Genomic DNA, 45,205 nt, shown 5'->3' with positions numbered 1-45,205 from the left:
TCTGAGGCAGCACCTGGCACGGCTGGGACGGAAGTCGCTGTCGTTCTCAAAATCGGTGGAGCTGCATGACAAAGTCATCGGGCATTATCTGAACATAAAACACTATCAATAAGTTGGAGTCATTACCTCCTGGGCGTAGCGCTCTTCTTTTAGGGAAAACAGGAGAACCGCCGAACTATCTCTATTTATAATTTAATGTTATATCTGCCCCGATAAAACGGGGCAGATAATATGTTTAGTTTACTAACGGTCATTTTGCAGTGAAGCCATTTACTGTTTTTTATCGACCAGATAATCTGTTCTCTAATGTTAACTCCCCCTAACCTGTTGCTTTAGTTATTCATTTCCTGTCTCACTTTGCCTTAATACCCTACGTTAAATGTTACTAATTTGTTGCTTTTGATCACAATAAGAAAACAATATGTCGCTTTTGTGCGCATTTTTCAGAAATGTAGATATTTTTAGATTATGGCTACGAAATGAGCATCGCCATGTCACCCTACATCTCATAAGAGGATCGCTTCTGATGAATGCACTGACCGCCGTACACAATAACGCTGTCGATTCAGGCCAGGACTATAGCGGATTCACTCTCATCCCGTCGGCGCAATCCCCGCGTCTGCTGGAACTCACCTTCACCGAACAGACGACCAAACAGTTTCTCGAACAGGTTGCCGAATGGCCCGTGCAGGCGCTGGAGTACAAATCGTTTCTGCGTTTTCGGGTAGGCAAAATTCTTGACGATCTGTGTGCGAATCAGCTGCAACCATTGCTGTTGAAGACCCTGCTAAACCGTGCTGAAGGTGCGCTGTTGATCAATGCGGTGGGTATCGATGATGTGGCGCAGGCAGATGAGATGGTGAAGCTGGCAACGGCGGTAGCGCATCTGATTGGTCGCTCAAATTTCGATGCGATGAGCGGTCAGTATTACGCGCGTTTCGTGGTGAAAAATGTCGATAACTCAGACAGCTATCTGCGTCAGCCGCACCGCGTGATGGAACTGCACAACGACGGCACGTATGTCGAAGAGATCACCGATTACGTGCTGATGATGAAAATCGATGAGCAAAACATGCAGGGTGGAAATTCGTTGCTGCTGCATCTCGATGACTGGGAACATCTGGACCACTATTTCCGCCATCCACTGGCGCGTCGCCCGATGCGCTTTGCCGCGCCGCCGAGCAAAAACGTCAGCAAAGATGTTTTCCATCCAGTGTTCGACGTTGATCAACAGGGTCGCCCGGTGATGCGCTATATCGACCAGTTCGTCCAGCCAAAAGATTTTGAAGAAGGCGTGTGGTTGAGCGAGCTTTCCGATGCCATTGAAACCAGCAAAGGCATTCTTTCTGTACCCGTTCCCGTTGGCAAATTCCTGTTGATAAACAACCTGTTCTGGCTGCACGGTCGCGACCGCTTTACTCCGCACCCGGATCTGCGCCGTGAACTGATGCGTCAGCGTGGCTATTTCGCTTACGCCACTCACCACTACCAGACGCATCAGTAAGCGCAAAGGAATTGAGCGGATGTATGATTTTGTGATTATTGGCGGCGGCATCATCGGCATGTCGACCGCCATGCAACTGATTGATGTTTATCCGGATGCCCGCATTGCGTTGCTGGAAAAAGAGTCCGGCCCGGCCTGTCACCAGACGGGCCACAACAGCGGCGTGATCCATGCCGGGGTTTATTACACGCCCGGTAGCCTGAAGGCACAGTTTTGCCTGGCGGGAAACCGCGCCACTAAAGCCTTTTGCGATCAAAACGGCATTCGCTATGACAACTGCGGCAAGATGCTGGTCGCCACCTCTGAACTCGAAATGGAACGGATGCGCGCGTTGTGGGAACGCACGGCGGCAAACGGTATCGAGCGCGAGTGGTTAAACGCCGTGGAACTGCGCGAGCGCGAACCAAATATCACCGGGCTTGGCGGCATTTTTGTGCCGTCCAGCGGCATTGTCAGCTACCGCGAAGTCACAGCGGCGATGGCAAAAATTTTCCAGGCCAGAGGCGGTGAGATTATTTATAACGCCGAAGTCAGCGCCCTCAGTGAGCATAAAAACGGCGTGGTCGTCCGAACCCGTCAGGGCGGCGAATATGAAGCATCGACGCTGATTAGCTGTTCCGGGCTGATGGCTGACCGGCTGGTGAAAATGCTCGGACTCGAACCGGGTTTTATTATCTGCCCGTTCCGTGGCGAGTATTTCCGCCTTGCGCCGGAGCATAACCAGATTGTTAACCATCTGATTTACCCCATTCCCGACCCGGCAATGCCGTTTTTGGGCGTTCATCTCACCCGCATGATCGACGGCAGCGTGACCGTCGGGCCAAACGCGGTGCTGGCTTTCAAACGCGAAGGCTATCGCAAGCGCGACTTCTCATTTAGCGACACGCTGGAGATTTTGGGCTCGTCGGGGATTCGCCGGGTGCTGCAAAACCATCTACGCTCAGGACTGGGCGAGATGAAAAACTCGCTGTGCAAAAGCGGCTATCTGCGGCTGGTGCAAAAGTATTGTCCCCGGCTTTCGTTAAGCGATCTCCAGCCCTGGCCCGCCGGTGTGCGGGCGCAGGCGGTATCGCCGGACGGCAAGCTGATTGACGATTTTCTGTTTGTCACCACCCCGCGCACGATCCACACCTGCAATGCGCCCTCCCCGGCAGCGACATCAGCAATTCCTATTGGTGCGCATATTGTCAGCAAGGTACAAACGCTGTTGGCAAGCCAGAGTAACCCCGGACGCACGCTGCGAGCGGCACGTAGTGTGGATGCCTTACACGCCGCATTTAATCAATAACCTTTGAAAACAGGATGTAGCGATGAAACTTAACGACAGTAACTTATTCCGCCAGCAGGCGTTGATTAACGGGGAATGGTTGGACGCCAACGATGGTGAAGTCATCGACGTCACCAATCCGGCGAACGGCGACAAGCTGGGTAGCGTACCCAAAATGGGCGCGGATGAAACCCGCGCCGCTATCGACGCCGCCAACCGCGCTCTGCCCGCCTGGCGTGCACTCACCGCCAAAGAACGCGCCAACATTCTGCGCAACTGGTTCAATTTGATGATGGAGCATCAGGACGATTTAGCGCGCCTGATGACCCTCGAACAGGGCAAACCGCTGGCTGAAGCGAAAGGCGAAATTAGCTACGCCGCCTCCTTTATTGAGTGGTTTGCTGAAGAAGGTAAACGCATTTATGGCGACACCATTCCTGGTCATCAGGCCGATAAGCGCCTGATTGTTATCAAGCAGCCGATTGGCGTTACCGCAGCTATCACGCCGTGGAACTTCCCGGCGGCGATGATTACCCGTAAAGCCGGCCCGGCGCTGGCGGCAGGCTGCACCATGGTGCTGAAGCCCGCCAGTCAGACGCCGTTCTCTGCGCTGGCGCTGGCGGAGCTGGCGATTCGCGCGGGCATTCCGGCTGGCGTATTTAACGTGGTCACCGGTTCGGCGGGCGCGGTGGGTAACGAACTGACCAGCAACCCGCTGGTGCGCAAGCTGTCGTTTACCGGTTCGACCGAAATTGGCCGCCAGTTAATGGAACAGTGCGCGAAAGACATCAAAAAAGTGTCGCTGGAGCTCGGCGGCAACGCGCCGTTTATCGTCTTTGACGATGCCGACCTCGATAAAGCCGTGGAAGGCGCACTGGCCTCGAAATTCCGCAACGCCGGGCAAACCTGCGTCTGCGCCAACCGTTTATACGTGCAGGACGGCGTGTATGACCGCTTTGCCGAAAAATTACAGCAGGCGGTGAGCAAACTGCACATCGGCGACGGGCTGGAGAAAGGCGTCACCATCGGGCCGCTGATCGATGAAAAAGCGGTAGCAAAAGTGGAAGAGCATATTGCCGATGCCCTGGAGAAAGGTGCGCGTGTGGTTTGCGGCGGTAAAGCACACGAACGCGGCGGCAACTTCTTCCAGCCGACCATTCTGGTGGACGTTCCGGCCAACGCTAAAGTGTCGAAAGAAGAGACGTTCGGCCCCCTCGCCCCGCTGTTCCGTTTTAAAGATGAAGCCGATGTGATTGCACAAGCCAATGACACCGAGTTTGGTCTTGCCGCCTATTTCTACGCCCGTGATTTAAGCCGCGTCTTCCGCGTGGGCGAAGCGCTGGAGTACGGCATCGTCGGCATCAATACCGGCATTATTTCCAATGAAGTGGCCCCGTTCGGCGGCATCAAAGCCTCGGGTCTGGGTCGTGAAGGTTCGAAGTATGGCATCGAAGATTACTTAGAAATCAAATATATGTGCATCGGTCTTTAACTGGAGAACGCGAATGAGCAGCAATAAAGAGTTAATGCAGCGCCGCAGTCAGGCGATTCCCCGTGGCGTTGGGCAAATTCACCCGATTTTCGCTGACCGCGCGGAAAACTGCCGGGTGTGGGACGTTGAAGGCCGTGAGTATCTTGATTTCGCGGGCGGGATTGCGGTGCTCAATACCGGGCACCTGCATCCGAAGGTGGTGGCCGCGGTGGAAGCGCAGTTGAAAAAACTGTCGCACACCTGCTTCCAGGTGCTGGCTTACGAGCCGTATCTGGAGCTGTGCGAGATTATGAATCAGAAGGTGCCGGGCGATTTCGCCAAGAAAACGCTGCTGGTTACGACCGGTTCCGAAGCGGTGGAAAACGCGGTAAAAATCGCCCGCGCCGCCACCAAACGTAGCGGCACCATCGCTTTTAGCGGCGCGTATCACGGGCGCACGCATTACACGCTGGCGCTGACCGGCAAGGTGAATCCGTACTCTGCGGGCATGGGGCTGATGCCGGGTCATGTTTATCGCGCGCTTTATCCTTGCCCGCTGCACGGCATAAGCGAGGATGACGCTATCGCCAGCATCCACCGGATCTTCAAAAATGATGCCGCGCCGGAAGATATCGCCGCCATCGTGATTGAGCCGGTTCAGGGCGAAGGCGGTTTCTACGCCGCGTCGCCAGCCTTTATGCAGCGTTTACGCGCGCTGTGTGACGAGCACGGGATCATGCTGATTGCCGATGAAGTGCAGAGCGGCGCAGGGCGTACCGGCACGCTGTTTGCGATGGAGCAGATGGGCGTTGCGCCGGATCTCACTACCTTTGCGAAATCGATCGCGGGCGGCTTCCCGCTGGCGGGCGTCACCGGGCGCGCGGAAGTGATGGATGCCGTCGCTCCAGGCGGTCTGGGCGGCACCTATGCCGGTAACCCGATTGCCTGCGTGGCGGCGCTGGAAGTGTTGAAGGTGTTTGAGCAGGAAAATCTGCTGCAAAAAGCCAACGATCTGGGGCAGAAGCTAAAAGACGGATTGTTGGCGATAGCCGAAAAACACCCGGAGATCGGCGACGTACGCGGGCTGGGAGCGATGATTGCCATCGAGCTGTTTGAAGATGGCGATCACAGCAAACCGGACGCAAAACTCACCGCCGAGATCGTGGCACGCGCCCGCGATAAGGGCCTGATTCTTCTCTCCTGCGGCCCGTATTACAACGTGCTGCGCATCCTTGTACCGCTCACCATTGAAGACGCTCAGATCCGTCAGGGTCTGGAGATCATCAGCCAGTGTTTTGCTGAGGCGAAGCAGTAGCTATGTCCGTTTGTAAGAGTTAAACGTTGCTAAGGGAATGATAACGATGCAGTAAAAAATAATAACGATGAGGCGATCGACAAAGTTAAAAACGACTGCGGACTGTCCCCTCGCTCCTCTGGGGAGAGGGTTAGGGTGAGGGGTAATCACGCGGCTACACCCTCACCCCGGCCCTCTCCCTAAGGGAGAGGGAGAAAACTCTCCCGCTTTCGTTTTTAAGATTTTGTTGACCGTCTCAATTAAACGCGTGACCCGACGCGGGAAATGTCGGGGCGCTCTCCCAAGTGACACACTTTCGAGAGGATTCAGGATGGGGCAATCATCGCAACCACATGAGTTAGGCGGCGGGCTGAAGTCACGCCACGTCACCATGTTGTCTATTGCCGGTGTTATCGGCGCAAGTCTGTTTGTCGGTTCCAGCGTCGCCATCGCCGAAGCGGGCCCGGCGGTATTACTGGCCTATCTGTTCGCCGGATTACTGGTGGTTATGATTATGCGAATGCTGGCGGAAATGGCGGTTGCCACGCCCGATACCGGTTCGTTTTCCACCTATGCCGATAAAGCCATTGGCCGCTGGGCGGGTTATACCATCGGCTGGCTGTACTGGTGGTTTTGGGTACTGGTTATCCCGCTGGAAGCCAACATCGCCGCTATGATCCTGCACTCGTGGGTTCCAGGCATTCCCATCTGGTTATTTTCCCTCGTCATTACCCTCGCCTTAACTGGCAGTAATTTATTAAGCGTTAAAAACTACGGCGAATTTGAGTTCTGGCTGGCGCTGTGCAAAGTCATCGCTATCCTGGCCTTTATTTTCCTTGGTGCAGTCGCAATTAGCGGTTTTTACCCTTATGCCGAAGTGAGCGGGATCTCAAGATTGTGGGATAGCGGCGGCTTTATGCCCAACGGCTTCGGTGCGGTATTAAGCGCGATGTTGATCACCATGTTCTCGTTTATGGGCGCAGAAATTGTCACCATTGCCGCCGCGGAATCCGACACGCCGGAAAAACATATTGTCCGCGCTACCAACTCGGTTATCTGGCGTATTTCTATCTTCTATTTGTGCTCTATTTTTGTCGTAGTGGCGTTAATACCGTGGAATATGCCGGGGCTGAAAGCCGTTGGTTCTTATCGCTCGGTTCTGGAATTGCTCAATATTCCCCATGCGAAATTAATCATGGACTGCGTGATATTACTTTCCGTAACCAGCTGTCTGAACTCGGCGCTGTATACCGCGTCAAGGATGCTCTACTCCTTAAGCCGTCGCGGTGATGCGCCCGCGGTAATGGGCAAAATCAACCGCAGTAAAACCCCGTATGTGGCGGTGTTACTCTCCACCGGAGCGGCATTTTTAACGGTGGTGGTGAACTATTACGCACCTGCGAAAGTGTTTAAATTCCTGATAGACAGCTCCGGTGCTATCGCCCTGCTGGTTTATTTAGTCATCGCCGTTTCACAGTTGCGGATGCGTAAAATTCTGCGAGCAGAAGGAAGCGAAATTCGCTTGCGCATGTGGCTTTACCCGTGGCTCACCTGGCTGGTAATAGGCTTTATTACCTTTGTGTTGGTGGTGATGTTATTCCGCCCGGCGCAACAGTTAGAAGTGATCTCTACCGGCTTATTAGCGATAGGGATTATCTGTACCGTGCCGATTATGGCGCGCTGGAAAAAGCTGGTATTGTGGCAAAAAACACCCGTTCATAATACGCGCTGATAATGATCAGGAGTCACACCATGACCATTACGTCTCTGGATGGCTATCGCTGGCTGAAGAACGATATTATTCGCGGTAATTTTCAACCGGATGAAAAATTACGAATGAGTTTGCTGACATCGCGTTATGCACTTGGCGTTGGGCCGTTACGGGAAGCTCTTTCGCAACTGGTGGCGGAACGGCTGGTCACGGTGGTGAATCAAAAAGGGTATCGGGTGGCGTCTATGTCAGAGCAGGAGCTGCTCGATATTTTCGACGCCCGCGCCAATATGGAAGCGATGCTGGTCAGTCTGGCGATTGCCCGCGGTGGCGATGAATGGGAGGCAGACGTTCTCGCAAAAGCGCATCTGCTGAGTAAGCTGGAGGCCTGTGACGCCAGCGAGAAAATGCTTGATGAGTGGGATCTGCGTCATCAGGCGTTTCATACAGCAATTGTGGCGGGCTGTGGTTCTCACTATTTGCTGCAAATGCGTGAACGGTTGTTTGATCTGGCGGCGCGCTATCGATTTATCTGGCTGCGGCGAACGGTGCTTTCGGTAGAAATGCTGGAGGATAAACACGATCAGCACCAGACCCTGACTGCGGCGGTACTGGCGCGAGATACCGCGCGCGCCAGTGAGTTAATGCGCCAGCATTTACTGACGCCAATTCCCATTATCCAGCAGGCGATGGCTGGCAATTAACTACTCTTCCGGAATACGCAACACTTGCCCCGGATAAATTTTATCCGGGCTTTTTAGCATCGGTTTATTCGCTTCGAAGATTTTATTGTACAGATTAGCGTTACCGTAGACCTGTTTGGAAATGGCACTCAGAGTGTCGCCAGACTTAACGGTATAAAACTGGCTGGCAGTGGCTGGTGTCGCCGTTTTCACCTGATCATCAACACTGGCAATACCGGAAATATTCCCCACCGCAACAAGGATTTTCTCCTTCGCCTCCTGACTCAGGCCGTCACCAGTGACCGTCGCTTTGCCGTCGGCAATTTGAATGTTCACTTTATCGGCATCAGGTATACCGGTTTTGCTCAGATGCTCCTGCACCTTCTTCGCCTGATCGTCTTTATCGTGCTGACCTGTAACCGCGTCCCAGAGTTTTTCTCCGGCATCTTTCACAAAATTGAACAGACCCATAGCTACCTCATTCGTTAACGGAAACACTCAGAAAGTGTAGCAGAGGAACGCGGCGCGTTAACGCCGCGGGGGTGAGCACAGGTTTAATCGCGGGTTTGCACCCAGAACGCGTGAATCAAACCGGGGATATACCCAAGCAGTGTCAGCAGAATATTAATAATGAACGCCCAACCGAACCCTTTACCGAGCAGCACGCCGAGAGGCGGCAGAATGATGGTGATGACGATTCTCCAGAAACCCATATGTACTCCCTATAAGAAAATTACTCATTGTTTAAAAAGAGATTTTATCTCTTAAGCGTAGTAATTTTAGCGGAGCCTGCCAGTTTCAGCTTACGCTTTTACTCTCATTTACGCTGCTGATGCTGGTATATGTTGCATTTTTAGTTTAGAGTTTACTTAATTTAGAAAATACTTAAATAAATATGACTGAACTCGCGCAATTACAGGCCAGTGCCGAACAGGCAGCGGCCTTATTGAAAGCAATGAGCCATCCTAAACGATTGCTGATTCTGTGCATGCTTAGCGGTTCCCCCGGCACCAGCGCGGGAGAGCTGACGCGCATTACCGGACTGAGTGCCTCTGCGACATCACAGCATCTCGCTCGTATGCGGGACGAAGGGCTTATCGACAGCCAACGGGATGCCCAACGCATTCTATATTCCATTAAAAATGAGGCGGTAAATGCCATTATCGCCACCCTGAAAAATGTCTATTGTCCGTAAGGAGTCACTATGGCTTTGACAACCATTTCGCCGCATGATGCACAAGAATTAATCGCACGCGGCGCAAAGTTAATCGATATTCGTGATGCTGATGAATATCTTCGTGAACATATTCCTGAAGCAGATCTGGCTCCATTATCCGTGCTGGAACAGTCAGGTCTTCCACCTAAATTACGTCGCGAGCAAATTATATTCCACTGCCAGGCAGGTAAACGCACCAGTAATAACGCCGATAAATTAGCAGCGATTGCCGCCCCCGCAGAAATATTTTTACTCGAAGATGGGATTGATGGCTGGAAAAGAGCTGGATTGCCAGTAGCGGTAAATAAATCTCAACCCTTGCCGTTAATGCGCCAGGTGCAGATCGCTGCGGGTGGTTTAATATTAATCGGCGTTGTACTGGGTTATACCGTAAATAGCGGTTTCTTCTTATTAAGTGGCTTTGTTGGTGCCGGGTTACTGTTTGCAGGAATCAGCGGTTTTTGTGGAATGGCAAGGTTGTTAGATAAGATGCCGTGGAACCAACGAGCTTGAGAAGCGACGCCGGACGCGCCCTAGCAGCGACATCCGGCCTCAGTAATTAGATCAGGAAATCGTCGAGAGATTTACCTTCTGCCAGCGCCTGAGCAATTGGCTTCGGTGTACGGCCCTGACCGGTCCAGGTTTTAGTTTCACCGTTAACATCGGTGAATTTATATTTCGCCGGACGCGGCTGGCGTTTTTTACCAGCGCGTGGTGCAGCAGCAGAGCTATTACCCAATAACTCTTCCGGGTTAATTCCGTCAGCCTTCATCAGCTCCAGCCAGGTGCTAATTTTTTCCTGACGCTCAGCCAGTTCACGCTGCTGCTGTTCTTCTTCTTCACGTCTTTCTTTAGTGACAACCCTGAATTTTTCGAGCATTTCTTCAAGAACGTCAATGGAGAATTCGCGAGCCATCGCACGGAGGGTGCGAATGTTATTTAAACTTTGTAACATTACGGACATAATAAAGAAAACCTTTTAACGCCAAAACAAAAAAGTATTTCGTCGCGTAGTGTAAGCGATCACTTATTATATTTCCACAAAATTTAATCTATTTACAGTCCTGCGCGAGATTATTTCAGCTGTTATTTTCTGAAACTCTCAGAATAATTTCAAGATTATATATTAGCCATTTTGATGAGTAATTTAGATTATTGGTGAACAGAGTGGCGCTCTCTGCTCGCTAATTCCGCAAGCCTGACAAAACCGAAGTGAATAAAAATGCAATATAACAGAATAAAAGAAAACACCCCTCACTGGTGCTTTCTGCTGTTAATGTACATTTTCTGGCATAAAAAATGCTGTAAATGACACGGTCACGACATACACCGAATTCTCTACGCTTATAGCGTTACCTCACCCCCAAACTTTCATTAGTGAAATTAAAGGCAAGGTCATATCTAATTGATTTAATTGAAAATAAATCATATCGGCATGTAAAAATCCACAATGTACAAAAAACGAGCCGTTACGGAATATTTTATCTACAAAAACTGACTAAATAAAAATTTTTCACTAATTGAATAGTCATAGCCAGCGATATACGCTATGCGAAAATGCAGATGACAATGAGATCCACTGCTTTCATCTCCATTAACATCCCATTACGCTTTTATTAAGGAGCATTAGCATGTTCTCACCGCAGTCACGCTTGCGTCATGCAGTTGCAGATACGTTCGCGATGGTTGTTTACTGTTCTGTCGTGAACATGTGTATTGAAGTTTTCCTCTCCGGAATGAGCTTCGAACAGTCTTTTTATTCCAGATTGGTAGCGATTCCGGTGAACATCTTAATTGCATGGCCATACGGTATGTACCGCGATCTGTTTATGCGCGCGGCACGCAAAGTTAGCCCGTCGGGCTGGATAAAAAATCTGGCTGATATCCTGGCTTATGTGACGTTCCAGTCACCGGTGTATGTGGCGATCTTGTTAGTGGTGGGCGCAGACTGGCATCAGATTATGGCGGCGGTCAGTTCAAACATCGTTGTTTCGATGTTGATGGGGGCGGTTTATGGCTACTTCCTCGATTATTGCCGCCGACTGTTTAAAGTCAGCCGTTACCAGCAGGTAAAAGCCTGACTCTTCTTTTCGCGACTGGCATCGCCAGTCGCGTCTTTAACTGGCTTCGCCAAATAAACCATTCAAATAACGTTCAAGCGCAACACGCGAACTGAAGCCATGCGGGATACCGTAATGCTCGTGTCGCTCGCCTGCTAAATAGAGCGGAAATTGCTGGTAATGATCGCAAGTTTTAATATCGGAAGCGGGTTCAGCCAGTGTTGAACTGCGTTCTTTTAATGTTGGATGAATTACCAGAGCGGTACGTCCCATTCGCGCTTCGCGATTAACATAGACATAATTTTCCCCACGGCGGTAACCATACGCTTTCTGGGTTACCACATCGACAGTAAAACCGACTTTTTCAAGTACGCGCGCCACCTCGTCTGGTCGTAAATACATATTTGATCCTCGTTATTATCAACCGCGGGCCTACCTTACCTGATTGCGCATTCACAACGCTTTCAGAAAAGTCCATAAAGCCGCGATGAACCTCAGTTAAGAAAATTATGGTCTACACTGAAAATTACATCGAATTCTAATGGGGGATCATATGTTTAACCGACCGAACCGCAACGACGTTGATGATGGCGTGCAGGATATCCAGAATGATGTCAATCAATTAGCTGACAGCCTCGAATCTGTATTAAAGTCCTGGGGCAGCGACGCCAAAGGGGAAGCTGAAGCCGCACGCAGTAAAGCTCAGGCATTGCTGAAAGAAACCAGGGCGCGAATGCATGGTCGTACTCGCGTCCAGCAAGCCGCACGCGATGCCGTTGGCTGCGCGGATTCTTTTGTTCGTGAAAGACCCTGGTGTAGCGTGGGTACAGCAGCTGCGGTAGGTATTTTTATCGGCGCACTGTTAAGCATGCGCAAATCGTAGTGCAAAAATGATAATAAATACGCGTCTTTGACCCCGAAGCCTGTCTTCGGGGTTTCTTTTTGCCTGGTGAATCACAAAAATCCCCCTACCCCGTCACGCTCATATCCAGGGTAATTTCGACCACTATTTGCTATATATTGTGTGGTTGAATCTTTTTTCAACTACATCTAGTATCTCTGTATCAACAGAGAGACAACCCGACGCGTATCATCGCGCCGTATCTTCATTTTAAACGGAAATACGAATCATGCGCATTACTATTTACACTCGTAACGATTGCGTTCAGTGCCACGCCACCAAACGGGCGATGGAAAACCGGGGCTTTGATTTTGAAATGATTAATGTCGATCGCGTTCCTGAAGCGGCGGAAGCGCTGCGTGCTCAGGGCTTTCGTCAGTTGCCGGTAGTGATTGCTGGCGATCTTAGCTGGTCTGGTTTCCGCCCGGACATGATCAATCGTCTGCATCCAGCGCCACACGCGGCCAGTGCATGAGCCAGCTCGTCTACTTTTCCAGTAGCTCCGAAAATACGCAGCGTTTTATCGAACGTTTAGGACTGCCCGCGGTGCGCATCCCGCTCAATGAGCGGGAACGGATTCAGGTAGACGAGCCTTACATCCTGATCGTGCCCTCTTACGGCGGCGGCGGTACGGCTGGCGCGGTGCCACGACAGGTAATTCGCTTTTTAAACGACGAGCACAACCGGGCGTTGCTTCGCGGCGTTATTGCTTCGGGTAATCGCAACTTTGGTGAGGCGTATGGCCGCGCCGGAGATGTGATTGCCCGGAAATGCGGCGTGCCGTGGCTGTACCGTTTTGAACTCATGGGTACGCAAAGCGATATCGAAAACGTTCGTAAAGGAGTAACCGAATTTTGGCAACGACAACCGCAGAATGCCTGACGCAGGAAACGATGGATTACCACGCGCTGAATGCGATGCTTAACCTCTACGATAGCGCAGGTCGCATTCAGTTCGATAAAGACCGCCAGGCCGTTGACGCCTTTATGGCGACGCATGTGCGTCCGAACAGTGTGACCTTCAGTAGCCAGCAGCAGCGCCTGAACTGGCTGGTCAACGAAGGTTACTATGATGAAAGCGTTCTTAATCGCTACTCTCGCGACTTTGTCATTACGCTGTTTGCCCACGCACACACCAGCGGTTTTCGTTTCCAGACATTCCTCGGGGCATGGAAGTTTTACACCAGCTATACGTTGAAGACATTCGACGGTAAACGTTATCTGGAAGATTTTGCCGATCGAGTCACGATGGTGGCGCTGACGCTGGCACAAGGCGATGCGACGCTGGCGTTGCAACTGACCGATGAAATGCTGTCAGGACGCTTTCAGCCAGCCACGCCGACATTCCTCAACTGCGGTAAGCAGCAGCGCGGCGAACTGGTTTCCTGTTTTTTGCTGCGTATTGAAGACAATATGGAGTCGATTGGTCGGGCGGTAAATTCCGCACTGCAACTGTCGAAACGCGGCGGCGGCGTAGCATTTTTGCTGTCGAATCTGCGGGAAGCGGGCGCGCCAATTAAACGTATTGAAAATCAATCTTCTGGCGTAATTCCGGTGATGAAAATGCTGGAAGACGCATTTTCCTATGCCAACCAACTCGGCGCTCGTCAGGGGGCTGGTGCAGTCTATTTACATGCTCATCATCCCGATATTCTGCGTTTTCTCGACACGAAACGGGAAAATGCCGACGAAAAAATCCGCATTAAAACACTGTCGCTTGGCGTGGTGATCCCGGATATCACTTTCCATCTGGCCAAAGAGAATGCGCAGATGGCGCTGTTTTCGCCCTATGACGTTGAGCGAGTTTATGGCAAGCCGTTTGCCGATATCGCCATTAGCGAACACTATGACGAACTGGTTGCCGATGAACGCATCCGCAAAAAATACCTCAACGCCCGTGATTTCTTCCAGCGACTGGCAGAAATCCAGTTTGAGTCCGGCTATCCCTACATCATGTATGAAGACACGGTAAACCGTGCTAACCCTATCGCCGGGCGCATAAATATGAGTAATCTATGCTCAGAAATTTTGCAGGTTAACAGCGCCTCAGAGTATGACGAGAATCTCGACTATGCCCGTACAGGCCATGATATTTCCTGCAATTTAGGTTCGTTGAATATTGCCCACACCATGGATTCCCCCAACTTTGCCCGCACGGTAGAGACTGCCGTACGCGGTTTAACGGCGGTGTCAGATATGAGTCATATCCGCAGCGTGCCGTCCATCGAAGCCGGAAATGCCGCCTCACACGCCATCGGGCTGGGGCAGATGAATTTACACGGTTATCTGGCGCGAGAAGGCATCGCTTATGGTTCGCCGGAAGCACTGGATTTCACCAATCTCTATTTCTATACCATCACCTGGCACGCACTGCGTACCTCGATGTTGCTGGCACGCGAACGCGGTGAAACCTTCGCCGGGTTCAAACAGTCACGCTATGCCAGTAGTGAATATTTCAGCCAATATCTGCAAGGGAACTGGCAGCCGAAAACGACGAAAGTTGGCGAACTGTTTGCCCGTAGCGGTATTACGTTACCTACCCGTGAGATGTGGGCGCAACTGCGCGACGACGTGATGCGCTACGGCATTTATAACCAGAATCTTCAGGCGGTGCCGCCAACCGGTTCTATCTCTTATATCAACCATGCTACGTCGAGTATTCATCCGATTGTGGCGAAAGTAGAGATACGCAAAGAGGGCAAAACAGGACGCGTTTACTACCCTGCCCCGTTTATGACTAACGAGAATCTGGCGCTGTATCAGGATGCTTACGAAATCGGCGCAGAAAAGATCATCGACACCTACGCGGAAGCGACTCGCCATGTCGATCAGGGTTTGTCGCTGACGCTGTTTTTCCCCGATACCGCCACCACTCGCGATATCAACAAAGCGCAGATTTACGCCTGGCGCAAAGGTATCAAAACGCTCTATTACATTCGCCTGCGTCAGATGGCGCTGGAAGGCACTGAAATTGAAGGCTGCGTCTCCTGTGCACTTTAAGGAATATCTATGAAACTCTCACGTATCAGCGCCATCAACTGGAACAAGATATCTGACGATAAAGATCTGGAGGTGTGGAATCGCCTGACCAGCAATTTCTGGCTACCAGAAAAGGTGCCGCTGTCGAACGATATTCCTGCCTGGCAGACATTAACTGTCGTAGAACAACAACTGACGATGCGCGTTTTTACTGGCCTGACGCTGCTCGACACGCTGCAAAATGTTATCGGCGCGCCTTCGCTGATGCCCGATGCACTCACGCCTCATGAAGAAGCGGTATTATCGAATATCAGCTTTATGGAAGCGGTTCATGCCCGCTCTTACAGTTCGATTTTCTCGACGCTGTGTCAGACCAAAGATGTCGATGCCGCCTACGCCTGGAGTGAAGAAAACGCACCGTTGCAGCGAAAAGCTCAGATTATTCAGCAACATTATCGCGGTGATGATCCGCTGAAAAAGAAAATCGCCAGTGTGTTTCTTGAATCTTTTTTGTTCTATTCCGGTTTCTGGCTGCCGATGTATTTTTCCAGCCGCGGAAAGCTGACCAATACCGCAGATCTGATCCGTCTGATTATCCGCGATGAAGCAGTCCACGGTTACTACATAGGCTATAAATATCAGAAAAACATGGAAAAGATATCTCTGGGACAACGTGAAGAGTTGAAGAGTTTCGCCTTCGATTTGTTGCTGGAACTCTACGACAACGAGTTGCAATACACCGATGAGCTGTACGCCGAAACCCCGTGGGCTGACGATGTGAAAGCGTTTCTCTGTTACAACGCCAATAAGGCTTTGATGAATCTGGGCTACGAACCGTTATTTCCCGCAGAAATGGCGGAAGTGAATCCGGCAATCCTCGCCGCGCTTTCGCCGAATGCCGATGAAAATCACGATTTCTTTTCCGGTTCAGGCTCCTCTTATGTGATGGGGAAAGCGGTTGAAACAGAAGATGAAGACTGGAATTTCTGAGGGTGTTATTTTCAAAAATATCACTACCCGCAGCAGGGAAATAATTCCCGCCAAATAGCTTTTTATCACGCAAATATTCTGTAGTGATCTACACTGATACTCTGTTGCATTATTCGCCTGAAACTACAATATTCAGGCGTTTTTTCGCTATCTATGACAAAAAATATCAACTTTTCTCGATTTGCTCTCAGCCCTTATATCACGGGAAATTCCGGCGATTTGCTCGCATCAATATTCATGCCACATTTGCCCTCAGGGGTTGCCTCAGATTCTCAGTATGTTAGGGTAGAAAAAAGTGACTATTTCCATTGGGTAATATATCGACATAAACAAATAAAGGAATCTTTCTATTGCATGGCAATTAAATTAGAAATTAAAAATCTTTATAAAATATTTGGCGAGCATCCACAGCGAGCGTTCAAATATATCGAACAAGGACTTTCGAAAGAACAAATTCTGGAAAAAACTGGGCTATCGCTTGGCGTAAAAGACGCCAGTCTGGCCATTGAAGAAGGCGAGATATTTGTCATCATGGGATTATCCGGCTCGGGTAAATCCACAATGGTACGCCTTCTCAATCGCCTGATTGAACCCACCCGCGGGCAAGTGCTGATTGATGGTGTGGATATTGCCAAAATATCCGATGCCGAACTCCGTGAGGTGCGCAGAAAAAAGATTGCGATGGTCTTCCAGTCCTTTGCCTTAATGCCGCATATGACCGTGCTGGACAATACTGCGTTCGGTATGGAATTGGCCGGAATTAATGCCGAAGAACGCCGGGAAAAAGCCCTTGATGCACTGCGTCAGGTCGGGCTGGAAAATTATGCCCACAGCTACCCGGATGAACTCTCTGGCGGGATGCGTCAACGTGTGGGATTAGCCCGCGCGTTAGCGATTAATCCGGATATATTATTAATGGACGAAGCCTTCTCGGCGCTCGATCCATTAATTCGCACCGAGATGCAGGATGAGCTGGTAAAATTACAGGCGAAACATCAGCGCACCATTGTCTTTATTTCCCACGATCTCGATGAGGCTATGCGTATTGGCGACCGAATTGCCATTATGCAAAATGGTGAAGTGGTACAGGTCGGCACACCGGATGAAATTCTCAATAATCCGGCGAATGATTATGTCCGTACCTTCTTCCGTGGCGTTGATATTAGTCAGGTATTCAGTGCGAAAGATATTGCCCGCCGGACACCGAATGGCTTAATTCGTAAAACCCCTGGCTTCGGCCCACGTTCGGCACTGAAATTATTGCAGGATGAAGATCGCGAATATGGCTACGTTATCGAACGCGGTAATAAGTTTGTCGGCGCAGTTTCCATCGATTCGCTTAAAACCGCGTTAACGCAGCAGCAAGGTCTTGATGCGGCGCTGATTGATGCGCCGTTAGCAGTCGATGCACAAACGCCTCTTAGCGAGTTGCTCTCTCATGTCGGACAGGCACCCTGTGCGGTGCCCGTGGTCGACGAGGACCAACAGTATGTCGGCATCATTTCGAAAGGAATGCTGCTGCGCGCTTTAGATCGTGAGGGGGTAAATAATGGCTGATCAAAATAATCCGTGGGATACCACGCCAGCGGCGGACAGTGCCGTGCAATCCGCAGACGCCTGGGGTACACCGGCGACTGCACCGACTGACGGCGGTGGTGCTGACTGGCTGACCAGTACGCCTGCGCCAAACGTCGAGCATTTTAATATTCTCGATCCGTTCCATAAAACGCTGATCCCGCTCGACAGTTGGGTCACTGAAGGGATCGACTGGGTTGTTACCCATTTCCGTCCCGTCTTCCAGGGCGTGCGCGTTCCGGTTGATTATATCCTCAACGGTTTCCAGCAGTTGCTGCTGGGTATGCCCGCACCGGTGGCGATTATCGTTTTCGCTCTCATCGCCTGGCAGATTTCCGGGGTCGGAATGGGCGTGGCGACGCTGGTTTCGCTGATTGCCATCGGCGCAATCGGTGCCTGGTCGCAGGCAATGGTTACTCTGGCGCTGGTGTTAACCGCCCTGCTGTTCTGTATCGTCATCGGTTTGCCGTTGGGGATCTGGCTGGCGAGAAGTCCGCGAGCGGCGAAAATTATTCGTCCACTGCTTGATGCCATGCAGACCACGCCAGCGTTTGTTTATCTGGTGCCAATCGTCATGCTATTTGGTATCGGTAACGTGCCGGGCGTGGTGGTGACGATCATCTTTGCTCTGCCGCCGATTATCCGTCTGACCATTCTGGGGATTAACCAGGTTCCGGCGGATCTGATTGAAGCCTCGCGCTCATTCGGTGCCAGCCCGCGCCAGATGCTGTTCAAAGTTCAGTTACCGCTGGCGATGCCGACCATTATGGCGGGCGTTAACCAGACGCTGATGCTGGCCCTTTCTATGGTGGTCATTGCCTCGATGATTGCCGTCGGCGGGCTGGGTCAGATGGTACTTCGCGGTATCGGTCGTCTGGATATGGGGCTTGCCACCGTTGGCGGCGTCGGGATTGTGATCCTCGCCATTATCCTCGACCGCCTGACGCAGGCCGTTGGGCGCGACTCACGCAGTCGCGGCAACCGTCGCTGGTACACCACTGGCCCTGTCGGTCTGCTGACCCGCCCATTCATTAAGTAACTCTGCACTTGCCCGGTAACGCCGGGCATATCACCCTGCCAAAAAAAGGAATAACAATGCGACATAGCGTACTTTTTGCGACAGCGTTTGCCACGCTTATCTCTACACAAACTTTTGCTGCCGACCTGCCGGGCAAAGGCATTACAGTTAATCCAGTTCAAAGCACCATCACCGAAGAAACCTTCCAGACACTGCTGGTCAGTCGTGCGCTGGAGAAATTAGGTTATACCGTCAATAAACCCAGCGAAGTAGATTACAACGTTGGCTACACCTCGCTTGCTTCCGGCGATGCAACCTTCACCGCCGTGAACTGGACGCCGCTGCATGACAACATGTACGAAGCTGCCGGTGGCGATAAGAAATTTTATCGTGAAGGGGTATTTGTTAACGGCGCGGCACAGGGTTACCTGATCGATAAGAAAACCGCCGACCAGTATAAAATCACCAACATCGCACAACTGAAAGATCCGAAGATCGCCAAACTGTTCGATACCAACGGCGACGGTAAAGCGGATTTAACCGGTTGTAACCCTGGCTGGGGCTGCGAAGGTGCCATCAACCACCAGCTTGCCGCGTATGAACTGACCAACACCGTGACGCATAATCAGGGGAACTACGCAGCGATGATGGCCGACACCATCAGTCGCTACAAAGAGGGCAAACCGGTGTTTTATTACACCTGGACGCCGTACTGGGTGAGTAATGAGCTGAAGCCAGGGAAAGATGTGGTCTGGTTGCAGGTGCCGTTCTCCGCACTGCCGGGCGATAAAAATGCCGATACCAAACTGCCGAATGGCGCGAATTACGGCTTCCCGGTCAGCACCATGCATATCGTTGCCAACAAAGCCTGGACCGAGAAAAATCCGGCGGCAGCCAAACTGTTTGCCATTATGCAGTTGCCAGTGGCCGATATTAACGCCCAGAACGCCATTATGCATGACGGCAAAGCCTCAGAAGGCGATATTCAGGGCCACGTTGATGGCTGGATCAAAGCCCACCAGCAGCAGTTCGATGGCTGGGTGAATGAGGCGCTGGCAGCGCAGAAGTAATTTTTATTCAGGCGGATAAGGCGTTTTTGCCTCATCCGCCGCTCTGTACACAATGCCTGATGCGACGCTGACGCGTCTTATCATGCCTACAAAATACACTCATTCGTATGGCGGATAAGGCGTTTTCGCCGCATCCGCCGTTCTGTGCACAATGCCTGATGCGACGCTGGCGCGTCTTATCATGCCTACAAACCACATCGCACATTTCAACAATCTATCTTTCATCCCATATTCATCAACATCCGCTATTATTGATTTCCAGCTTAATCATCACCTGATGAACAAAAATAATGACTAAACCTAATCATGAGCTTAGCCCGGCGCTGATCGTGCTGATGTCTATCGCCACCGGTCTGGCGGTAGCCAGTAACTATTACGCCCAGCCATTGCTCGACACCATCGCGCGTAACTTTTCCCTTTCCGCCAGTTCGGCAGGCTTTATTGTTACCGCCGCGCAGTTGGGCTATGCCGCAGGTCTACTGTTTCTTGTTCCCCTCGGTGATATGTTTGAACGCCGCCGCCTGATTGTCTCGATGACCTTACTGGCAGCGGGCGGTATGTTAATCACTGCCAGCAGTCAGTCACTGGCGATGATGATCCTCGGTACGGCATTAACCGGTTTATTCTCAGTCGTGGCACAAATTCTGGTTCCGCTGGCAGCGACGCTGGCTTCACCGGACAAACGCGGCAAAGTGGTTGGCACTATTATGAGCGGTCTGCTGTTGGGGATCTTACTCGCACGGACCGTTGCCGGATTGCTGGCGAATCTCGGCGGCTGGCGCACCGTCTTTTGGGTTGCCTCGGTGTTAATGGCACTGATGGCGCTGGCATTATGGCGTGGTCTGCCACAAATGAAATCAGAAACCCACCTCAACTACCCACAGTTGTTAGGTTCCGTTTTCAGCATGTTTATCAGCGATAAGATCCTGCGCACCCGCGCATTGCTGGGCTGCCTGACCTTTGCCAACTTCAGCATTCTCTGGACCTCAATGGCCTTTTTGCTTGCCGCTCCACCTTTTAACTACAGCGATGGTGTCATTGGTCTGTTTGGACTTGCGGGAGCTGCCGGAGCGTTGGGCGCTCGTCCGGCGGGCGGTTTTGCCGATAAGGGTAAATCGCACCACACCACAACTTTCGGTCTGCTGCTGCTATTACTTTCATGGCTGGCGATCTGGTTTGGTCACACTTCCGTACTGGCGCTGATTATCGGCATCCTGGTGCTGGATCTCACCGTACAGGGCGTGCATATCACTAACCAGACGGTAATTTATCGAATACACCCTGATGCGCGTAATCGCCTGACCGCAGGTTACATGACCAGCTACTTTATTGGCGGTGCCGCCGGTTCGCTAATTTCAGCCTCAGCCTGGCAACATGGCGGTTGGGCTGGCGTTTGTCTGGCTGGCGCGACGATTGCCCTGGTTAACTTACTGGTCTGGTGGCGAGGTTTTCATCGTCAGGAAGCCGCAAATTAAGCAATCAGCAACCGTTTTCGTGGCTTTACACTTATAAGGGTGTTAAGAAGCCCATCAGTCTGATAAGGTTAAGATATTCATTCAGTCTATTTATAATATTAACAATCGTTAAGCGTACACTCTATGGAAAGCCCTACTCCACAGCCTGCTCCTGGTTCGGCGACCTTCATGGAAGGATGCAAAGACAGTTTACCGATTGTTATTAGTTATATTCCGGTGGCCTTTGCGTTCGGTCTGAATGCGACCCGTCTGGGATTCTCTCCTCTCGAAAGCGTTTTTTTCTCCTGCATCATTTATGCAGGCGCGAGCCAGTTCGTCATTACCGCGATGCTGGCAGCCGGGAGTAGTTTGTGGGTTGCTGCACTGACCGTCATGGCAATGGATGTTCGCCATGTGTTGTATGGCCCGTCACTGCGTAGCCGTATTATTCAGCGTCTGCAAAAATCGAAAACCGCCCTGTGGGCATTTGGCCTGACGGATGAGGTTTTTGCCGCCGCAACCGCAAAACTGGTACGCAATAATCGCCGCTGGAGCGAGAACTGGATGATCGGCATTGCCTTCAGTTCATGGTCATCGTGGGTATTTGGTACGGTAATAGGGGCATTCTCCGGCAGCGGCTTGCTGCAAGGTTATCCCGCCGTTGAAGCTGCATTAGGTTTTATGCTTCCGGCACTCTTTATGAGTTTCCTGCTCGCCTCTTTCCAGCGCAAACAATCTCTTTGCGTTACCGCAGCGTTAGTTGGTGCCCTTGCAGGCGTAACGCTATTTTCTATTCCCGTCGCCATTCTGGCAGGCATTGTCTGTGGCTGCCTCACTGCGTTAATCCAGGCATTCTGGCAAGGAGCGCCCGATGAGCTATGAGGTTCTGCTGCTTGGGTTACTGGTTGGCGTGGCGAATTATTGCTTCCGCTATTTGCCGCTGCGCCTGCGTGTGGGTAATGCCCGCCCAACCAAACGTGGCGCGGTAGGTATTTTGCTCGACACCATTGGCATCGCCTCGATATGCGCTCTGCTGGTTGTCTCTACCGCACCAGAAGTGATGCACGATACACGCCGTTTCGTGCCCACGCTGGTCGGCTTCGCGGTACTGGGTGCCAGTTTCTATAAAACACGCAGCATTATCATCCCAACACTGCTTAGTGCGCTGGCCTATGGGCTCGCCTGGAAAGTGATGGCGATTATATAACCCACAAGAATCATTTTTCTAAAACAATACATTTACTTTATTTGTCACTGTCGTTACTATATCGGCTGAAATTAATGAGGTCATACCCAAATGGATAGTTCGTTTACGCCCATTGAACAAATGCTAAAATTTCGCGCCAGCCGCCACGAAGATTTTCCTTATCAGGAGATCCTTCTGACTCGTCTTTGCATGCACATGCAAAGCAAGCTGCTGGAGAACCGCAATAAAATGCTGAAGGCTCAGGGGATTAACGAGACGTTGTTTATGGCGTTGATTACGCTGGAGTCTCAGGAAAACCACAGTATTCAGCCTTCTGAATTAAGTTGTGCTCTTGGATCATCCCGTACCAACGCGACGCGTATTGCCGATGAACTGGAAAAACGCGGTTGGATCGAACGTCGTGAAAGCGATAACGATCGCCGCTGCCTGCATCTGCAATTAACGGAAAAAGGTCACGAGTTTTTGCGCGAGGTTTTACCACCGCAGCATAACTGCCTGCATCAACTCTGGTCCGCGCTCAGCACAACAGAAAAAGATCAGCTCGAGCAAATCACCCGCAAATTGCTCTCCCGTCTCGACCAGATGGAACAAGACGGTGTGGTTCTCGAAGCGATGAGCTAACGCGTCATCTCGCTCAAAAATCCAGATTTATAAAAGAAAAAATGACCGGCCAGCATCGCAACATGCTGGCCTTTTTGGCAAGCAGGTCGGCTCAGCCGATGAGTTAAGAAGATCGTGGAGAACAATATGAGCGCAAATGCGGAGACTCAAACCCCGCAGCAACCGGTAAAGAAGAGCGGCAAACGTAAGCGTCTGCTCCTCCTTCTCACCTTGCTCTTTATAATTATTGCCGTAGCGATAGGGATTTATTGGTTTTTGGTACTGCGTCATTTCGAAGAAACCGATGACGCATACGTGGCAGGGAATCAGATTCAAATTATGTCTCAGGTGTCTGGCAGCGTGACGAAAGTCTGGGCCGATAACACCGATTTTGTAAAAGAAGGCGATGTTCTGGTCACTCTCGACCCGACAGATGCTCGCCAGGCGTTTGAAAAAGCCAAAACTGCACTGGCTTCCAGCGTTCGCCAAACCCACCAGCTGATGATTAACAGCAAACAGTTGCAGGCGAATATTGAGGTGCAAAAAATCGCCCTCGCGAAAGCACAAAGCGACTACAACCGCCGTGTGCCGCTGGGCAATGCCAACCTGATTGGTCGCGAAGAGCTGCAACACGCCCGCGACGCCGTCACCAGTGCCCAGGCGCAACTGGACGTCGCTATTCAACAATACAATGCCAATCAGGCGATGATTCTGGGGACTAAACTGGAAGATCAGCCTGCCGTGCAACAGGCTGCCACCGAAGTACGTAACGCCTGGCTGGCGCTGGAGCGTACCCGTATTGTCAGTCCGATGACCGGTTATGTCTCCCGCCGCGCGGTACAGCCTGGGGCGCAAATTAGCCCAACGACGCCGCTGATGGCGGTCGTTCCAGCCACCAATATGTGGGTGGATGCCAACTTTAAAGAGACGCAGATTGCCAATATGCGTATCGGTCAGCCGGTCACTATCACCACGGATATTTACGGCGATGATGTGAAATACACCGGTAAAGTGGTTGGTCTGGATATGGGCACAGGTAGCGCATTCTCACTGCTTCCGGCGCAAAATGCGACCGGTAACTGGATCAAAGTCGTTCAGCGTCTACCTGTGCGTATCGAACTGGACCAGAAACAGCTGGAGCAATACCCGCTGCGCATTGGTTTGTCCACGCTGGTGAGCGTCAATACCACTAACCGTGACGGTCAGGTACTGGCAAATAAAGTACGTTCAACACCGGTCGCGGTAAGTACCGCGCGTGAAATCAGCCTGGCACCTGTCAATAAACTGATCGACGATATCGTAAAAGCTAACGCTGGCTAATCCAGAGGTGCGTGTGATGCAACAGCAAAAACCGCTGGAAGGCGCGCAACTGGTCATTATGACGATTGCGCTGTCACTGGCGACATTCATGCAGGTGCTGGACTCCACCATTGCTAACGTGGCGATCCCCACTATCGCCGGGAATCTGGGCTCATCGCTCAGCCAGGGAACGTGGGTAATCACTTCTTTCGGGGTGGCGAATGCCATCTCGATCCCGCTTACCGGCTGGCTGGCAAAGCGCGTCGGGGAAGTGAAACTGTTCCTTTGGTCCACCATCGCCTTTGCTATTGCGTCGTGGGCGTGTGGTGTCTCCAGCAGCCTGAATATGCTGATCTTCTTCCGCGTGATTCAGGGGATTGTCGCCGGGCCGTTGATCCCGCTTTCGCAAAGTCTATTGCTGAATAACTACCCGCCAGCCAAACGCTCGATCGCGCTGGCGTTGTGGTCGATGACGGTGATTGTCGCGCCAATTTGCGGCCCGATCCTCGGCGGTTATATCAGCGATAATTACCACTGGGGCTGGATATTCTTCATCAACGTGCCGATTGGCGTGGCGGTGGTGTTGATGACACTGCAAACTCTGCGCGGACGTGAAACCCGCACCGAACGGCGGCGGATTGATGCCGTGGGGCTGGCACTGCTGGTTATTGGTATCGGCAGCCTGCAGATTATGCTCGACCGCGGTAAAGAGCTGGACTGGTTTTCATCACAGGAAATTATCATTCTTACCGTGGTGGCGGTGGTGGCTATCTGCTTCCTGATTGTCTGGGAGCTGACCGACGATAACCCGATAGTCGATCTGTCGTTGTTTAAGTCGCGCAACTTCACCATCGGCTGCTTGTGTATCAGCCTCGCGTATATGCTCTACTTCGGCGCTATTGTTCTGCTGCCGCAGTTGTTGCAGGAGGTCTACGGTTACACGGCGACCTGGGCAGGTTTGGCCTCTGCGCCGGTAGGGATTATTCCGGTGATCCTGTCGCCGATTATCGGCCGCTTCGCGCATAAACTGGATATGCGGCGGCTGGTAACCTTCAGCTTTATTATGTATGCCGTCTGCTTCTACTGGCGTGCCTATACCTTTGAACCAGGTATGGATTTTGGCGCGTCGGCCTGGCCGCAGTTTATCCAGGGGTTTGCGGTGGCCTGCTTCTTTATGCCGCTGACCACCATTACGCTGTCTGGTTTGCCACCGGAACGACTGGCGGCGGCATCGAGCCTCTCTAACTTTACGCGAACGCTGGCGGGGTCTATCGGCACGTCGATAACCACGACCATGTGGACCAACCGCGAGTCGATGCACCATGCGCAGTTGACTGAGTCGGTAAACCCGTTCAACCCGAATGCCCAGGCGATGTACAGTCAACTGGAAGGGCTTGGGATGACGCAACAGCAGGCATCAGGCTGGATTGCCCAGCAGATCACCAATCAGGGGCTGATTATTTCCGCCAATGAGATCTTCTGGATGTCAGCCGGGATATTCCTCGTACTGCTGGGGCTGGTGTGGTTTGCTAAACCGCCATTTGGCGCAGGTGGCGGCGGAGGCGGTGCGCACTAAGTACAACTAAGCCAGTTCATTTGAACTGGCTTTTTTCAATTAATTGTGAAGATAGTTTACTGACTAGATGTGCAGTTCCTGCAACTTCTCTTTCGGCAGTGCCAGTTCTTCGTTGCTGTTGATGCGTACGTCACGTTCCAGAATGCTACGCGCAATATCCTGCGCTTCCTGCAACGAGTGCATCTGGTAAGTGCCACACTGGTAGACGTTCAGTTCCGGGATCTGATTCTGATCCTGCACTTTCAGCACGTCTTCCATTGCCGCTTTCCAGGCATCAGCAACACGCTGCTCATCTGGCGTACCAATCAGACTCATATAAAAACCGGTGCGGCAGCCCATTGGCGAGATATCGATAATCTCTACACCATTACCGTTAAGATGGTTACGCATAAAACCAGCAAACAGGTGCTCCAGGGTATGGATCCCTCTTTCTGGCATCACTTCTTTGTTCGGCACGCAGAAGCGCAGATCGAACACGGTGATTGCGTCGCCATGCGGGGTGTTCATTGTTTTCGCCACCCGAACTGCAGGCGCTTCCATCCGGGTATGATCGACTGTGAAGCTATCTAACAACGGCATTTAGCCACCTCCGGTAATTTTTTTTAAAATTTTCTGAACTCTTTCTTCCCAGGCGAGTCTGAGTATATGAAAGACGCGCATTTGTTATCATCATCCCTGAATTCAGAGATGAAATTTTGGCCACTCACGAGTGGCCTTTTTCTTTTCTGTCAGGCGTGTTTTTCCAGCCACACCGCAAACGGTTCGGTATCAGCGGTTTCCATTTCCTGCTGACGGCGTTCAGATGCCTCGCGCTCGGCTACAAAATCCTCTTCGCGCAGAATTTCCAGCGGCTCTTCACGCAGCAGATTACGGTAGGCTTCTGCAAACGCTTTGCCTGTTCCGCCAATACCAGTATCAATCATAGACCTTAAGATACGGGCAGAGAAAGTCAGATCGGGATTATCGAAGCAGGCAACCAGTTCATCACACACTTTCTGATACGCTTCGCCGCCGTTAATGCTATCCAGCGTTTGCGCGACGCGTTTCAGATCGCGGAACAGATCTTTACCCACCTGCAGTAACGGGAACTGCGCGGTTTCGCAGCCGATACCCAGCGTCAGGCCCGGTTTGCGACCTTCAAGGATCACCCGGTTCCAGTTAACGCGCGTACAGGCAAGTTCGCTACTGCTCATTTCCGGTGCATCAGCCAGCGCACACCAGACCATAAACAGGTCGAGGAATCGCACCTGCTGTTCATCTACACCAATCGGCGAGAACGGGTTGATGTCCAGCGAACGCACTTCAATATATTCAATGCCGCCACGTAACAGCGCATCAGAAGGTGACTCGCCGCTGCGGGTAACGCGTTTTGGACGAATCGGCGCATACAGTTCGTTTTCAATCTGCAGCACGTTGCTATTGATTTGCAGCCTCTTACCGTCTTTCTCAATACCAATCTTCGCGTACTCTTCCGATGGCGTTTTGATTGCCTGTTTAAGGCCCGCTACGTACTCGTAAAGATCGTTGAAGGTAATACCAAGATTGCTTTGCGATTTATTGGTATAGCCGAGATCGCTCAAACGAAGAGAGGTCGCATACGGCAGGTAATACATACCGCACTCGGTTTTCTCAAACGGCAGCGACGTTGGTTTTCCTTGCAGGAAAGAAGAACAAATCGCCGGAGATGCACCAAACAGATAAGGAATGACCCAACCGAAACGATAGTAATTGCGGATAACGCGGAAATAGCCCGCAGAAATTTTCTCTTTGGCATCAGCGCCCGAGATATCACCGCACTTCGCTTGCCAGAATGCCATTGGCAAAGAGAAATTGTAGTGCACGCCGGAAATGGTTTGCATCAGCGCGCCGTAGCGATTTTTCAGCCCTTCACGATACAGCGTTTTAAAGCGTCCGGTGTTAGAAGTGCCGTACTGTGCCAGTTCGATGTCCTGACCTTCTGCGATGTAGCATGGCATACTTAACGGCCACATCCGCTCATCACCCATATTGCGCGCCGTATAACGATGCAGATCGCGCATAAAGGTCAGCATATGTTCAATATCACCATCCACTGGTGTAATGAATTCCAGCAATGCTTCCGCAAAATCGGTAGTAATCCATTTGTGCGTCAGTGCGGAACCTAATGCTTCAGGATGACCTGTTGTTGCCAGTGTGCCATCAGCATTAACACGCAAAGTTTCGCGCTCCAGCCCACGCTGTATCCCCTTTAACGCCTGAGGATGTTTTTCCAGCCAGGCCAGCGCCTGTGATACGTCCGGGATCAAATTGACCTCCCGCCTGTCAAAATCGTTTTAATTAGCATAACTGTAATGGTGACCATATGTGCAGGCCTACAATTAGTGCCACCACATCATGCCCTGAACGGTCGCTGCTGCAACTGCAACATAGCGTAACGCTTTACCAAGGCACAAAAAAAAGATTACCGGTCCCCAGGAGATGCGCATCCATCCCGCTAACAGACACAGTAAATCGCCAACCACGGGCATCCAGCTTAATAATAGCGTGACTGCACCATAGCGTTTCAGCCAGCCGGTAGCTTTCTCTTGCCAGCGCGATGTTTTACGCAATGGAAAGAAACGCCCAAGGATAACGTTAGTTAACCCTCCAAGGCTATTACCCATTGTTGCTGTTAAAACTAAAACCCAGGGATAACTGATCCCGGAAAGCAACATTGCCACCAGCACGACTTCGGAGTTGCCGGGTAATAGTGTAGCGCTGAGAAAACTACTGGCAAACAACGAGAAAAGCGATAACGCTTCACTCACAGCAAGCGAACATCCACGGCGTCCATGCCTGCTGCACGGGCCGCCTGAATACCGAAATCGGCATCTTCAAAGACCACACACTGCGTCGGTTGCACGCCCATACGCTGCGCGCACAACAAAAATGTGTCTGGCGCGGGTTTATGGTGTTTGACGTGATCAGCAGCGACGACGGCGTCAAAATAACGGCGTAATCCCAGGTGCGCCAGCAATGCCTCAGCGATGGCGCTTTCACTCCCCGTTCCTACAGCCATTGGGCGACGACCATGCCAACTTTTCACCACTTCAACAAGAGGAAGCGGCTCGACACTATCCAGCAGCATACTTCTTACTGCTTCTGTTTTTTCACGCGCTAACGCATGCGGGTCGAGATCGGCCTGATTCAGCTCAATAATTGCCTGAGCAATACGCCAGGTGGGCGATCCATTAAGCGCAATCATTGCCTGAACATCGTACTGAAGACCGTAGTGCCCTAATACTTCGCGCCACGCTTTACGGTGCGTAGGCTCCGTATCCAGGATTGTGCCATCCATATCAAAAATTAAACCTGCATAACGCTCGTACATGGTCTTCTCGCAAGTCGAAAAATATGACGCTACTTTAGCGTAATTGCTTGATTTTGTCGCTGATGGCGAAGGAGAAGAAAATTCAGGAAATGGATAAAGTAGTTATTTAGAAATGAGATATTTTTGAAGGAAATTTTTGGGAGAAGATGGTGCATCCGGGAGGATTACTCACTGGCGTTCGCCCTTCGGGCCGTTGCTGACGCAACGTTATCCTCCCTGGTGCCTGCGGTTAATACCGCTATCTCTTCGATACCTTCATTGCTGAAGGTTACGGAGAATATGGTGCATCCGGGAGGATTCGAACCTCCGACCGCTCGGTTCGTAGCCGAGTACTCTATCCAGCTGAGCTACGGATGCATCGGGAAAATTTATTTTACTGCTGATATTGATATCGCTACTAAAGCCATATCAAGTAAGAGATGGTGCATCCGGGAGGATTACTCGCCTTGCGGCTCGCCCTTCGGGCCGTTGCTAAAGCAACGTTATCATCCCTGGTGCCTGCGGTTAATTCCGCTACCTCTTCGATACCTTCATTGCTGAAGATTTCGGAGAATATGGTGCATCCGGGAGGATTCGAACCTCCGACCGCTCGGTTCGTAGCCGAGTACTCTATCCAGCTGAGCTACGGATGCATCGGGAAAATTTATTTTACTGCTGATATTGATACCGCTACTAAAGCCATATCAAGTAAGAGATGGTGCATCCGGGAGGATTACTCGCCTTGCGGCTCGCCCTTCGGGCCGTTGCTAAAGCAACGTTATCCTCCCTGGTGCTTGCGGTTAGTACCGCCACCTCTTCGATACCTTCATCGCTGAAGATTACGGAGAATATGGTGCATCCGGGAGGATTCGAACCTCCGACCGCTCGGTTCGTAGCCGAGTACTCTATCCAGCTGAGCTACGGATGCATCGGGAAACTTACTTTACTGCAGATTTTTTGATACCGCTACTAAAGCCGTATCAAGTAAGAGATGGTGCATCCGGGAGGATTACTCGCCTTGCGGCTCGCCCTTCGGGCCGTTGCTAAAGCAACGTTATCCTCCCTGGTGCCTGCGGTTATACCGCCACCTCTTCCATACCTTCATCGCTGAAAGTACGTAGAATATGGTGCATCCGGGAGGATTCGAACCTCCGACCGCTCGGTTCGTAGCCGAGTACTCTATCCAGCTGAGCTACGGATGCAAATGGCGGTGAGGCGGGGATTCGAACCCCGGATGCAGCTTTTGACCGCATACTCCCTTAGCAGGGGAGCGCCTTCAGCCTCTCGGCCACCTCACCACACGCCTCTTACGAGTGCTTCGAAGAACTTGTTTATCGCTCATCGTCGCTGCGTGGCGCACATATTACTTTCTGAGACTTATAAGTCAAACAATTTTTCCTACACTTTTATCGTTTGCACACTTCACGTTCAATTAGTCTGTAAAAACGTCAAAAAGAGTGTTTTATCAACAGAAAAATGGAGGTCTGACAGATAGTAGTAATGCAAAAAAATGGAGACTTAAGTTGAATGAACGGGAGTAAAGCGAAAAGACTATAGAGTGAAGGAGAAATTTTGAGGGTGCGTCTCACCGATAAAGATGAGACGCGGAAAGATTAGTAACTGGACTGCTGGGATTTTTCAGCCTGGATACGCTGGTAGATCTCTTCACGGTGAACAGAAACTTCCTTCGGGGCATTTACGCCAATACGTACCTGGTTGCCCTTTACCCCTAAAACTGTCACGGTGACCTCATCCCCAATCATGAGGGTCTCACCAACTCGACGAGTCAGAATCAGCATTCTTTGCTCCTTGAAAGATTAAAAGAGTCGGGTCTCTCTGTATCCCGGCATTATCCATCATATAACGCCAAAAAGTAAGCAATGACAAACACATTACATGTAAGCAGTCATGGCATTACATTCTGTTAAACCTAAGTTTAGCCGATATACACAACTTCAACCTGACTTTATCGTTGTCGATAGCGTTAATGCGAATGCCGTGAAGCGAGTCCACGGCATTGCCTGACGCTTATATTATTGCAATTTCGCGCTGACCCAGCCTTTCACACTGGCTAACGCTGCAGGTAAGGCCGCAGCATCCGTACCACCGGCTTGCGCCATGTCAGGACGTCCACCACCCTTGCCGCCCACCTGCTGAGCGACCATACCAATCAGTTCCCCTGCTTTCACACGATCTGTGACGTCCTTAGATACGCCTGCAATCAGAGAAACCTTACCTTCGGCTACCGTTGCCAGCACGATAATTGTCGACCCCAGCTGATTTTTTAAATCGTCAACCATGGTACGCAACATTTTCGGCTCAACACCGCTAAGCTCGCTAACCAACAGCTTAACACCATTAACATCAATTGCCTTACTGGAAAGATTTGCGCTCTCCAGTGCGGCAGCTTGTTCTTTAAGCTGTTGTAGTTCTTTTTCTAACTGACGCGTACGTTCCAGTACTGAGCGCACTTTATCCGCCAGATTATTGCTATCGCCTTTCAGCAGATGCGCGACTTCGCTTAAGCGATCGCTGTCTGCATGAACGGTGGTGATAGCGCCTTCTCCGGTTACCGCTTCGATACGACGAACGCCTGCAGCAGTACCCGATTCAGAGATGATGCGGAACAGACCAATATCACCAGTGCGGCTGGCGTGAGTACCGCCACACAGCTCGGTGGAGAAATCGCCCATGCTCAGCACGCGTACACGCTCATCATACTTCTCGCCGAACAGCGCCATCGCACCTTTCGCTTTCGCCGCTTCGAGATCCATGATGTTGGTTTCGATCGGCAAATTGCGACGAATCTGTGCGTTCACCAGGTCTTCGACCGCACGAATCTCTTCCGGTTTCATCGCTTCGTTGTGTGAGAAGTCGAAGCGCAGCACCTTGTCGTTAACCAGTGAACCTTTCTGCGATACATGAGTCCCCAGAACCTGGCGCAGCGCAGCGTGCATCAGGTGCGTTGCGGAGTGATTCAGACGAATACGGGCGCGACGAGCCTCATCAACATCAGCCTGCACAGCGTCGCCCACTTTCAGAGAACCCGCAGCAAGTTTACCGATGTGACCAATCGCCTGGCCGTATTTCTGCGTATCTTCCACCGCGAAGGAGAAGTTAGCGCCTTTCAGTTCGCCTTTATCACCAACCTGACCGCCGGATTCCGCATAGAATGGTGTTTGATCCAGCACGACCACAGCTTCCTGGCCTGCATTGATGGCATCAACCGCTTTACCATCAACAAACAGCGCGGTCACTTTGCCGTTCAGTTCCAGATGGTCATAGCCTTTAAATTCAGATGCACTATCAACACGGATCATTGCGTTGTAATCGGCACCAAAGCCGCTGGCTTCGCGCGCGCGACGACGCTGCTCTTCCATTGCTGCTTCAAAACCAGCTTCGTCAACTTTGATGTTGCGCTCACGACAAACATCAGCCGTCAGGTCAACCGGGAAGCCATAGGTGTCGTACAGACGGAAAGCCGTTTCACCATCCAGCGTATCACCAGAAAGTTTTGCCAGCTCTTCATCCAGCAACGCCAGACCGCGCTCCAGAGTACGGGCAAACTGCTCTTCTTCAGTCTTCAGCACCTGCTCAACCTGCGCCTGCTGGCGTTTCAGGTCTTCACCCGCAGAGCCCATAACGTCGATCAGCGGACCAACCAGTTTGTAGAAGAAGGTTTCTTTCGCGCCGAGCATATTGCCGTGACGCACTGCGCGACGAATGATACGACGCAGTACATAACCACGGTTTTCATTGGACGGCATTACGCCATCCGCGATCAGGAACGCACAAGAACGAATGTGGTCAGCGATTACGCGCAGCGATTTATTGCTCAGATCGGTCGCGCCAGTGACTTTCGCTACCGCCTGGATCAACGTGCGGAACAGGTCGATGTCATAGTTAGAGTTAACGTGTTGCAGCACCGCAGCAATACGCTCCAGACCCATACCGGTATCTACAGACGGCTTCGGCAGCGGTTCCATCGTGCCATCTGCCTGGCGGTTGAACTGCATGAAGACGATGTTCCAGATCTCAATGTAGCGGTCGCCGTCTTCTTCCGGACTTCCCGGAGGGCCACCCCAAATGTGGTCGCCGTGATCGTAGAAGATTTCGGTGCACGGGCCGCACGGACCAGTGTCACCCATCTGCCAGAAGTTGTCAGATGCGTATGGCGCACCTTTGTTATCGCCGATGCGAATAATACGTTCGCGCGGGATCCCTACTTCTTTTTCCCAGATTTCGTAGGCTTCGTCGTCGCTTTCATAGACGGTAACCCACAGACGCTCTTTCGGCAGGGCAAACCATTTTTCGCTGGTCAGCAGTTCCCATGCAAACTGAATGGCATCGTGTTTGAAATAGTCGCCGAAGCTGAAGTTGCCCAGCATTTCGAAGAAGGTATGGTGACGCGCGGTGTAACCGACGTTTTCCAGGTCGTTGTGTTTACCACCCGCACGCACGCAGCGTTGGGAAGTGGTAGCGCGGGAATAATTACGCTTGTCGAGCCCAAGGAACACATCCTTGAACTGGTTCATCCCGGCGTTGGTAAACAACAAAGTTGGGTCGTTATGGGGTACCAGGGAGCTGCTGGCAACTACCTGATGTCCCTTACTATGGAAAAAGTCGAGAAACGCCTGACGGATCTCAGCGGTGCTCTTGCTCATAATTATCCTGAAATCAAGCTAACGAAATATCGCCACCAGCTCCAGCGTGTCTTAACCGCCGGGCTGGTAACTGAAAAGTGGGAATAAGATAAGTTTTCTTGACTGGGAAGTAAAATACCGTATGCGTTCAGTCGGCAAAATTTCGCCAAATATCCTGGATATCTTCCATCAGATAGCCACGATAGAGCAAAAAACGCTGGATCTTAACTTTTTCTGAAAAGACAGTTGGCAAAGGTTCACCATATTTTCGCGTCGCCTGATCGCGCGCCAGTGCGCACCAGTCGATGTCACATTCACGCATCGCTTTTTCTGTCGCTTCGCGGGAAATACCTTTCTGATTCAGTTCCTGGCGAATACGCGCAGGTCCATAACCTTTGCGGCTACGGCTGGCGATAAAGCGCGCAACAAATCGGCTGTCATCGAGATAGCCATGTTCATGGCACCAGGCAATAACGCGCTCGTAATCTTCTGCCGTAGCATCAATCTCTTCTGGGCCATTTTTGCCCATAATCGGTGCCGCGAGTTTACGTCGCAGTTCTTGCTCACTGTGATCGCGCACCGCCAGAATGCGTACCGCACGATCCAACAGGCGAGCATATGCCGGGCGACGGGACGTTGATTCTGTCATGGCATATCCTTACAACTTAAAAAAGCAAAAGGGCCGCAGATGCGACCCAGGTTTTGCTGATAAACAGATTTAATAGTCAATGAGTGTGCAGAATGTTCCCGCAGGCCCAATTCGTTAGAGGATCGAGGTGAGAGTAATTTTTCACGCCAGTGCTGGCCTGTTCCCCTCACCCTAACCCTCTCCCCAAAGGAGCGAGGGGACCGTCCGTGCACACATTATCTATTATCATCAATAACGAACGATTAAAAATCTTCGTTAGTTTCTGCTACGCCTTCGCTGTCATCTACAGAGAAATCCGGCGTTGAGTTCGGGTTGCTCAGCAGCAACTCACGTACTTTCTTCTCGATCTCTTTCGCGGTTTCCGGGTTATCTTTCAGCCAGGCAGTTGCATTCGCTTTACCCTGACCGATCTTCTCACCTTTGTAGCTGTACCACGCGCCTGCTTTCTCGATCAGCTTCTCTTTTACGCCCAGGTCAACCAGTTCGCCGTAGAAGTTGATACCTTCGCCGTAGAGGATCTGAAATTCAGCCTGTTTAAACGGTGCAGCGATTTTGTTCTTCACCACTTTCACGCGGGTTTCGCTACCCACCACGTTTTCGCCCTCTTTCACCGCGCCGATACGACGGATGTCGAGACGAACAGAGGCGTAGAATTTCAGCGCGTTACCACCGGTAGTGGTTTCCGGGTTACCGAACATCACACCAATTTTCATACGGATCTGGTTGATGAAGATCAGCAGCGTGTTGGACTGCTTCAGGTTACCCGCCAGCTTACGCATCGCCTGGCTCATCATACGTGCCGCAAGGCCCATGTGAGAGTCGCCGATTTCGCCTTCGATTTCCGCTTTCGGCGTCAGTGCCGCCACGGAGTCAACGACGATAACGTCTACTGCGCCAGAACGCGCCAGGGCGTCACAGATTTCCAGTGCCTGCTCGCCGGTGTCCGGCTGGGAGCACAGCAGGTTATCAATATCGACGCCCAGTTTACGTGCGTAGATTGGGTCCAGCGCGTGTTCAGCATCGATAAACGCACAGGTTTTACCTTCACGCTGCGCTGCGGCGATCACCTGCAGCGTCAGCGTGGTTTTACCGGAAGATTCCGGTCCGTAGATTTCGACGATACGGCCCATCGGCAGACCACCTGCCCCAAGCGCGATATCCAGTGAAAGCGAACCGGTAGAGATGGTTTCCACATCCATGGAACGGTCTTCACCCAGGCGCATGATGGAGCCTTTACCAAATTGTTTCTCAATCTGGCCCAGTGCTGCCGCCAACGCTTTCTGTTTGTTTTCGTCGATAGCCATTTTTACTCCTGTCATGCCGGGTAATACCGGATAGTCAATATGTTCTGTTGAAGCAATTATACTGTATACTCATACAGTATCAAGTGTTTTGTAGAAATTGTTGCCACAAGGTCTGCAATGCATACGCAGTAGCCTGACGACGCACCGCATCACGGTCACCGCTGAAGCATTCCCGCCGGGTAATGCCTTCACCGCGGGCAGTGGCAAAAGCAAACCAGACGGTGCCGACAGGCTTCTCTTCACTGCCGCCATCCGGCCCGGCGATACCACTAATAGACACGGCATAATCAGCACGAGCCGCTTTCAGTGCACCTATCGCCATTTCCACCACGACGGGTTCACTCACCGCGCCATGCTGCGCCAGCGTCTCTTCGCGTACGCCGATCATCTGCGCTTTGGCTTCGTTACTGTAGGTGACAAATCCGCGTTCAAACCAGGCGGAGCTACCGGCAATATCGGTAATCACTTTCGCTACCCAACCACCGGTACAAGACTCGGCAGTTGTTACGGTTGCGCCACGGGCTTTCAGCGCCTGCCCAACCTGTTCACTTAACTGCATCAGTTCACTGTCAGTCATCACAACCTCTGTCAGTCAAAAATTTATGCCGGACAAGATAGCACTTTCGTCAGGAAGATGGTGTTGGCGTTGCAATTTTACGAGGAGGATTCAGAAAAAAGCTGATTAGCCAGAGGGAAGCTCACGCCCCCCTCTTGCAAATAGTTACTGCACGCGCGCCAGCGCCACGGCTTGTCCTAACTGCCAGACCGCCATTGCGTAATGGGTGCTGTGGTTATAACGGGTAATGGTGTAGAAGTTCGGCAGACCGTACCAGTACTGGTAACCGGTACCGACATCCAGACGCAGCAGGCTGGCTTGTTGATGGTTGCCCAGCGGCTGCTGTGGCGTTAAACCTGCCGTGGCAAGCTGCGAAATGCTGTACCTGGTTTTGAAGCCATTTGGCAAGCCTGGAGCCTGACCGTTTGCCATTACCGCGACCTGATCGCCTTTCACCCAGCCGTGCGCTTTGAAATAGTTCGCCACGCTACCGATCGCATCAACCGGATCCCACAGGTTGATATGCCCGTCGCCGCTGAAATCTACCGCATATTGTTTGTAAGACGACGGCATAAACTGTCCGTAGCCCATCGCCCCGGCAAAGGAACCTTTCAGATTGAGCGGATCGTCCTGCTCGTCGCGCGCCATCAACAGGAAGGTTTCCAGCTCGCCAGAGAAATACTCCGCGCGGCGTGGGTAGTTAAATGACAGCGTTGCCAGCGCATCGAGGATGCGAGTTTTCCCCATCACGCGCCCCCAGCGGGTTTCAACGCCGATAATCCCGACGATAATTTCCGGCGGTACGCCATACACCTGCCACGCGCGATTCAACGCATCTTCATACTGATTCCAGAAAACCACACCGTTCTGCACGTTGTCCGGCGTAATAAATTTTTTGCGATAACGGAGCCATGCGCCGTTCGGACCTGATGGCGGTTTCACCGATGTGGTTGGTGCCTGGTTATCCATCAGCCGCAGTACCGAATCCAGACGCTTCGCCTGGGAGAGAATTTCCTGCAACTGCTGACGATCGAAACCGTGTTTGTTCACCATTTTGTCGATGAACTGCTGGGCATTCGGGTTATTAGCGAAATCGCCGCCCATCTGCATCACATTGTGCTGCGGCTCAAGCAGGAAGCCGCCAGACGGCGTTCCGGTGGTCGTTTCAGTCTCAGTAGGTTTTGGCTTGCTGCTACAGGCGGCAAGCAACACAAAAAGGGGAAGCAATGTTACATAACGACGCTTGAACATGAGGGGTCCATTTAACAGATTCAACCAGGGGCAAGTATGGTAAAGCATCACGCCCCACACAAGGAAGCGGTAGTCACTGCCCGATACGGACTTTACATAACTCAACTCATTCCCCTCGCTATCCTTTTACTCAAACTTTCAAATTAAAATATTTATCTTTCATTTTGAGATCAAAATAACACTTTTAAATCTTTCAATCTGATTAGATTAGGTTGCCGTTTGGTAATAAAACAATAAATCCTGAAGGAGAGAACAATGATAGAAACCATTACTCATGGTGCAGAGTGGTTTATCGGGCTGTTCCAAAAGGGCGGAGAGGTGTTTACCGGGATGGTGACCGGCATTCTTCCGCTGTTGATTAGCCTGCTGGTTATCATGAACGCACTGATTAATTTTATCGGTCAGCATCGTATTGAACGTTTTGCTCAACGTTGCGCCGGTAACCCTGTTTCCCGTTACCTACTGTTACCGTGCATTGGCACGTTTGTCTTTTGCAATCCGATGACCTTAAGCCTGGGTCGCTTTATGCCGGAAAAGTACAAACCCAGCTACTACGCGGCGGCCTCTTATAGCTGCCACTCAATGAATGGCCTCTTCCCCCATATCAACCCTGGCGAACTGTTTGTTTATCTTGGCATTGCCAGCGGTCTGACAACGCTGAACCTGCCACTTGGCCCACTGGCGGTGAGTTATCTGCTGGTTGGTCTGGTCACCAATTTCTTCCGCGGCTGGGTGACCGATCTGACCACCGCCATTTTTGAGAAAAAGATGGGCATTCAACTTGAACAAAAAGTTCACCTGGCAGGAGCAACATCATGACGCATATTCGGATCGAAAAAGGAACGGGTGGCTGGGGCGGCCCGCTTGAGCTGAAAGCCACGCCGGGAAAAAAAATCGTCTATATCACCGCCGGTACCCGGCCTGCGATTGTTGACAAACTGGCACAGCTTACTGGCTGGCAGGCTATTGACGGATTTAAAGAAGGTGAACCCGCGGAGGCGGAAATTGGTGTCGCGGTAATCGACTGTGGCGGCACATTACGCTGCGGCATCTATCCGAAACGACGTATTCCCACCATTAATATCCACTCGACGGGCAAGTCCGGTCCGCTGGCGCAGTACATTGTGGAAGATATTTATGTCTCTGGCGTAAAAGAAGAAAACATCACTGTAGTGGGTGATGCGACACCACAACCCTCTTCCGTGGGCCGTGACTATGACACCAGTAAGAAAATCACCGAACAAAGCGATGGTTTACTGGCGAAGGTGGGAATGGGCATGGGGTCCGCCGTTGCGGTGCTGTTTCAATCTGGTCGTGACACCATCGACACTGTATTAAAAACCATTCTGCCGTTTATGGCATTCGTCTCGGCGCTCATTGGCATCATTATGGCTTCTGGCCTTGGTGACTGGATTGCCCACGGTCTTGCTCCGCTGGCGAGCCATCCACTGGGTCTGGTCATGCTGGCGCTCATCTGCTCCTTCCCACTGCTTTCACCTTTCCTCGGCCCAGGCGCAGTTATCGCACAGGTTATCGGCGTATTGATTGGCGTGCAGATTGGTCTCGGCAATATTCCGCCGCATCTGGCTTTACCGGCACTGTTTGCCATCAACGCGCAGGCGGCCTGCGACTTCATCCCGGTCGGTTTGTCGCTGGCGGAAGCCCGTCAGGACACGGTTCGCGTCGGTGTCCCTTCTGTACTGGTGAGCCGCTTTTTAACCGGCGCGCCGACTGTACTGATCGCCTGGTTTGTCTCCGGTTTTATCTATCAATAGAGGCTGAAACATGACCGTTATTTATCAGACCACCATCACCCGTATCGGCGCGAGTGCCACTGACGCCCTCAGCGACCAGATGCTCATCACCTTTCGTGAAGGCGCGCCAGCGGACCTCGAAGAGTATTGCTTCATTCATTGCCACGGCGAGTTGAAAGGTGCACTCCATCCCGGTTTGCAATTTTCACTCGGGCAGCATCGCTATCCGGTGACCGCTGTTGGCAGCGTGGCGGAAGACAACCTTCGCGAACTGGGTCATGTCACCCTGCGCTTCGATGGTTTAAACGAAGCGGAATTTCCGGGCACTGTCCATGTGGCAGGCCCTGTCCCCGACGATATCGCGCCGGGATCGGTTTTGAAGTTTGAATCTGTTAAGGAGTAAAAAATGAATCAGGTTGCCGTTGTCATCGGTGGTGGGCAAACCTTAGGCGCGTTCCTGTGCCACGGTCTGGCTGCCGAGGGGTATCGCGTCGCGGTTGTCGATATTCAGAGCGACAAAGCCGCAAATGTGGCACAAGAAATTAACGCCGAATATGGTGAAAGTATGGCGTACGGTTTTGGTGCTGACGCCACTAGCGAGCAAAGCGTTCTGGCGCTCTCTCGTGGGGTAGATGAAATCTTTGGTCGCGTGGATTTGCTGGTCTACAGCGCCGGAATAGCAAAAGCAGCCTTTATCAGCGACTTCCAGCTCGGCGATTTTGACCGTTCGCTACAGGTGAATCTGGTGGGTTATTTCCTGTGTGCGCGTGAATTTTCGCGTTTGATGATCCGCGACGGGATTCAGGGGCGCATTATTCAGATCAACTCGAAATCCGGCAAAGTGGGCAGCAAACACAACTCTGGCTACAGCGCAGCGAAATTTGGTGGCGTCGGGCTGACTCAATCACTGGCGCTGGATCTGGCGGAGTACGGCATTACGGTGCATTCACTGATGCTCGGTAACCTGCTGAAATCGCCGATGTTCCAGTCACTGTTGCCACAATACGCGACCAAGCTGGGTATCAAACCGGATCAAGTCGAGCAGTATTACATCGACAAAGTACCGCTCAAACGCGGCTGCGATTATCAAGATGTGCTGAATATGCTGCTGTTCTACGCCAGTCCTAAGGCGTCGTACTGCACCGGACAGTCGATCAATGTCACCGGCGGTCAGGTGATGTTCTGATCAACAGCGGAGATCCATTAAGGATCTCCGTGAGACTATAGAATGCCTGATGCGCTACGCTCATCAGGCATACAGGACTTCCGCCACTACATTAAGGAAAAGTTATGGTATCCGCACTCATCACCGTCGCCGTTATCGCCTGGTGTGCGCAACTGGCCTTAGGCGGCTGGCAAATTTCTCGTTTTAACCGTGCCTTCGACACACTATGCCAGCAAGGGCGGGTTGGCGTGGGCCGTTCCAGCGGGCGCTTTAAACCGCGGGTCGTGGTCGCCATCGCGCTGGACGATCAGCAGCGCATCGTCGACACCTTGTTTATGAAAGGACTGACCGTCTTCGCCCGACCGCAAAAAATTCCCGCAATTACCGGTATGCATGCGGGTGATTTACAGCCCGATGTGATCTTTCCCCATGATCCACTATCACAGAATGCTCTATCATTGGCGCTTAAACTGAAACGTGGATAATTTCGTTGTGAATGTTACTTGCTTGCGAAGTTATCATTTTGAAACCTAAATCAGGTAATCACGCCCATGAAACCTCGTCAGCGTCAGGCCGCCATTCTGGAGTATCTGCAAAAGCAGGGTAAATGCTCGGTTGAAGAATTGGCGCAATACTTTGACACCACAGGCACAACCATTCGCAAAGATCTGGTCATTCTGGAACATGCCGGAACCGTCATTCGTACTTATGGCGGAGTGGTGTTGAATAAAGAGGAATCCGATCCGCCTATCGATCATAAAACACTCATCAACACCCACAAGAAAGAGCTGATTGCAGAAGCTGCCGTTAGTTTTATCCATGATGGCGATTCGATCATTCTTGATGCTGGCAGTACCGTTTTGCAGATGGTTCCCCTGCTCTCGCGCTTTAATAACATCACGGTGATGACCAACAGCCTGCATATCGTCAATGCGCTATCCGAACTGGATAACGAACAAACTATCCTGATGCCAGGCGGAACGTTTCGTAAAAAATCGGCCTCATTTCACGGACAGCTGGCAGAGAATGCCTTCGAACATTTCAGTTTCGATAAATTGTTTATGGGCACCGACGGCATCGATCTCAATGCGGGCGTAACCACCTTCAACGAGGTTTATACCGTCAGTAAGGCAATGTGCAATGCCGCGCGCGAAGTGATTTTGATGGCGGACTCATCAAAGTTTGGCCGTAAAAGCCCCAACGTAGTTTGCAGTCTTGAAAGCGTCGATAAGCTGATTACCGACGCAGGTATCGATCCGGCGTTTCGTCAGGCGCTGGAAGAGAAAGGGATCGATGTGATCATAACCGGAGAGAGCAATGAGTGAAGCACTACTGAACGCGGGACGTCAGACGTTAATGCTGGAGTTGCAGGAAGCAAGCCGTTTACCGGAACGTCTGGGCGATGATTTTGTTCGCGCCGCCAATATCATCCTGCACTGCGAAGGCAAAGTGGTGGTTTCGGGAATTGGCAAATCGGGCCACATTGGTAAGAAAATCGCCGCAACACTTGCCAGTACCGGCACACCGGCTTTTTTTGTCCATCCGGCAGAAGCACTGCACGGCGATCTGGGGATGATTGAAAGCCGCGATGTGATGCTGTTTATCTCTTACTCCGGTGGCGCGAAGGAACTGGATCTGATTATTCCGCGTCTGGAAGATAAATCTATCGCGCTGCTGGCGATGACCGGCAAACCGACGTCACCGCTGGGCCTGGCGGCAAAAGCGGTGCTGGATATCTCCGTAGAACGCGAAGCCTGCCCGATGCACCTTGCGCCGACCTCCAGCACCGTCAATACCCTGATGATGGGTGACGCGCTGGCGATGGCGGTCATGCAGGCGCGCGGATTTAATGAAGAAGATTTTGCCCGCTCCCACCCAGCCGGGGCACTGGGCGCTCGCTTGCTGAATAAAGTGCATCATCTGATGCGCCGTGACGATGCCATCCCACAGGTGGCGTTAACCGCCAGCGTGATGGATGCGATGCTGGAACTCAGCCGCACCGGTCTGGGGCTGGTGGCGGTATGTGACGCTCAACAACAGGTACAAGGCGTCTTTACCGACGGCGATTTACGTCGCTGGCTGGTTGGCGGCGGCGCACTCACCACGCCAGTTAATGAAGCGATGACGACAGGCGGCACCACATTACAGGCACAAAGTCGCGCCATCGACGCCAAAGAGATCCTGATGAAGCGCAAAATCACTGCCGCACCGGTGGTGGATGAAAACGGCAAACTCACCGGCGCAATTAACCTGCAGGATTTCTATCAGGCCGGGATTATTTAATCCTTCAATCCCAGACGTTTCGCCAGCCGATGCAGGTTGGCGACGTCGGTTTCCAGCATCCGCGCGCAGGCAGCCCAGTTGTGATGATTTTGTGCCAGTGCCTGGCGAATGGTTTCACGCTGGAACGCTTCTGTCGCTTCACGCAGGTTTTGCTTAACAACGGGCACCGCCGCCGCTTCTGGCGGCGGCAACGTCACCTCAGGAAAAGCAAAATGTTGTGCCTCAAGAATCACTTCATCGCCGCTGCGAGTGGCTCTCGCCAGCACTACCGCCCGATGAATAGCATGTTCCAGTTCGCGCACGTTCCCCGGAAAACGATAGTGTTGCAGTAAATTTCGCGCTCCGGCACTTAATACCACGCGGGAGAGCCCCAGCCGCAAACGACACTGCTCGCAGAAATACCCCGCCAGCAGAATGACATCATCGCCCCGCTCACGCAGCGGCGGCACCGAAAGTGGAAACACGCTCAGGCGATGAAACAAATCGGCGCGGAATCGCCCTGCCAGCACCTCTTCGCGTAAGTCGCGGTTAGTCGCCGCCAGCACGCGCACATCGACCCGCAAACTACGGTCATCGCCAACGCGCTGAATATCGCCATACTGCAACACCCTCAGCAGCTTGGCCTGCAATGCCAACGACAACTCGCCGATCTCATCGAGAAACAGAGTGCCGTTATCCGCCATTTCAAACTTCCCGCTGCGGTTACTGATAGCGCCAGTAAACGCTCCTTTCACATGCCCGAACAACTCACTTTCCGCCACACTTTCCGGCAGTGCGGCACAGTTGAGATAGACCAGCGGATTCACCGCCCGTGGCGAGGCTTCATGAATCGCTTTCGCCACCAGCTCCTTACCGGTTCCCGTCTCACCGCTGATCAGGACGTTGAGATCGGACGCCGCCACAATCTCAATCTCTTTTTTCAGTTGCGTCATGCCAGGGGACAAGCCAATCATCTGCGTCTGTTTCACCGCTTCAAACGGCGTGGCATCGCCTGGCATCATATTCTGGCTTTCCAGTTGTTCAATCAGCAACGCATTGCTTAACGCTCCCGCCGCCAGCGCAGCAATCAGCCGTAGCTCTTCGTCGCTGAAAACATCGAACTGATCGGGCTGCATCCCGTCGAGCGTCAGTGCGCCGATCAGGTTTTGCCCGGCAAACAATGGCAGACCAACGCAGGCGTGAACCTTCAGACTCTCCTGCCCAGGAATCAAACCGTCATAGGGATCGGGCAATTCGCTGTCTGCAGGAAAGCGCACCACGTCCCCGGCGCGGGCAATCGCTTCAAGCCGTGGATGCCCTTCCAGCGCAAAGCGTCTACCGAGTACATCCTTTGCCAGACCGTCGATGGCAAGCGGAATAAACTGCCGCGAATCGTAACGTAGCAACGCAGACGCATCGCACTCCAGCACCTGACGTAGCGTGGTGATCAGGCGCTGAAAACGATCCTGATGACCAATCCCACGCTGCAATTCGATGGCGATATTCGCCAGCACATCAACGGAAAAACTCATCTTTGCCTCACTGTCAATTTGACTATAGATATTGTCATATCGACCATTTGATTGATAGTCATTTTGACTACCCATTAATGAGCATACTTTTATTTATATAGTAAAAACAATCAGATAAAAAACTGGCACGCAATCTGCAATTAGCAAGACATCTTTTTAGAACACGCTGAATAAATTGAGGTTGCTATGTCTATTGTGGTGAAAAATAACATTCATTGGGTTGGTCAACGTGACTGGGAAGTGCGTGATTTTCACGGCACGGAATATAAAACGCTGCGCGGCAGCAGTTACAACAGCTACCTCATCCGCGAAGAAAAAAACGTGCTGATCGACACCGTCGACCATAAATTCAGCCGCGAATTTGTGCAGAACCTGCGTAATGAAATCGATCTGGCGGATATCGATTACATCGTGATTAACCATGCAGAAGAGGACCACGCTGGGGCGCTGACCGAACTGATGGCGCAAATTCCCGATACGCCGATCTACTGTACTGCCAACGCTATCGACTCGATAAATGGTCATCACCATCATCCGGAGTGGAATTTTAATGTGGTGAAAACTGGCGACACGCTGGATATCGGCAACGGCAAACAGCTCATTTTTGTCGAAACACCAATGCTGCACTGGCCGGACAGCATGATGACTTACCTGACAGGCGACGCGGTGCTGTTCAGTAACGATGCTTTCGGTCAGCACTACTGCGACGAGCATCTGTTCAACGATGAAGTGGATCAGACGGAGCTTTTCGAGCAGTGCCAGCGTTACTACGCCAATATCCTGACGCCGTTCAGCCGCCTGGTAACGCCGAAAATTACCGAGATCCTGGGCTTTAACTTACCAGTCGATATGATAGCCACTTCCCACGGCGTGGTATGGCGCGATAA

47 protein-coding genes and 5 tRNA genes (1 of these 52 running past the window's edge) are annotated in these 45,205 nt (G+C 51.8%); 32 read left to right on the top strand and 20 right to left on the bottom strand.

Going from position 1 to position 45,205, the window contains the following annotated elements; genetic code table 11:
- From ACJHXA_RS16280 to csiR, 7 genes are all read left to right on the top strand, one after another.
- Nucleotides 1-112: IS1 family transposase (locus tag ACJHXA_RS16280; protein WP_001691633.1), on the top strand; the 112-nt coding region annotated here is incomplete at its 5' end.
- A 414-nt stretch (nucleotides 113-526) separates the two neighbouring features.
- Entirely contained in the window at nucleotides 527-1,504 is a 978-nt protein-coding gene (glaH, locus tag ACJHXA_RS16275) for a glutarate dioxygenase GlaH (RefSeq protein WP_000993087.1), read from the top strand.
- Nucleotides 1,505-1,523: 19 nt separating this feature from the next.
- Nucleotides 1,524-2,792 (top strand): L-2-hydroxyglutarate oxidase, encoded by a 1,269-nt coding sequence (lhgO, locus tag ACJHXA_RS16270; protein ID WP_000271986.1) that lies wholly within the window; start codon nucleotides 1,524-1,526, stop codon nucleotides 2,790-2,792.
- A 22-nt stretch (nucleotides 2,793-2,814) separates the two neighbouring features.
- A complete protein-coding gene (gene gabD / locus ACJHXA_RS16265; RefSeq protein ID WP_000772827.1) occupies nucleotides 2,815-4,263 on the top strand; it encodes an NADP-dependent succinate-semialdehyde dehydrogenase in 1,449 nt (482 codons plus the stop codon).
- A gap of 13 nt (nucleotides 4,264-4,276) precedes the next feature.
- Nucleotides 4,277-5,557 carry a 4-aminobutyrate--2-oxoglutarate transaminase gene (gene gabT, locus ACJHXA_RS16260; RefSeq protein ID WP_000097641.1) on the top strand — a complete coding sequence of 427 codons (1,281 nt, stop codon included), beginning with the start codon at nucleotides 4,277-4,279 and terminating at the stop codon, nucleotides 5,555-5,557.
- Between the two features lie 310 nt (nucleotides 5,558-5,867).
- Nucleotides 5,868-7,268, top strand: coding sequence for a GABA permease (gabP, locus tag ACJHXA_RS16255; protein ID WP_001295173.1), 1,401 nt, complete (start codon nucleotides 5,868-5,870; stop codon nucleotides 7,266-7,268).
- Nucleotides 7,269-7,288: 20 nt separating this feature from the next.
- Entirely contained in the window at nucleotides 7,289-7,951 is a 663-nt protein-coding gene (gene csiR, locus ACJHXA_RS16250; RefSeq protein WP_000156811.1) for a DNA-binding transcriptional regulator CsiR, read from the top strand.
- Here the strand turns inward: csiR and kbp are convergent, their stop codons facing one another.
- Together kbp and ACJHXA_RS16240 are read right to left on the bottom strand one after the other, a co-directional pair.
- Nucleotides 7,952-8,401 (bottom strand): potassium binding protein Kbp, encoded by a 450-nt coding sequence (gene kbp, locus ACJHXA_RS16245; protein ID WP_000522424.1) that lies wholly within the window; start codon nucleotides 8,399-8,401, stop codon nucleotides 7,952-7,954.
- An 83-nt stretch (nucleotides 8,402-8,484) separates the two neighbouring features.
- Nucleotides 8,485-8,643 carry a YqaE/Pmp3 family membrane protein gene (locus tag ACJHXA_RS16240; protein ID WP_000508177.1) on the bottom strand — a complete coding sequence of 53 codons (159 nt, stop codon included), beginning with the start codon at nucleotides 8,641-8,643 and terminating at the stop codon, nucleotides 8,485-8,487.
- Nucleotides 8,644-8,825: 182 nt separating this feature from the next.
- On the opposite strand from ACJHXA_RS16240, the gene ACJHXA_RS16235 reads away from it, so the two are divergent.
- A complete protein-coding gene (locus tag ACJHXA_RS16235; protein WP_000137280.1) occupies nucleotides 8,826-9,125 on the top strand; it encodes an ArsR/SmtB family transcription factor in 300 nt (99 codons plus the stop codon).
- A gap of 9 nt (nucleotides 9,126-9,134) precedes the next feature.
- The gene (gene ygaP, locus ACJHXA_RS16230) at nucleotides 9,135-9,659 is read left to right on the top strand and encodes a thiosulfate sulfurtransferase YgaP (RefSeq protein WP_001229467.1); all 525 of its coding nucleotides are present in this window, start codon (nucleotides 9,135-9,137) and stop codon (nucleotides 9,657-9,659) included.
- Nucleotides 9,660-9,705: 46 nt separating this feature from the next.
- Here ygaP and stpA read toward each other — a convergent pair whose 3' ends face one another.
- Nucleotides 9,706-10,110, bottom strand: a complete 405-nt coding sequence (gene stpA / locus ACJHXA_RS16225) for a DNA-binding protein StpA (protein ID WP_000115383.1) — start codon at nucleotides 10,108-10,110, stop codon at nucleotides 9,706-9,708.
- Between the two features lie 667 nt (nucleotides 10,111-10,777).
- On the opposite strand from stpA, the gene alaE reads away from it, so the two are divergent.
- Nucleotides 10,778-11,227, top strand: coding sequence for an L-alanine exporter AlaE (gene alaE, locus ACJHXA_RS16220; RefSeq protein WP_000492656.1), 450 nt, complete (start codon nucleotides 10,778-10,780; stop codon nucleotides 11,225-11,227).
- Between the two features lie 36 nt (nucleotides 11,228-11,263).
- Here the strand turns inward: alaE and ACJHXA_RS16215 are convergent, their stop codons facing one another.
- Nucleotides 11,264-11,608 (bottom strand): DUF2002 family protein, encoded by a 345-nt coding sequence (locus ACJHXA_RS16215; RefSeq protein ID WP_000281320.1) that lies wholly within the window; start codon nucleotides 11,606-11,608, stop codon nucleotides 11,264-11,266.
- Nucleotides 11,609-11,759: 151 nt separating this feature from the next.
- On the opposite strand from ACJHXA_RS16215, the gene ACJHXA_RS16210 reads away from it, so the two are divergent.
- From ACJHXA_RS16210 to emrB, 14 genes are all read left to right on the top strand, one after another.
- Nucleotides 11,760-12,089, top strand: coding sequence for a DUF883 domain-containing protein (locus tag ACJHXA_RS16210; RefSeq protein ID WP_001295174.1), 330 nt, complete (start codon nucleotides 11,760-11,762; stop codon nucleotides 12,087-12,089).
- Nucleotides 12,090-12,336: 247 nt separating this feature from the next.
- Entirely contained in the window at nucleotides 12,337-12,582 is a 246-nt protein-coding gene (gene nrdH / locus ACJHXA_RS16205) for a glutaredoxin-like protein NrdH (protein ID WP_001223227.1), read from the top strand.
- Nucleotides 12,579-12,989, top strand: a complete 411-nt coding sequence (gene nrdI / locus ACJHXA_RS16200) for a class Ib ribonucleoside-diphosphate reductase assembly flavoprotein NrdI (protein WP_000080947.1) — start codon at nucleotides 12,579-12,581, stop codon at nucleotides 12,987-12,989. The genes nrdH and nrdI overlap by 4 nt, the downstream gene beginning before the upstream one ends.
- Nucleotides 12,962-15,106 (top strand): class 1b ribonucleoside-diphosphate reductase subunit alpha, encoded by a 2,145-nt coding sequence (gene nrdE / locus ACJHXA_RS16195; RefSeq protein ID WP_000246540.1) that lies wholly within the window; start codon nucleotides 12,962-12,964, stop codon nucleotides 15,104-15,106. The genes nrdI and nrdE overlap by 28 nt, the downstream gene beginning before the upstream one ends.
- A 9-nt stretch (nucleotides 15,107-15,115) precedes the next feature.
- Complete coding sequence (gene nrdF, locus ACJHXA_RS16190) at nucleotides 15,116-16,075, top strand: class 1b ribonucleoside-diphosphate reductase subunit beta (protein WP_000777969.1); 960 nt, start codon at nucleotides 15,116-15,118, stop codon at nucleotides 16,073-16,075.
- A 354-nt stretch (nucleotides 16,076-16,429) separates the two neighbouring features.
- Complete coding sequence (gene proV / locus ACJHXA_RS16185) at nucleotides 16,430-17,632, top strand: glycine betaine/L-proline ABC transporter ATP-binding protein ProV (protein ID WP_000985494.1); 1,203 nt, start codon at nucleotides 16,430-16,432, stop codon at nucleotides 17,630-17,632.
- Complete coding sequence (proW, locus tag ACJHXA_RS16180) at nucleotides 17,625-18,689, top strand: glycine betaine/L-proline ABC transporter permease ProW (RefSeq protein WP_000774996.1); 1,065 nt, start codon at nucleotides 17,625-17,627, stop codon at nucleotides 18,687-18,689. Before proV ends, proW begins: the two co-directional genes overlap by 8 nt.
- Before the next feature lie 56 nt (nucleotides 18,690-18,745).
- Nucleotides 18,746-19,738 carry a glycine betaine/L-proline ABC transporter substrate-binding protein ProX gene (gene proX / locus ACJHXA_RS16175; RefSeq protein ID WP_001216527.1) on the top strand — a complete coding sequence of 331 codons (993 nt, stop codon included), beginning with the start codon at nucleotides 18,746-18,748 and terminating at the stop codon, nucleotides 19,736-19,738.
- A 290-nt stretch (nucleotides 19,739-20,028) separates the two neighbouring features.
- Nucleotides 20,029-21,213, top strand: coding sequence for an MFS transporter (locus ACJHXA_RS16170; RefSeq protein ID WP_000165699.1), 1,185 nt, complete (start codon nucleotides 20,029-20,031; stop codon nucleotides 21,211-21,213).
- Nucleotides 21,214-21,336: 123 nt separating this feature from the next.
- Nucleotides 21,337-22,074, top strand: coding sequence for an L-valine exporter subunit YgaZ (gene ygaZ / locus ACJHXA_RS16165; protein ID WP_000445658.1), 738 nt, complete (start codon nucleotides 21,337-21,339; stop codon nucleotides 22,072-22,074).
- Nucleotides 22,064-22,399, top strand: coding sequence for an L-valine transporter subunit YgaH (gene ygaH / locus ACJHXA_RS16160; RefSeq protein ID WP_000119763.1), 336 nt, complete (start codon nucleotides 22,064-22,066; stop codon nucleotides 22,397-22,399). The genes ygaZ and ygaH overlap by 11 nt, the downstream gene beginning before the upstream one ends.
- Before the next feature lie 90 nt (nucleotides 22,400-22,489).
- Complete coding sequence (emrR, locus tag ACJHXA_RS16155) at nucleotides 22,490-23,020, top strand: multidrug efflux transporter EmrAB transcriptional repressor EmrR (RefSeq protein ID WP_000378442.1); 531 nt, start codon at nucleotides 22,490-22,492, stop codon at nucleotides 23,018-23,020.
- A gap of 126 nt (nucleotides 23,021-23,146) precedes the next feature.
- Nucleotides 23,147-24,319: a multidrug efflux MFS transporter periplasmic adaptor subunit EmrA gene (gene emrA, locus ACJHXA_RS16150; protein ID WP_001295175.1), complete on the top strand. Its 1,173-nt coding sequence runs from the start codon at nucleotides 23,147-23,149 to the stop codon at nucleotides 24,317-24,319.
- Between the two features lie 16 nt (nucleotides 24,320-24,335).
- The gene (gene emrB, locus ACJHXA_RS16145; protein WP_001295176.1) at nucleotides 24,336-25,874 is read left to right on the top strand and encodes a multidrug efflux MFS transporter permease subunit EmrB; all 1,539 of its coding nucleotides are present in this window, start codon (nucleotides 24,336-24,338) and stop codon (nucleotides 25,872-25,874) included.
- 63 nt (nucleotides 25,875-25,937) lie between these two features.
- Here emrB and luxS read toward each other — a convergent pair whose 3' ends face one another.
- The 15 genes from luxS to mltB form a co-directional block, all read right to left on the bottom strand.
- Complete coding sequence (gene luxS, locus ACJHXA_RS16140) at nucleotides 25,938-26,453, bottom strand: S-ribosylhomocysteine lyase (RefSeq protein WP_001130211.1); 516 nt, start codon at nucleotides 26,451-26,453, stop codon at nucleotides 25,938-25,940.
- Nucleotides 26,454-26,602: 149 nt separating this feature from the next.
- Nucleotides 26,603-28,159: a glutamate--cysteine ligase gene (gshA, locus tag ACJHXA_RS16135; protein ID WP_000611802.1), complete on the bottom strand. Its 1,557-nt coding sequence runs from the start codon at nucleotides 28,157-28,159 to the stop codon at nucleotides 26,603-26,605.
- Between the two features lie 72 nt (nucleotides 28,160-28,231).
- Complete coding sequence (locus ACJHXA_RS16130; RefSeq protein WP_001287457.1) at nucleotides 28,232-28,660, bottom strand: YqaA family protein; 429 nt, start codon at nucleotides 28,658-28,660, stop codon at nucleotides 28,232-28,234.
- Entirely contained in the window at nucleotides 28,657-29,223 is a 567-nt protein-coding gene (gene yqaB, locus ACJHXA_RS16125) for a fructose-1-phosphate/6-phosphogluconate phosphatase (protein WP_000273309.1), read from the bottom strand. Before yqaB ends, ACJHXA_RS16130 begins: the two co-directional genes overlap by 4 nt.
- A gap of 280 nt (nucleotides 29,224-29,503) precedes the next feature.
- Nucleotides 29,504-29,580: transfer RNA gene (locus ACJHXA_RS16120), tRNA-Arg, on the bottom strand.
- A gap of 198 nt (nucleotides 29,581-29,778) precedes the next feature.
- A tRNA-Arg gene (locus ACJHXA_RS16115) sits at nucleotides 29,779-29,855 on the bottom strand.
- A 198-nt stretch (nucleotides 29,856-30,053) separates the two neighbouring features.
- A tRNA-Arg gene (locus tag ACJHXA_RS16110) sits at nucleotides 30,054-30,130 on the bottom strand.
- Between the two features lie 197 nt (nucleotides 30,131-30,327).
- Nucleotides 30,328-30,404, bottom strand: a tRNA-Arg gene (locus ACJHXA_RS16105).
- Between the two features lie 3 nt (nucleotides 30,405-30,407).
- Nucleotides 30,408-30,500, bottom strand: a tRNA-Ser gene (locus ACJHXA_RS16100).
- 315 nt (nucleotides 30,501-30,815) lie between these two features.
- A complete protein-coding gene (csrA, locus tag ACJHXA_RS16095; protein WP_000906486.1) occupies nucleotides 30,816-31,001 on the bottom strand; it encodes a carbon storage regulator CsrA in 186 nt (61 codons plus the stop codon).
- 234 nt (nucleotides 31,002-31,235) lie between these two features.
- Nucleotides 31,236-33,866, bottom strand: a complete 2,631-nt coding sequence (gene alaS / locus ACJHXA_RS16090; RefSeq protein WP_283512325.1) for an alanine--tRNA ligase — start codon at nucleotides 33,864-33,866, stop codon at nucleotides 31,236-31,238.
- Between the two features lie 127 nt (nucleotides 33,867-33,993).
- Entirely contained in the window at nucleotides 33,994-34,494 is a 501-nt protein-coding gene (gene recX / locus ACJHXA_RS16085; RefSeq protein WP_000140506.1) for a recombination regulator RecX, read from the bottom strand.
- A 242-nt stretch (nucleotides 34,495-34,736) separates the two neighbouring features.
- On the bottom strand, nucleotides 34,737-35,798 hold the full coding sequence (gene recA, locus ACJHXA_RS16080; protein WP_000963143.1) for a recombinase RecA: 1,062 nt from the start codon (nucleotides 35,796-35,798) through the stop codon (nucleotides 34,737-34,739).
- Nucleotides 35,799-35,877: 79 nt separating this feature from the next.
- The gene (gene pncC, locus ACJHXA_RS16075; RefSeq protein WP_000132231.1) at nucleotides 35,878-36,375 is read right to left on the bottom strand and encodes a nicotinamide-nucleotide amidase; all 498 of its coding nucleotides are present in this window, start codon (nucleotides 36,373-36,375) and stop codon (nucleotides 35,878-35,880) included.
- Between the two features lie 144 nt (nucleotides 36,376-36,519).
- Nucleotides 36,520-37,605 carry a lytic murein transglycosylase B gene (gene mltB, locus ACJHXA_RS16070; RefSeq protein WP_001299653.1) on the bottom strand — a complete coding sequence of 362 codons (1,086 nt, stop codon included), beginning with the start codon at nucleotides 37,603-37,605 and terminating at the stop codon, nucleotides 36,520-36,522.
- Nucleotides 37,606-37,860: 255 nt separating this feature from the next.
- On the opposite strand from mltB, the gene srlA reads away from it, so the two are divergent.
- The 7 genes from srlA to gutQ all read left to right on the top strand — a co-directional run bounded on the left by srlA (nucleotide 37,861) and on the right by gutQ (nucleotide 42,807).
- Nucleotides 37,861-38,424, top strand: coding sequence for a PTS glucitol/sorbitol transporter subunit IIC (gene srlA / locus ACJHXA_RS16065; RefSeq protein WP_000573321.1), 564 nt, complete (start codon nucleotides 37,861-37,863; stop codon nucleotides 38,422-38,424).
- Nucleotides 38,421-39,380 (top strand): PTS glucitol/sorbitol transporter subunit IIB, encoded by a 960-nt coding sequence (srlE, locus tag ACJHXA_RS16060; protein ID WP_000148875.1) that lies wholly within the window; start codon nucleotides 38,421-38,423, stop codon nucleotides 39,378-39,380. Before srlA ends, srlE begins: the two co-directional genes overlap by 4 nt.
- A 10-nt stretch (nucleotides 39,381-39,390) precedes the next feature.
- On the top strand, nucleotides 39,391-39,762 hold the full coding sequence (gene srlB / locus ACJHXA_RS16055; protein WP_000216201.1) for a PTS glucitol/sorbitol transporter subunit IIA: 372 nt from the start codon (nucleotides 39,391-39,393) through the stop codon (nucleotides 39,760-39,762).
- 3 nt (nucleotides 39,763-39,765) lie between these two features.
- Complete coding sequence (srlD, locus tag ACJHXA_RS16050; RefSeq protein WP_001077358.1) at nucleotides 39,766-40,545, top strand: sorbitol-6-phosphate dehydrogenase; 780 nt, start codon at nucleotides 39,766-39,768, stop codon at nucleotides 40,543-40,545.
- Between the two features lie 104 nt (nucleotides 40,546-40,649).
- Entirely contained in the window at nucleotides 40,650-41,009 is a 360-nt protein-coding gene (gutM, locus tag ACJHXA_RS16045; RefSeq protein ID WP_000252908.1) for a transcriptional regulator GutM, read from the top strand.
- A gap of 66 nt (nucleotides 41,010-41,075) precedes the next feature.
- Entirely contained in the window at nucleotides 41,076-41,849 is a 774-nt protein-coding gene (gene srlR / locus ACJHXA_RS16040) for a glucitol operon DNA-binding transcriptional repressor SrlR (RefSeq protein WP_000804546.1), read from the top strand.
- Nucleotides 41,842-42,807 carry an arabinose-5-phosphate isomerase GutQ gene (gutQ, locus tag ACJHXA_RS16035; protein WP_001287415.1) on the top strand — a complete coding sequence of 322 codons (966 nt, stop codon included), beginning with the start codon at nucleotides 41,842-41,844 and terminating at the stop codon, nucleotides 42,805-42,807. Before srlR ends, gutQ begins: the two co-directional genes overlap by 8 nt.
- On the opposite strand, the gene norR is transcribed toward gutQ, so the two are convergent.
- A complete protein-coding gene (gene norR / locus ACJHXA_RS16030; protein WP_000010772.1) occupies nucleotides 42,804-44,318 on the bottom strand; it encodes a nitric oxide reductase transcriptional regulator NorR in 1,515 nt (504 codons plus the stop codon). The genes gutQ and norR overlap by 4 nt on opposite strands.
- A gap of 186 nt (nucleotides 44,319-44,504) precedes the next feature.
- Here norR and norV point away from each other — a divergent pair, with 186 nt between their 5' ends.
- On the top strand, nucleotides 44,505-45,205 hold the start of the coding sequence (gene norV / locus ACJHXA_RS16025) for an anaerobic nitric oxide reductase flavorubredoxin (RefSeq protein WP_000029622.1). The gene runs 739 nt beyond the window's last position; only the first 701 of its 1,440 coding nucleotides appear in the window; its start codon is at nucleotides 44,505-44,507; its stop codon lies beyond the right edge, outside the window.

Source organism: Escherichia sp. WS33, from assembly GCF_046486385.1.
Taxonomy (GTDB): Bacteria; Pseudomonadota; Gammaproteobacteria; order Enterobacterales; family Enterobacteriaceae; genus ECMA0423.
Note: the sequence above shows the minus strand (reverse complement) of the source record. Positions and strands in the feature narration are given on the sequence as shown.

Excerpts from the sequence above, each read along its gene's own strand:
- alaS (WP_283512325.1), bottom strand. The coding sequence starts at position 33,866 with ATGAGCAAGAGCACCGCTGAGATCCGTCAGGCGTTTCTCGACTTTTTC.
- ygaP (WP_001229467.1), top strand. The coding sequence starts at position 9,135 with ATGGCTTTGACAACCATTTCGCCGCATGATGCACAAGAATTAATCGCA.
- srlA (WP_000573321.1), top strand. The coding sequence starts at position 37,861 with ATGATAGAAACCATTACTCATGGTGCAGAGTGGTTTATCGGGCTGTTC.
- pncC (WP_000132231.1), bottom strand. The coding sequence starts at position 36,375 with ATGACTGACAGTGAACTGATGCAGTTAAGTGAACAGGTTGGGCAGGCG.
- proW (WP_000774996.1), top strand. The coding sequence starts at position 17,625 with ATGGCTGATCAAAATAATCCGTGGGATACCACGCCAGCGGCGGACAGT.
- proV (WP_000985494.1), top strand. The coding sequence starts at position 16,430 with ATGGCAATTAAATTAGAAATTAAAAATCTTTATAAAATATTTGGCGAG.
- glaH (WP_000993087.1), top strand. The coding sequence starts at position 527 with ATGAATGCACTGACCGCCGTACACAATAACGCTGTCGATTCAGGCCAG.
- luxS (WP_001130211.1), bottom strand. The coding sequence starts at position 26,453 with ATGCCGTTGTTAGATAGCTTCACAGTCGATCATACCCGGATGGAAGCG.
- ygaZ (WP_000445658.1), top strand. The coding sequence starts at position 21,337 with ATGGAAAGCCCTACTCCACAGCCTGCTCCTGGTTCGGCGACCTTCATG.
- srlE (WP_000148875.1), top strand. The coding sequence starts at position 38,421 with ATGACGCATATTCGGATCGAAAAAGGAACGGGTGGCTGGGGCGGCCCG.
- proX (WP_001216527.1), top strand. The coding sequence starts at position 18,746 with ATGCGACATAGCGTACTTTTTGCGACAGCGTTTGCCACGCTTATCTCT.
- stpA (WP_000115383.1), bottom strand. The coding sequence starts at position 10,110 with ATGTCCGTAATGTTACAAAGTTTAAATAACATTCGCACCCTCCGTGCG.
- gabT (WP_000097641.1), top strand. The coding sequence starts at position 4,277 with ATGAGCAGCAATAAAGAGTTAATGCAGCGCCGCAGTCAGGCGATTCCC.
- ygaH (WP_000119763.1), top strand. The coding sequence starts at position 22,064 with ATGAGCTATGAGGTTCTGCTGCTTGGGTTACTGGTTGGCGTGGCGAAT.
- csrA (WP_000906486.1), bottom strand. The coding sequence starts at position 31,001 with ATGCTGATTCTGACTCGTCGAGTTGGTGAGACCCTCATGATTGGGGAT.
- norR (WP_000010772.1), bottom strand. The coding sequence starts at position 44,318 with ATGAGTTTTTCCGTTGATGTGCTGGCGAATATCGCCATCGAATTGCAG.
- emrR (WP_000378442.1), top strand. The coding sequence starts at position 22,490 with ATGGATAGTTCGTTTACGCCCATTGAACAAATGCTAAAATTTCGCGCC.
- lhgO (WP_000271986.1), top strand. The coding sequence starts at position 1,524 with ATGTATGATTTTGTGATTATTGGCGGCGGCATCATCGGCATGTCGACC.
- gabP (WP_001295173.1), top strand. The coding sequence starts at position 5,868 with ATGGGGCAATCATCGCAACCACATGAGTTAGGCGGCGGGCTGAAGTCA.
- srlR (WP_000804546.1), top strand. The coding sequence starts at position 41,076 with ATGAAACCTCGTCAGCGTCAGGCCGCCATTCTGGAGTATCTGCAAAAG.
- ACJHXA_RS16210 (WP_001295174.1), top strand. The coding sequence starts at position 11,760 with ATGTTTAACCGACCGAACCGCAACGACGTTGATGATGGCGTGCAGGAT.
- nrdH (WP_001223227.1), top strand. The coding sequence starts at position 12,337 with ATGCGCATTACTATTTACACTCGTAACGATTGCGTTCAGTGCCACGCC.
- srlD (WP_001077358.1), top strand. The coding sequence starts at position 39,766 with ATGAATCAGGTTGCCGTTGTCATCGGTGGTGGGCAAACCTTAGGCGCG.
- ACJHXA_RS16240 (WP_000508177.1), bottom strand. The coding sequence starts at position 8,643 with ATGGGTTTCTGGAGAATCGTCATCACCATCATTCTGCCGCCTCTCGGC.
- ACJHXA_RS16170 (WP_000165699.1), top strand. The coding sequence starts at position 20,029 with ATGACTAAACCTAATCATGAGCTTAGCCCGGCGCTGATCGTGCTGATG.
- alaE (WP_000492656.1), top strand. The coding sequence starts at position 10,778 with ATGTTCTCACCGCAGTCACGCTTGCGTCATGCAGTTGCAGATACGTTC.
- kbp (WP_000522424.1), bottom strand. The coding sequence starts at position 8,401 with ATGGGTCTGTTCAATTTTGTGAAAGATGCCGGAGAAAAACTCTGGGAC.
- emrB (WP_001295176.1), top strand. The coding sequence starts at position 24,336 with ATGCAACAGCAAAAACCGCTGGAAGGCGCGCAACTGGTCATTATGACG.
- gabD (WP_000772827.1), top strand. The coding sequence starts at position 2,815 with ATGAAACTTAACGACAGTAACTTATTCCGCCAGCAGGCGTTGATTAAC.
- emrA (WP_001295175.1), top strand. The coding sequence starts at position 23,147 with ATGAGCGCAAATGCGGAGACTCAAACCCCGCAGCAACCGGTAAAGAAG.
- ACJHXA_RS16235 (WP_000137280.1), top strand. The coding sequence starts at position 8,826 with ATGACTGAACTCGCGCAATTACAGGCCAGTGCCGAACAGGCAGCGGCC.
- nrdF (WP_000777969.1), top strand. The coding sequence starts at position 15,116 with ATGAAACTCTCACGTATCAGCGCCATCAACTGGAACAAGATATCTGAC.
- gutQ (WP_001287415.1), top strand. The coding sequence starts at position 41,842 with ATGAGTGAAGCACTACTGAACGCGGGACGTCAGACGTTAATGCTGGAG.
- nrdI (WP_000080947.1), top strand. The coding sequence starts at position 12,579 with ATGAGCCAGCTCGTCTACTTTTCCAGTAGCTCCGAAAATACGCAGCGT.
- srlB (WP_000216201.1), top strand. The coding sequence starts at position 39,391 with ATGACCGTTATTTATCAGACCACCATCACCCGTATCGGCGCGAGTGCC.
- yqaB (WP_000273309.1), bottom strand. The coding sequence starts at position 29,223 with ATGTACGAGCGTTATGCAGGTTTAATTTTTGATATGGATGGCACAATC.
- gutM (WP_000252908.1), top strand. The coding sequence starts at position 40,650 with ATGGTATCCGCACTCATCACCGTCGCCGTTATCGCCTGGTGTGCGCAA.
- csiR (WP_000156811.1), top strand. The coding sequence starts at position 7,289 with ATGACCATTACGTCTCTGGATGGCTATCGCTGGCTGAAGAACGATATT.
- recA (WP_000963143.1), bottom strand. The coding sequence starts at position 35,798 with ATGGCTATCGACGAAAACAAACAGAAAGCGTTGGCGGCAGCACTGGGC.
- ACJHXA_RS16215 (WP_000281320.1), bottom strand. The coding sequence starts at position 11,608 with ATGTATTTACGACCAGACGAGGTGGCGCGCGTACTTGAAAAAGTCGGT.
- recX (WP_000140506.1), bottom strand. The coding sequence starts at position 34,494 with ATGACAGAATCAACGTCCCGTCGCCCGGCATATGCTCGCCTGTTGGAT.
- mltB (WP_001299653.1), bottom strand. The coding sequence starts at position 37,605 with ATGTTCAAGCGTCGTTATGTAACATTGCTTCCCCTTTTTGTGTTGCTT.